Origin of the sequence: Dactylosporangium salmoneum (genome assembly GCF_039532525.1) — a bacterium.
GTDB classification, from domain to species: domain Bacteria; phylum Actinomycetota; class Actinomycetes; order Mycobacteriales; family Micromonosporaceae; genus Dactylosporangium; species Dactylosporangium salmoneum.
This window is the reverse complement of record NZ_BAAARV010000027.1, coordinates 54,554-112,224: the sequence shown is the minus strand read 5'-3', so window position 1 is coordinate 112,224 and position 57,671 is coordinate 54,554. Positions and strand designations below refer to the sequence as shown.

Here is a 57,671-nt window from a genome sequence, read left to right as displayed (position 1 = left end):
GCCGACATGGCCCCGGCGGAGCGGACCGCCGCGGTCGCCGACGACCTGGCCGCCCGCCACGGCGTCGCGGCCCGCGCCTACCAGCTCGACATCCGCGACGGCGAGGCCTGCCGGCGGGTGGTCGAGGCGGTCACCGCCGACTTCGGCGGCCTGGACGCGCTCGTCAACAACGCGGGCGTCAACACGTTCGGCGACACCGTCGAGCTGCCGGAGCAGGCCTGGGTGTCGGTCATCGACACCAACCTCAACGGCACCTATCGGATGTCGCTGGCGGCGTACCCGGCGCTGCGCGAGCGCCGCGGCGTGGTGGTGAACCTGGCGTCCACCGCCGGCCACATCGCGGTCAAGGGATCGGCGGCATACGCCGTGAGCAAGGCCGCCATCATCCACATGACCCGCGTGCTGGCCCTGGAATGGGCCGGCGAGGGCATCCGGGTCAACGCGGTCGGGCCGACCATCGTGCCCACCGCGATGAACGCCGGCGCGCGGGCCAACCCCACCTACATGCGGGACAAGCTCGCCTCGATCCCGCTCGGCGAAATGGTGCTGCCCCAAGACGTGGCCGACGCCGTGGCGTGGCTGGCATCCGGCTCCGCCCGGATGGTCACCGGGCAGACCCTGTTCGTCGACGGCGGCGCGACCATCATCTGAGGAGGCAGCGTGCGACGTATGCTCATCTACGCTGCGAAGCGGCTCATCGTCATTCCCATCTCGGTCTTCGTGGTGGTCAGCCTGGCTTCGCTGCTGACCGAACTGCTGCCGTCCAACCCCGCGCTGACGATCCTCGGCGACTCGGCCAGCCCCGATCAGGTGGCGATGGTCAACGAGCAGCTCGGCGTGGACAAGCCGTTCCTGGAACGGTACGGGTCCTACTGGGGTCGCGTGCTGCACGGCGACCTGGGCACGTCGTTCTTCAGCCACCAGTCCGTGCGGGACGAGATCTTCCAGTTCCTGCCCAACACCATCGAGCTGATCGTGCTGTCGCTGGTCGTGGCGCTGGTGGTCGGCCTGATCGTCGGTGGCCTCGGCGCGTACTTCCGCAACCGGCTGCCGGACAAGGCGAGCAAGACCCTCACCGCCGTCCTGCAGTCCACCCCGGACTTCCTGCTCGCCCTCATGCTCATCTACTTCGTGTTCTACCTGGCCCGGATCGTGCCGGCGCCGATCGGCCGGCTCGACGTGGCCACCACGCAGCCGCCGCAACGCACCGGCTTCCTGTTCCTGGACAGCCTGCTCGCCGGCGACATGACCGCCTTCGGCAACGCGGCGGGGCACGCGATCCTGCCGGTCGCGGCGCTCGGCATCGCCTACGCGGCCTACTTCGCCAAGACCACCCGCAGCGCGATGGGACGGGCACTGTCGGCGCCGCAGGTCGAGTTCGCCCGCGCCTGCGGCCTGCCCGAGTGGCGGGTCGTGCACTACGCGTTCCTGGCCGGCCGTACTCCGGTGCTGACCTACGTGGCGATTCTGTTCGGCTCGCTGCTGGGCGGCGCGGCCATCCTGGAGACCATCTTCAACTGGCGCGGCCTGGGCCAGTGGGGGCTGCAGGGCGTGCTGCGGCTTGACGTGCCCGTCATCCAGGGCTTCGTGATGGTCTGCGGGCTGCTGACGCTGCTCATCTTCGTCGCCCTCGACATCATCGTGCTCGCGCTGGACCCGAGGATCTCCTATGACTGAGACGACGACGACCACCCCGCCGGCGCGCCGCTGGAGGCGGCACGTCGCCGGCACGCCGGGCATCGTCATCGGCGGCGGCGTGCTGGTCCTCATGATCCTCGCGGCGTACCTGCTGCCGCTGCCGTTCTCGCCGACCAAGCCGGATCCGACCGCCACGCTGCAGGCGCCCGGCGGCGCACACTGGCTGGGCACCGACCTCAACGGGTTCGACGTGTTCTCCCGGATGATCGCCGCCGGCCGGCGGGACCTGCCGCTGGCCCTCGGCGGCGCGGTGATCTCGCTGGTCGTCGGCGCCGTGATCGGCCTGCTGATCAGCCGCAAGGGCAAGTTCGGCGAGCGCGCCATGCGGGTGCTGGACGCGTTCCAGTCCTTCCCGCTGATCGTGCTGTCGGTGACCATCGTGTCGTTCTCGGGCAACGCGATCCAGAACGTCATCTACGCGATCGTCATCATCAACGTGCCCCGGTTCATCCGGCTGGTCCGCAGCGAGGCGCTCGCCCTGCGGGAGAGCCGCTACATCGAGGCGGCGCACGCGATCGGCGCCGGCCCGACCCGGGTGATGTTCCGACACATGCTGCCCAACGTGCTGGACGTCTGCCTGGTCCAGGTGTCGCTGGCCGCGGCCAACGCGGTCATCGTCATCGCGGCGCTCAACTTCCTCGGCGTCGGCGTCTCGCCGCCCACCCCCACCTGGGGGTCGATGATCCAGGCCGGCGCGGGCGGGATCGCGCTGGGCAACTGGTGGCTGGTCGCCGCCCCGGGCGTCGCGGTCTTCGTCGCCGTCGCCGCCCTCAACCTGCTGGCCGACGGCATCCAGCGGAGGTTCTCCGATGAGTGACATTCTGACCGTGGACGGGCTGCGGGCCGCGTTCGGCAGCCGCGAGGTGGTGCACGGGATCGGCTTCCGGGTCGGCCACGGCCGGGCGGTGGGCCTGGTCGGCGAGACCGGCTCCGGTAAGTCGGTGACCGTCCGCTCGGTGCTGGGCCTGATCCGCCCGCCCGGGCGGGTCACCGCCGGCAGCGCCATGTTCGACGGCACCGATCTGCTGAAGCTGCCGCCCAGGCAGATGCGCCGCATCCGCGGCGACAGGATCGGCTTCATCGCGCAGAACCCGTTCGGCGCACTGAACCCGATCCTGTCGATCCGCAAGCAGTTCCACATCGCCATGCGCGCGCACCGCAAGATCTCCAAGGAGGAGTCGTACGAGGCGGCGCTGATCGGCCTGCGCTCCGTCGGCGTCGCCGGCCCGGAGCGGGTGCTGGCCGGCCACGCACACGAGCTGTCCGGCGGCATGGCGCAGCGGGTCGTCATCGCGCTGGTCATGTCCATGGACCCGACCCTGATCGTGGCCGACGAGCCGACCACCGCGCTCGACCTGACCGTGCAGCGGCAGGTGCTGGACCTCATCGACGGGCTCATCCGGGACACCGGCCGCTCGATGCTCCTGATCACCCACGACCTCGGCGTGGTCGCCCAGTACTGCCAGGACGTGGTGGTGATGAACGCCGGGACGGTGGTCGAGTCCGGCACGGTCGCCGACGTCTTCGGCGCGCCGGAGCATCCCTACACGCAGCAGCTGCTGGCCGCGTCCGCGGAGACGCCCGCTGCCAAGCCTTCGGAGGACCCTCATGTCGTTGCTTGAGGTGACCGACCTGCACCACGTCTTCCACCGCGGTGGCAAGCCCCCGGTGTACGCGGTCAACGGCGTGTCGTTCCAGGTGGAGGCGGGCGAGACGCTGGCCCTGATCGGGGAGAGCGGCTCGGGCAAGTCGACCGTCGGCCGGCTGGTGCTCGGCCTGCTCACCCCCACCGGCGGCGAGGTGCGCTTCGAGGGCCGGTCGATCGCCGGTCTCGGCCGCAAGGAGTCGCGGGACCTGCGCGCCAAGCTCCAGGTGGTCTTCCAGGAGCCGTACGAGTCGCTCAACCCCCGGATGCGCGTCGGCACGATCATCGAGGAGCCCCTGCGCATCCACGATCCCAAGATGCCGGCCGAGCAGCGCCGGCGGCGCATCGTCGAGACGCTGGCCGCGGTCGGGCTCGGCGAGGAGTTCCTGGACCGGTACCCCCGCCAGCTCTCCGGCGGTCAGCAGCAGCGCGTCGGCATCGCCCGGGCGGTCGTCACCCGGCCGTCGCTGGTGGTGCTCGACGAGCCGACGTCCTCGCTGGACGTCTCGGTGCGGGCCCGCACCCTGCAGCTGCTCGGCGAGCTGCAGCGCGACCTGGGCATCGGGTACGTGTTCATCTCCCACGACATCCACACCGTGTCGCACTTCAGCCGGCGCGTCGCCGTGATGTACCTCGGCCGCGTGGTGGAGACGGGCCCGACCGCCGAGGTGCTGGCCAACCCGCGGCACCCGTACACCCGGGCGCTGCTGTCCGCCGCGCTGTCGGTCGACCCCAACAGCCGGCGGGTGCACGTGCCCCTGCGCGGCGAGATTCCCAGCCCGACCCGGCTGCCCGCCGGCTGCCCGCTGGCCGGGCGCTGCCCGATCGAGCAGCCCGAGTGCGCGACGACCGCGGTCGCGCACGAGCAGGTGGGGCCGGCGCACACGGCGGCGTGCCTGAACCTGGAGGGACGGCCGTCGCCGCTGGGGCCGGGCGAGGCGCTCGAGCCGGTCGGGGAGCCGCGATGAGCCTCCCGGTGGTGTGCGGGACCGTCACCCTGTCCGACCGGCGGGTGCACTACCGCACCGTGCCGGCGCCGGCGGACCGGCCGCTGCTGCTGATGCTGCATCAGTCGCCGCTGTCGTCGCGCCGGTACCGGCTGCTGCTGCCGCTGCTGGCCGACCTGGTCCGCCCGGTCGCGGTGGACACCCCCGGCTTCGGCGAGTCCGACCCGCCGGCCCCGCACTGGACCGTCGCGGACTACGCCGGCGTCGTGACCGAGCTGGTCGACCGGTTCGGCGCCGGCCGGGCGATCCTGTTCGGGCGGGCCACCGGCGCGGTGTTCGCCCTGCACGCGGCCGCGACCCGGCCCGAGCGGTTCCGCGCGCTGGTGCTGCACGGCATGCCCGTGTACACCGACGAGGAGAAGGCGGACCGGCTGGCCGGCTTCGCCCCGCCGTACCAGCTCGACGCCGACGGCGGGCACCTGGACTGGATCTGGCGGCGGATTCGCGGCGAGTACCCGTGGGCGCCGCCGGAGCTGGTCACCGAGCTGGTCCGCGACTACCTCGCCGCCGGGCCCGACTTCGCCATCGGCTACCGCCGCATCTGGCAGTACGACGTGAACCCGGCCGCCCGGGCGCTGAGCGTGCCGACGCTGCTGATCGGCGGCGGTGCCGACCGAATCCGCCAGATGCACGAGCGCGCCACCGCGCTGCTGCCCGACGCCCGGGTCGAGTACCTGCCGGACGCCACCGACTTCGTCGCGGAGCAGCGGCCCGAGGCGTTCGCCGCGGTACTGCGGCGGTTCCTCGGCCCCCACCTCGGCGAGCCGTCCGTCGCTCCGCGCGGCTGATCCCGCAACCCGCCGCCCCAGACTCGAAGAGACAGGAAACGTCACCGCATGACTGCACTCCTTGACGCCGTCGCCGCCGGCGTCACCATCCACGACCTCGGCCAGCGGTTCGAGGCCGGGATGCCCTGCTCCCCGAACCATCCGGGCTTCCGGCTCGCCCTGCTGCGCCGGCACGGCGACATGGTTCGTCCCGACGGGGGCTCCGCGTCCAACGAGCTGATCGTCACCGGCGGCCACGTCGGCACGCACGTCGACGCGCTCTCGCACGTCTCGCACGACGGGCTGCTGCACGGCGGCCACGACGCGCACGAGGCCCAGTCCGGCGGCCGGTTCAGCGTCCACGGCACCGAGACCATCCCGCCGATGGTCCGCCGCGGGGTCCTGCTCGACGTCGCGGGCGCGCACGGCGTGGACATCCTTCCCGGTGGGTACGGCGTGACCGCCGACGACCTCGAGAAGTGCGCGGTGCACAGCGGCGTCCGGCCCGCCGCCGGCGACGTGGCGCTGGTCCGCACCGGCTGGGCCCGCAACTGGTCCGACCCGGAGACCTACATGGGCCACGCGACCGGGGTGCCGGGCGTCGACCCCTCCGGCGCGCAGTGGCTCACCGACCACGGCGTCGCCCTGACCGGCGCGGACACCACCGCCTTCGAGCAGATCCCGGCCGGTGCCGGGCACCGCGTTCTGCCCGTGCACCGCCTGCTGCTGGTGGACGCGGGCGTTTTCATCATCGAGCACATGCGGCTGGAGCCGCTGGCGGAGGCCGGCGTGTCCGAGTTCGTCTTCGTGCTCGCCCCGCTGCCGATCGTCGGCGGCACCGGGTCGCCGGTGCGCCCGCTGGCGGTGGTGTGACATGGCGGGCCTGATCGAGCGGGTGGCCGAGGTTGCCGTCTCGGTCCGCGACGGCGGGCTCGGCGCCGACCTGCGCGCCGATGCCGTACGCCGGATCCTGGACGTGGTGGGCAACTGCCTGGGCGCGGCCGGCGAGCCGGTCGCGGAGGCGGCCCGTGCCGTCGCGCGGGAGTGGGGCACCGGCGGCCCGGCGACGGTCATCGCCGACGACCGGCCGCTGCCGGCCGCCGGCGCGGCGTTCGTCAACGGCGTGCTGGCCCACGCCCTCGACTTCGACGACACCCACCTGCCGTCGGTACTGCACCCCAGCGCCTCGGTGGTGCCGGCCGCGCTGGCCGCCGCCGAGCAGTACGGCGCCACCGGCCCCGCCCTGCTGGACGCCGTGGTGATGGGCCTGGAGGTCTGCGTACGGCTGGGCATGGCCGGCTACGACGAGAAGCTCGGCAACTCCGTGTTCTTCGAGCGCGGCCAGCACGCGACCTCCATCTGCGGCGCGGTGGGTGCCTCGGTCGCCGTGGCGATGCTCGCCGGGCTGGACGCGCCCGGCATCGCCTCCGCCGCCGGCATCGCCGCCAGCATGGGCGCCGGCCTGCTGGAGGCGAACCGCACCGGCGGCACGGTGAAGCGCATCCACTGCGGCTGGGCGTCGCACTCGGCGGTCAGCGCCGCCGCGCTGGCCCGGCACGGCGTGACCGGGCCGCCGACCGTCCTGGAGGGACGGTTCGGCTTCTTCCAAGCGTGGTGCGGCGACCAGGCCGACCCCGAGTACGTGACCCGCGAGCTCGGCGAGCGCTGGGAGACCCCGGGCGTCTTCTTCAAGCCGTACCCGTGCAACCACTTCACGCAGGCCGGCATCGACGCGGCCCTGGAGCTGCGCGGGCGCGGGCTGGACCCGGCCGAGGTGGTGGAGGCGGAGCTGCGGGCGCCGGCCCCGGTGCTGCGGACCATCGCCGAGCCGCGCGAGGTGAAGATCGCCCCGCCGACCGGCTACAACGCCGCGTTCTCCGGCCCGTACACCGTCGCGGCCGCGCTGCTCGGCGGCGGCGGGCTCGGCGTGGGCTTCGCCGACTTCACCGACGAGGCCGCGCACGATCCCCGGCGGCGGGAACTGGCCGCGAAGGTGCGCTGCGTGGCCGACGACGCGCTGGGCCGCATCTACCCGTACCAGTTCCCGGCGCAACTGTGGGTGCGCACCCGGGACGGGCGCGAGTGGCAGTGCCGGGTGGAGCAGAACCGCGGCGGACCCGACCGCCCGCTCAGCGACGCCGAGCACGCGGTGAAGTTCGAGATGACGGCCGGGCGCACCGTCGCGGCCGAGACGATTCCCCGGCTGCGCGAGGCGGTGACGGCCCTGGCGACCAACGGCACGGTGGCGGACCTGACGCGCCTGCTGCGCGTCCGGAGTTGAGGGAGGAACTGATGGGGAAGCTGGTCGAGGAGCTGTACACGGCGGAGGTCACGGTGTCCGGCGGGCGCCGGGGCGGGACCGCGCGCTCGTCCGACGGGGTGCTCGACCTCGTCCTGCAGGCGCCGAAGGAGACCGGCGGGCCGGGCGGCGCGACCAACCCGGAGCAGCTCTTCGCCGCGGGCTACGCGGCCTGCTACACCTCCGCGCTGGGCGTGATCGCCCGGCAGCGCAAGCTGGATCTGGGCCCGACCGAGGTGACCGCCCGGGTGGTGCTGGGCACCGACGAGTCCAAGGTGTACGGGCTGCGCGTCGAGATGTCCGTGCGCTGTCCGGCACTGGACCCGGCGACGCTGCGCGAGGTGGCCGACGCCGCGCACGGCGTGTGCCCGTACAGCCGCGCGATCGACGGCAACGTCGACGTCACCGTGCAGGTGGAGGGCCGGGCGATCCTCTAGGCCACGCTGTCCGGCGAGGTCGGTGCGCGCGTGTGCCATCCTCGGCTGCGGTCGAACCCGTAGCCGAGGAGGAGCGTGGACTTCCGGATCCTGGGGCCCTTGGAGGTCGTCGTCGCCGGTGAGGCGGTGCCGCTCGGCGGGGCCAAGCCGCGGGCCGTGCTCATCGCGCTGTTGTTGCACCCTGGGCGGTACGTCGCCGCCGACCGGCTCATCGCGGACGTCTGGGGCGACGACCCGCCCCCGAGCGCGGTGAACGCGCTGCAGAGCTATCTGTCGCGGCTGCGGCGGGCGCTGGGCCGCGACGCGCTGCGGCATCACGCCGGCGGGTACCGGGTGGCGGCCGGCCCGGAGCAGATCGACGCCCGCCGCTTCGAGGCCGGCCTCACCCACGCCCGGGCCGCGCTGGCCGGCGGCGATCCGGCCGGCGCGCTGGCCGCCGGCGAGGCCGCCCTGCGGCTGTGGCGCGGCCCGGCGCTGCTGGACGTGGCGGGCGAGCTCTTCGCGCAGGCCGAGATCGCGCGCCTGACCGAGCTGCGGCGGGTCGCCGAGGACCTGCGCGTCGAGTGCCTGCTCGCGCTCGGGCGCCCGGCCGAGGCGGTGGCCCGCTCGGCCGAGGTCGTGGCCGGTGAGCCGCTGCGGGAGCGCAGCCGCGCGCAGCTCATGCTGGGGCTGTACCGCGCCGGTCGCCCGGCCGAGGCGCTGGCCGTCTACCACGAGGTCCGCGCCATGCTGGCCGAGCAGTTCGGCCTCGACCCGGGCGAGGAGCTGCAGGCGCTGGCCGGGGCGATGCTGCGCCAGGACGCCGGGCTCGCCACGGCGCCGGCCCCCGCACCGGCCGCGGTGGCGGTCGCGGCCCCGGTGCGGGTCGACGCGATCCCGCCCGGCCCGGACCGCTTCGTCGGGCGGGACCGGGAGCTCGCCGAGGTCCGGGCGCTGCTCGACGAGCACCGGCTGGTCACCGTCACCGGCCCCGGTGGCGCCGGCAAGACCCGGCTCGCCATGGAGCTGTGCCGGGGCCTGTCCGTCGACGTGCGCCTCGCCGAGCTCGCCGGCGTCGAGGACGGCACGCTGCTGGAGCCCGCGTTGGCGCAGGCGTTCGGGCTGGCGGTGCCGACCGGCGTGGCCGGGATCGCCGAGGCCGTCGGCGACCGGCCGGTCGTGCTCCTGCTGGACAACGGCGAGCAGCTCGTCGCCGCGCTGGCCGGCGTGGTCCGCCGGCTGCTGGCCGAGGTGCCGGGCCTGCGCGTGCTGCTCACCTCCCGCTCGCCGCTGAGCGTCGCCGGGGAGCGGCAGTACCCGGTGCCGCCGCTGCCCGCGGGCACCGCGGCGGTGGAGCTGTTCCTGGACCGGGCCGCGGCCGTCGCGCCCGGCTGGACGTGCGGCGAGGCCGAGCGGGCGGTCGTCGTGGCCCTGTGCGAGCGCCTCGACGGGCTGCCGCTGGCCGTCGAGCTGGCCGCGGCCCAGCTGGTCGCGCTCTCACCCGCGCAGATCCTCGACCGGCTCGACGACCCGCAGGCGCTGGTCAGCCCGCGGCGCGACGTCGACGAGCGGCACCGCAGCCTCGAGGGCGCCATCGACGCCACCTACCGCCTGCTGGACGACCCGCAGCGGGAGCTCTTCGCGCGGCTCAGCGTCTTCGCGGGCCCGTTCGACCTCGACGCCGCCGAGCGGGTCGCGGGGGAGGGCGACGGCGTGCTGGCGCCGCTGACCGGGCTGATCACCGGGTCGCTCGTCACGGTGCTGCCCGAGGCCGCGCCTCGGCGCTACCGGATGCTGCGGACCCTGCGGCAGTACGCCGACCGCCGCCTCACCCCCGACGGCCGGGCCGACCTGCGCCGCCGCCACCTGGCGTGGGCCTGCGAGCTCGCCGCCGCGGCCGACCGGGCGCTGCGCGGGCCGGACGCGCGACGATGGTTCCGCGCCGCCGCCGCCAAGCAGGACGACGCCCGCGCCGCCCTCGCCCACGCGCTGGAGGACCCGGCCCACGCCGGCGCCGCGCTGCGGCTGGCCGGCGACCTGAGCTGGTTCTGGTACCGCGGCGGCCACATCGTCGAGGGCCTGCGCTGGCTGGAGGCCGCGCTCGCCGCCGCGCCGGACGCGGCCGAGGACGACAGGGCGCGGGCGCTCACCGGGGTCGCCTGCCTGCGGTACCTCGCCGGGGATCTCCCGGCCAGCGGCACTGCGATCGGTGCCGCGCTGGAGCTGGCCCGGGCGGGCGGCGGCCCCGCCACGCTGGCCCGCGCGGCGGTCTACCACACCCTGCTGCTGGGCCTGTCGGGCCGGGTCGAGGAGGGCCGCAGGGCGGGCGAGGAGGCGCACGCCCTGGCGGCGGCCTGCGGCGAGGACTGGCTGCTGGCCGAGGCCCTCATCAGCATCGGCCACGTCGCCTGGGCCGGCGGCGACCCGGCCGGCGCCGCCGCCGCGCTCGACGAGGCGATCGAGGCCGGCACCCGCAGCGGCTTCGCCTGGTCCGTCTCCTCGGCCCGGTGGATGCGGGCCGAGGTGGCGATGGGGGGCCGGCGCGTACGAGGAGGCGCTGCGCCTGGCCGGCCGCGCGGTGACCGACCTCGACGAGCAGGACGACGTGACCGGATGGCTGGCCACCGCGCACCTGCTGGCGGGCGCGCTCGCGCACACCGGCCGGCCCGCCGACGGCGCCGTGCTGCTCGGCGCGGTCGACGCGCTCGGCGGCCGGGTCGGCTACGCGCCGGAGCGCATGGACCCGGTCAACGCGCCCGGCCACGTCGAGGCGGTCGCGTCCCGGCTCGACCCGGGCGCCTACGCCGCGGCGCTCGCGCGGGGCCGGCGGATGGACCGGGCCGCGGTCCGCGCCCATCTGGAGGCGCTCGGCCGGCGTCCCTAGCAGGGCTGCATGCCGGTTGCACGCGGGCTGCACGCGGCCCGGTGCAACCTTCTGGTCGGACGGGCAGCCGCCCGTCGTCGCATCCGACCCGAAGGAGATCCCATGAAGATCACGGTCAAGAAGGTTGAGCGCATCGAGGCCACCCGGATCCACCCGGACCCGGAGACGAAGATCGGCGCCCTCTGATTCGCCGCCGGCCGGCCCGCAGCCCGGGCCGGCCGGCCCCTTCCTGCCCGGAGCACAACCCCTGAGAGGAGAGCCGATGCAGCCCAGGCTCAAGTCCATCGCCGTCGTCCAGCGGCCCGCCGAGGTGATCCTGGTCGGGCGGGCGATGGAGCTGACGTACCTCGCCGACCCCGACGGCAGCGTCGCGGCGCTGCTGCAGATCCTCGCGCAGGGCGCGCACCCCGTCACCGGGCTGCCGGCCGCCATGCGCGAGCGCGGCTTCACGGTCACCGAGGCGGACATGGCGGCCGCCGTCGCCGCGCTCGACGAGGTGGGCGTGCTGCTGCCGGCCGACACCGACGCCGGGCTCGACCCGGACACCCTCCGGCGGTACGAGAGCAACCTGCGCTTCTACGACCTCTTCGCCGGCCTGGAGCGCCCCGGCGCGGCATTTCACCGGGCCATGCGCGACGCCGACGTGCTGCTGCTCGGCGCCGGTGGGGTGGGCAGCGGGGTCCTGCAGTCCCTGGTCGGCCTCGGGGCGGGGCGGGTCCGGCTGGTCGACTTCGACGTGGTCGAGGAGAAGAACCTGGCCCGGCAGTTCGCCTACAACCGCGCCGACGTCGGGCGGGCCAAGGTGGACGCGGCGCGGGACTGGGCGGTGCGCTACTCCCCGGGCACCACGGCCGTCGAGGCCGTCCACGAGCGGGTGGCCGACGCCGCCACGATCCGCCGGCTGGGCGCGGGCGCGTCCGTCGTGGTGAGCTGCATCGACTCCCCGAGCGACATCCAACTGCTGGTCAACGAGGCCTGCTTCGAGCTGGGCGTGCCGTTCGTGACCGGCGGCCTGCAGTACTCGACCCTGTTCTACTGGTCGGTCGAGCCCGGGGTCAGCCCGTGCCGGCTGTGCCTGGAGCTCAACCGCGCCGACGAGGGCGCGACGCAGGAGTTCGAGCAGTCGGTCATGATGTCGGCCGAGTTCGTCAACCGGGCCACCGGGCCCGTCGCGCAGCTGCTCGCCGGATTCATGGCGCTGGAGACCGGGCGGTACCTGACCCGCACCGACCCGCCGGTCGCGGCGGCGACGTACCACACCTTCGACCTGACCGACGGGATGCGCACGACCCAGGAGCCGTGGCCGCGGCACCCGGGCTGCACCCTGTGCCACCCAGCTCCGGGGGCCTGAGGTGCCGCCACTGACGCAGATCAAGGCCCTGACGCTGGTCGCCGACGGCGACGGTTACGTGGTGGGCAGCCCGCACACGGCCGAGTACGTCGAGGTGCCGCAGCTCGGCGCGCGGATCATCGAGTGGCTGCAGGAGGGCGTGGACGTCGCCGAGTGCGAGCGGCGGGCCTCCGAGGCGGCCGGCGAGCCGGTCGACGTGGCCGGCTTCCTGACCACCCTGGCCGACGAGGGCCTCTTCGCCGAGGCGGCCGACGAGGGCGGCGGCGATCCCGGCCCCGTCCCGGGCCGGCGGATCGGCGCGGCGCTCTTCCACCCGCTGGCCTGGGCCCTGTACGCCCTAGCCGCCGTCGCGGCGCCGGTACTGCTCGTCGCGGTGCCGGCGCTGCGGCCGTCGTACCGCGACGGGTTCCCGTTCCACACCCAGCTGCTCAACCTCGTGGCCGTCAGCCTGCTGGGCATCGGGGCGGCCGCCCTGCACGAGGGGGCGCACGTGCTCGCCGCCGCCCGGCACGGGCTGCGCAGCCGCCTCTCCGTGACCCGCCGGCTGTACTTCGTCACCTTCCAGGCCGACCTGACCCGCCTGTGGAGCCTGCCGCGGCAGGCCCGCTACGGCCCGCTGCTGGCCGGCGTGGCCTGGGACCTGTTCGTGCTCGCCGCGGCGCTGCTGGCGGAGGTGACCCTGGCCGGCGCGCTCGGCCCGCTGGTCGTACGGCTGCTGCGGGCGCTGGTGCTGCTGCAGGTCACCGCCCTGGTCGCCCAGCTGCTGGTGTTCATGCGCACGGACGTCTACGCGCTGCTGGTCAACGCGACCGGCTGCAAGACGCTGTGGGCCACGAAGGGCGCGCTGCTGCGGCGGTACCTGCGCCGCGCCACCCCGGCCGACGAGGAGCACCTGTCCGGCACCGGCGCGGGCGAGATCGTGTGGGCGCGGCGGTATCTGTGGCTGTACGTGCCCGGGATCGCGCTGGCGCTCGGGTACCTCGCCGCCTTCGCCGTGCCCGGCACCCTGTACCTCATCAGGCTCTGTGTGGCCCCCATCCGCGCCGGCGGGCTGGGCACGGCAGCGGCCTGGGCGGGCCTGGCGGCACTGGCCATCGCGGTCGTGCCGTCCCTGCTGGCGCTGCTGGGCGCGGCCCGCAGCGGCCTGCGCGTGCTGCGCACGGCGACGACGCGGCGGCGAGTTCGCCGCTCTGCCGGCACGCCGCGGTGACCGGTCCGAGGGCTCGCTCACCCGCGCCCGCATTCCCTGCTGGGCTACACCGGGTCCCCGGCAGCGAGAGCTACGAGAAGCTCCGGCTGCTCTCCGTCATCGGAGCCCAGCAGGTCATGTGAGGGCGACATTTCGACTCGCTGCCTGGCAAGCTGCATGTTCGCAGGGTCGCCTCTCGTCCCGGGCCAGGGCGTAGAGCTTGGCGGGGGCGGTACCGTGCCATGGTGGAGATGCGGGAGATCGAGGCGTTTCTCGCGGTCGCCGCCGAACTGCACTTCGGGCGGGCCGCGCAGCGGCTGCGCGTGACCACCTCACACGTCAGCCAGACCATCCGCACCCTGGAGCGGCGCATCGGCGGGCAGCTGCTGGAGCGCACCAGCCGGCGGGTCACGCTCACCCCGCTCGGCCGGCACCTTCGCGAGCAGCTCGAACCGGCGCACGCGCAGCTTTTGGCCGCGATCGCCGCCGCCCGCCAGCAGGCCGCCGCGCTGCGCGGGGAGCTGCGCATCGGCTACCACAGCATGACCGCCGGCGGCACGTTTGCCGCCGTCGCCGGGCGCTTCGAGGACGAGCACCCGGAGTGCGCCGTCAGCCTCATCGAGGTACCGCTGAAAGACCCTTATGCGCCGCTCGCCCAGGGTGACATCGACATGCTGGTCAGCTGGCGGCCCGTGGAGGCACCGCCCGGCCTGGTCGTCGGGGCCATCCTGGACAGCCAGCCGCACGTGCTGGCCGTCGCGGCCGACCATCCGCTGGTCACCAAGGGCGAGATCAGCATCGAGCAGGTGCCGGACTGGCCGCTGACCCATACGGGTGAAGCCATCCACCCGGCGCTGCTGCGCGCGATCGTGCCCGCCGCCACGCCCGGCGGTCGCGCGCTGCGCCGGGCCGTCACCTCGCGCAGCCTGCACGACACCGTGCGGCTCGTGGCCACCGGGCGCGCCGTCCACCTGACCGTCGGGGCGTTCCGGGCGTACGGCCTGGACGACCGGGTCACCACGATCGCGGTGCCGGACCTGCCGCCGGTGGACCGGGTCCTGCTGTGGCGGGCCGACGACCGCAGCCCGCAGGTGCGGCAGTTCGCGGCCAAGGCAGGCACGCCGATCGATGGTGAAGTGTGAGTTCATGATCGTGTAGCGAACCGGCGTTGATCTCCATCCCCTCCTGCCCCGAAGGTGTGAGGACACCGCGTTACGGCGGTGTTAACGCCTGGAGGGTTCGTGAAGCACCTGCTCGGTGGCCTGGTGGTGCCGCTGGTCACGCCGATGGCACGCCCCGGCGTGCCCTCCGCGGAGGCCGCCGCGCCACTGCTGCGCGCGATGGCCGGCGCCGGGGTGCGCCGGCTGATGCTGCTCGGCAGCAACGGCGAGGGGCCGCTGGTGCGCGCCGACCGGATTCCCGGCTACGTCGCCGGCATCGCCGAGCGCTGGCGTGACCTGGTTGACGACGCCGTCGTGCTGGTCAACGTCACCGCCGCCGGCACCGACGAGGTCCGCCGGCGCGCCGAGGACGTCATCGGCCGGGGCGCGGACGCGCTGGTGCTCAGCCCGCCCACGTACTTCCGCCATCGCGCCGACGAGGTCGTCGCGCACTACGCGGCCCTCGCCGGGAACGGCCTGCCGGTCGTGGCCTACAACGCCCCTCGGTACACCACCCCGCTCACCGAGGCCAGCATCGACGGCCTCGTCGAGCTGCCGCACGTCGTCGGGATCAAGGACTCCTCCGGCGACCCGGCGCTGCTGAAGTACCTCATCGCCGCGGCCGGGCGCCGCGACGGCTTCACCGTCAGCCAGGGCGACGAGCGCGGCCTCGCGGCGGCGCTGCGGGCCGGGGCCGGCGGCATCGTGCCCGGCACCGCGAACCTCGCCCCCGGCCTCGCCGCCGGCATGGTCGCCGCGCACGAGGCCGGCGACCTCGCCGAACTGGACCGCCTGCAGGAGTTGACCACCAGCCTCACCCATCTGCACCAGATCCGCCCGGGCGTCCCGGCGGTCAAGGCGCTGCTGCACAGCTGGGCGTTGTGCCCGCCGTACGTCGCGCCGCCGCTGATGCCCTGTACCCCGCAGGAGACCCGCGCCCTCGTGGACGCGGTACGGCTGCTGCGCCCCCACCTTCTCGACCCCACCGCCTGATGGGAGCACCCCGCATGACCACGATCGGCCGACGGACGTTCACGCTCGGGCTGGCCGCCAGCGCTGCCGCCGTCATCGGCGGCCCCAGCGCGTTCGCCGCACCGCAGGGCGATCGCCGCCGCCCCGCGGAACCCTTCTTCGACGAGACCACGCTGTGGGACTCCACGGTGGACCCGCTGGTGAACTACCACGTGCACGGCCTCGTGGTGTTGCCGGACGACACGATCCTGGTGGCGACCGAGGGCCGGCACGAGGTCTGCGACGCCGGCCCCCGCGACCTGGTGGTGCGCCGCAGCACCGACGGCGGCGACACCTGGCAGCCCACCCAGACCGTCGTCGCCTCCGTCGACGGGCAGTCCTGGGGCAACCCGGCCTTCCTGGCCGACCGCGTCACCGGCGAGGTGTTCCTGTTCTACAACCTGTCGCTGCGGCTGCCGGAGAACACCTCCTGCTCCGGCGACAGCGCCGAGATGTACGTGGTCTCCAGCCGCGACGGCGGCCGGACGTGGGGCGAGCCCAGCCACCTCGCCGGTCTCTTCGACGCGTTCCCGTACACGTGGGCGCTGCACAGCCCCGGGCCCGGCCACGGCATCCAGCTGGACACCGGGCGGCTGCTGCTCAACGTGGCACACCGCCGCGTCATCGTCGGCAACACCGTCGAGCAGCGCTTCTACGGAGTGGCCGGCATCTACAGCGACGATCACGGGCGCACCTGGAAGGCCACCGGCGAGATCCCCGTCTCCACCGGCTACCCGATCAACGAGGCCCGCATCGTGCAGCGCCGCGACGGCGCGGTCGTCATCAACGGCCGGGCGGCCTCCGGCGGCAACCGGCAGCGCATCACCGCCGTCAGCGAGGACCACGGCCTGACCTGGTCGGCGCCGAAGCTCGACGGGGCGACCGGGGTGTTCAACGCCGTCGACGCGAGCGTGGTGCGCTACACCGGCGGTCCGCGCAGCCGCGAGGTCGACCGGCTGCTGTTCAGCCGGCCGGACGCGCCGATGCGGTGGAACATGACCGTGTCGGTCAGCTACGACGAGGGGGTCAGCTACCGGTACAGCCGCGTCATCAACCCCAACCGCTCCTACTATTCCGACCTCGCCCGGCTCTCCGACGGCACCATCGTGCTGGTCTACGGCTGCGACGGCGACATCGCCAGCTTCCCCCGCCGGGTGGCCGTGGCCCGGTTCAACCTGGCATGGCTCACCCAGGGCCGGGACAACCTCGCCCGCGGCCCGCGGCTCACCGAGCACACGTACGACCTGGGCCGTTCCGCACCGCACGCGACCCTCCGCGGCGGCACCGTCGCCGTGGTGCGCGAACCCACCGCCCGCGGTGGCGCCCGCGCCCTGTACACCCCGGCGGCGGCCGGCGACTCCATCGAGTATCCGATCGACGTGCTGCGCCCCGGGGACTACGAGCTGTGGCTGCGCTACTACCGGCCGGTCGACGGCGGCACGGTCGCCGTCGCCGTCGACGGGCGGACCCCGCGGGTGTCCACACTGGACACCACGGCGGAGAGCAGCGACGGCTACGACGTGGTGCGCCTGGACCGGCTGCGGCTCGCGCACGGCCGGCACGGGGTGCGCTTCACCCTCGCCGGGCCCGGCCGCGGCGGCGGCACGCTCATCTCCCTCGACGAGCTGAGCCTGATCGAGGCGCCGGCCGCCGCCGACGTGCGGGAGAGCGTCACCGTCGACAACGGCGAGCAGGGCTACCAGGTCGTCTCCGGCACCTGGTCGGCCGGCACCGGCGTCGCCGGGTACTACGGCAGCAACTACGCCTCGCACGCGGCCGGCACCGGCAGCTCCGTCGTGCGGTGGCGCCCGGCCCTGCCGGCCGAGGACCGCTACGAGGTGCAGGTGTCCTACACCGCCGCGTCCAACCGGGCCACCAACGCCCCGTACGTGGTGCACCACGCCGACGGCGACACCACGGTGCCGGTCAACCAGAAGGTCGCGGGGGCGGCGGACCCTCGGGGCGGGGAGTGGGCGTCGCTGGGCGTGTTCCGCTTCCTCGGCGGCATCGACGGCCGCGTCGAGCTGTCCGACGCCGCCGACGGTTTCGTGGTCGCCGACGCCGTGCGCTTCGTGCGCCAGGGCTGAGCGTGGTGGTGCGGATGCTCATCGACAAGCTCGACACAGGGAGGTGACCCGACGATGGCCATGATGGTGCTACGGCGCCTGGCCAGCGCGGTGGTCGTCATGTGGGGCGCCGCGAGCCTCATCTTCGTGATGATCCGGCTGGCCCCGGGCGGGCCGGCGGTGGTGCTGCTCGGCCCGGACGCCGATCCGGAACAGGTGGCCGACCTGTCCGCCCGGCTCGGCCTGGACCGGTCCCTGCCCGAGCAGTACCTGACCTACCTTCTCGACGTCGTCCGGCTGGACTTCGGCGAGTCGTACCGGCTGGACATGCCGGCCATGGAGGCGGTACTCAACCGGCTGCCGGCGAGCATCGAGCTGGCCGCCACCGCCGCGGTGATCGCGGTGTGTGCCGGGCTGGTCCTGGGCCTGCTCGCCGGCTACCGCCGCGGCGGGGCGCTGGACCGGATCACCTCCACGCTGACCATCGGCCTGCAGGCGTTTCCCACCTTCTGGGTCGGCATCATGCTGATCCTGACCTTTTCGCTGGTGCTGCGGCTGCTGCCCAGCTCGGGCGTCGGCACACCGGCGCACATGGTGCTGCCGGCCGTGACCCTGTCGCTGCCGTTCACCGCCATCGTCGCCCGCCTGACCCGCAGCAGCGTCGTGGAGGAGCTCGAGGAGCCGTACGCCGGCACCGCCCGTGCCAAGGGGCTCACCGAACGGCAGGTGCTGCTCGGCCACGCCCTGCGCAACTCGCTGATCCCGGTGCTGACGGTGGTCACCCTGCAGTTCGGCGCGCTCATCGGTGGCGCGGTGGTCGTGGAGAACGTGTTTGCCTGGCCCGGCCTGGGCTCGCTGATCGTCTCCGCGGTCGCCGGGCGCGACTACGCGGTCGTGCAGGCGGCGGCGCTGACCATCGCCGGGATCATCGTGCTGCTGAACCTGGTCGCCGACCTGCTCAATGCCCGCCTCGATCCACGAATCCGGTTGGGGAACGCATGAGTAGGCATCATGAGTGAAGCACTCGGCCTGGCCCGCCTGCGGCGCAGCCGGCCACGCCGCACCGCGCTGTGGATCCCGCTCGGGATCGTCGCCGGCTACGTGCTCGTCGCCGTGCTCGGCCCGCTGCTGATCGGCTACGACCACGTGGCCACGACGGTGGGCGACCGGCTGCGACCGCCGGGCTCGGCCACCACGGCCGGCACGGCCTGGCTCGGCACCGACGGGCTGGGCCGCGACGTCGCCTCCCAGATCGTGTACGGCGCCCGCACGTCGCTGCTCATCGCCACCGTCGCGGTGACCCTCTCCGCGCTGGTCGGCATGACGGTCGGTGCCCTCGCCGGGCTCGCCGGCGGCTGGCCCGACGCGGTGGTGTCCCGCCTGATCGACGTGCTGCTCACCTTCCCCGGCGTGCTGCTCGCGATCGTGGTCGCCGGCCTGTTCGCCCGCGGCCTGCCCACCGTCATCCTCTCGCTGTCCATCACCGCCTGGACGCCGTTCGCCCGGGTGTCGCGCAACGTCACGCTCAGCGTCAAGGAGCGGGAATGGGTCAGCGCGGCCCGCCTCATGGGCGTGCCCCGCCTGGTCATCCTGGTGCGGCACGTGCTGCCGTTCGTCCTGCCGCCGATCGTGGTGATGGCGACCCTCGAGTTCGCCCTCGTCGTGCTCGCCGAGGCCGGCCTGAGCTTCCTCGGCATCGGCCTGCCGCCCAGCACGCCGTCGTGGGGGCAGACCGTCGCCAACGGCAAGGAGTACCTCGCCACCGCCTGGTGGATCTCCGCATTCCCCGGATTCGCGCTGTTCCTGCTCGTGGTCAGCGTCGGCCTGCTGGGCGACCAGCTGTCCGCGCGACTCGGACGCAACAGCCGATCCCGTACCTCATGAACCCCCGCCAACAGGAGCCACACATGAAATCCCATCGGACAACCCTGATGAGATCGGCGCTGGCCGCCGTCCTGGCCGTCGCCGTCCTGGCCGGCTGCAGCACGACCACCGGCGGCGACAGCGCCGAACGGGACTCGATCGTGGTCAGCGGCACCTACCCGGTCGACTCCCTCGACCCGCACTCCGCCGCGGGCGGCTCGGCCGGCAAGGAGTTCACCGGCCAGTCCATCTACGGCCGGCTCACCCGCCCCGACGCCAAGGGCAAGATCGTCGCCGACCTGGCCACCAAGTGGACCCCGGACGCCACCGCCACGGCCTGGACCTTCAACCTGCGCAGCGGCCTGCTGTTCTCCGACGGCACCCCGCTGACCTCCGACGACGTGGTCGCGTCGTTCCAGCGGCTGCTCGCCAGTGACAGCCCCAACAAGAGCAACTTCACCGGCGCCAAGATCGAGGCACCGGACAAGGAGACCGTGGTCATCACGGCGGCCAAGCCCGACGCCGCCCTGCCCAGCAAGCTGGCCACCTTCTTCGTGTTGCCCAAGACCGTCGGCCCGGACTTCTTCAAGAAGCCGGTCGGCTCCGGCCCGTACGTGGTCAAGTCCTTCAGCCCGGGCGAGAGCCTCGTGCTCACCGCCAACGACAAGTACTGGGGCGGCAAGCCGAAGATTCAGACGGTCACCGTGCGCACCATCCCGGACATCTCCGCCCGGCTGACGGCGCTGCGCACCGGCGAGGTCGACCTCGTCTGGGGCGTGCCGGACGACCAGCTCAAGACCCTCACGGCCGACGCCGGCCTCAAGCACGAGTCGGTGCCGAGCCACCAGGTCTTCACGATGTGGTTCAACTCCTCCGTCCCGGCGCTGGCCACCCCGGCGGTGCGCAACGCGCTGTGGAAGGCCGTCGACTTCAAGACCATCATCGCCAACCTGTACCCGGAGACCGGCGCGCTCGCGGTGTCCCCGGTCGCGCCGACCGTGTTCGGCTACAGCCCGCAGCAGCCCAAGACGCACGATCCCGCCGCCGCGAAGGCCGAGCTGACCGCGGCCGGCTTCGACTTCGGCAAGCCGCTGCGGCTGCAGTTCGCCAACGCCGAGTTCCGCGCCTTCAACCAGGCGGTCGTGTCCGACCTGGCGAAGATCGGGGTGAAGATCGACCTGCAGGAGAAGGAGCAGGCGGTGTTCATCAAGGACCTGCTGGCCATGAGCTGGGACATCAACTTCCAGCAGCTCGGCACCGCGGGCTTCGACGCCTCGGCCAACCTCGGCCGGCTCTACCCGTGCGCGGCCAAGCGCACCGGCTACTGCAACGAAGAGCTGGACAAGCAGCTCGCCGCGGCCGGCACCAGCACCGACGAGAACGCCCGCAAGTCGGCCTACGCCGCCGCCAGCAAAATCATCTGGGACGACGCCGTGGGCATGTACCCGATGACGGTGCAGATCGCGTACGTGTGGAACAAGCGGCTGGACGGGTTCACCCGCGACGCCAGCGGCTACCCGGACTTCTCCGCGGCCACCCTGGGCGCCAAGTGACCGGCTACGACGACGTCCAGGCGCGCCTGGCCCGCGGCTGGAACACCTTCGACACCCGAAGCCTGCTCACCCAGGTGCTCCTGCCCGAAGGGCTCGCGGTCGCGCTCGGCATCAAGGAGTACTACCGCGGCAACGCCCTGCACCAGGTGCAGATCGGCCGCCGCGACGAGGACGCCGAGGAGGTGACGCTCGGCCCGCACGCCGTCGACGGCGCCTACACGGCGGTCACCGTGCGCTGGCGCGGCATCGAGCTGCACGTCGAGACCGCGCACGCCGGTGAGGACCTGGTGGTCCTGGTGACCCCGCGGGCGAACCAGGCCCAGCCGGCGACGCTGACGGTGTCGGCCGGTCCACTGTGGAACTTCCCCGGCGCGGTCCGCCGCGCCGGGGCGGTCCTCGAGGCGTCGCTGCCCGGCCGGGAAGCGCCGCTGGCCATCCACACCACGGGCGAACAGGTCGACGACCCGTACGCCGACCTGACCGGGCCGTACCTGGCGGTGCGCCTGCACGGCCCCGTCGGGGTGAGCACGGGGGTGGCCAGGGACCTCGCCCAGATCGAGGCGGTCGTCGCCGCCGGCCGGGAACGGCTGCGGCCCGCGCGGGCCGGCACCGACGCGGAGCACCGGGACCTGATCCGCGACGCGATCGCCTGGAACACCGTGTACGAACCGGCGGGCCGGCGGGTGGTGACCACCGTGAGCCGGCTGTGGAACGTCGGAAAGCGCGGCGGGTACGCGCTGTTCTGCTGGGACAACTACTTCAACGGGCTGCTCGCGGGGCTGTTCAGCAGCGACCTCGCCTACGCCAACGTGGTGGAGATGACCCGCGCGGCCACCCCGGACGGGTTCGTGCCCAACGTCGCCCAGGGCACCGGCCGGGTCACGTACGACGGCTCACAGCCGCCGGTCGGCGCGATGGTGGCCCTGCAGCTGTACCGGTGCTTCGGCGAACGCTGGTTCCTCGAGGAGGTCTATCCGGGCCTGCTCGGCTGGAACCGCTGGTGGTGGCGGGTCCGCCGGGACGGCGACCTGCTCTGCCTGGGCTCGACGGCGTTCGAGCCGCAGTGGCCGTCGCCGCAGGACATCCCGCGGATCAACCAGCACTTCGGGGCCACCTGCGAGAGCGGCTGCGACGACCATCCGGTCTTCGCCGACATCCCGTACGACCCGCAGGCCGGCCTGCTGCGCGCCCACGACATCGGCCTCAACAGCGAGTACGTCATGGACTGCGCGGCCCTGGCGGACATCGCCGCGATCCTCGGCCGCGACGCCGAACGCGACGAACTGCGAGCCCGGGGCGCCGCGGTGGCGGCCGCCGTCGAGCGGACGCTGTGGCAGGAGGACACCGACTCCTACCGCAGCCGGCGCACCGACACCGGCGAGTACACGCGGGAGATCTCGCCGATGAGCTTCTACCCGCTGCTCGCCGGGATCGGCGCCGACGGCCGCGCCGCCCGCACGGTCGGGCGGTACCTGCGCGACGAGCGGCATTTCGGCGGCCGGTGGGCGATCCCGTCCACGCCGCGCACCGACGCCGAATCCGCCTCCCGCAGCTACTACTGGAAGGGCCGGGTCTGGCCGCCGATGAACTTCCTCGTGTACCTGGGCCTGCGGCGGGCGGCCCTGACCGAGGAGGCGCGCTGGCTCGCCGAGCGCAGCGCGGACGTGGCGATGAAGGAATGGCGCGAGGCCCGGCACGTGCACGAGAACTACTCCGCCGGCAGCGGCGAGGGCTGCGACAAGGCCAACAGCGAACCGTTCCATTCCTGGGGGGCGCTGCTCAGCCTGGTCCCCCTGATCGAAAGCGGCGACGCGCCGTACTTCCAGGAGAACTCATGAACGTGGACGTCCTTGTCGTCGGCGGCGGCCTCGGTGGGGTGGCGGCCGCGCTCGCGGCCCTGCGCCGGGGTCGTACGGTGCTGATCACCGAGGAGACCGACTGGCTCGGCGGGCAGCTCACCACCCAGGCCGTGCCGCCCGACGAGCACCCGTGGATCGAGCAGTTCGGCTGCACGGCCTCGTACCGGGCCCTGCGCAACGGCATCCGCGAGCACTACCGGAACTGGTACCCGCTGAGCGAACGCGGGCGCACCGCTCAGTACCTCAACCCGGGCGAGGGCACCGTCAGCCCGCTGTGCCACGAACCGCGGGTCGCGGCGGCGGTCATCGACGCCATGCTCGCCCCGTGGACCGCCGCGGGACGGTTGCGGGTGCTGTACCGGCATCGCCCCATCGCCGCCGACGTCGCCGGGGACCGGGTGCGGGCCGTGATCGTCGAGGACCCCGACGGCAACCGCAGGGAGCTCGCGGCGCCGTACGTCATCGACGCCACCGAGCTCGGCGACCTGTTGCCGCTGACCGGCACCGAGCACGTCACCGGCTTCGAGTCGCGCGAGCGGACCGGCGAGCCGCACGCCCCGGCCGAGGCGCAGCCGGACAACATGCAGGCCTTCAGCTGGTGCTTCGCGCTGGACCACCGCGCCGGCGAGGACCACACCATCGACAAGCCCGCCGAGTACGACTTCTGGCAGTCCTTCAGCCCGGAGTTCTGGGGCGGCCCGCTGGTGTCGCTCACCGCGCCGGATCCGCGCACGCTGCAGCCGTACGCGCGCTCGTTCGTGCCGAACGCCGGCCCTGACGGCGACATCGTGGCCGACCAGAGCCGCAGCGCCGGCGACAGTGAGCTGTGGGTCTTCCGCCGGATCGTCTCGCGGCGCATGTTCACCGACGGCCTCGTCGGCAGCGACGTCACCCTGGTCAACTGGCCGATGATCGACTACTTCCTCGGGCCGCTGATCGGCGTCAGCGACGAGGAGAAGGCCAAGCACCTCGCCTCGTCCCGGCAGCTGAGCCTGAGCATGCTGTACTGGCTGCAGACGGAGGCGCCGCGACCCGACGGCGGCACCGGCTGGCCGGGCCTGCGGCTGCGCGGCGACGTGCTGGGCACCGGCGACGGCTTCGCCAAGGCCCCGTACACCCGCGAGTCCCGCCGGATCGAGGCCGAGTACACCGTCGTCGAGCAGGACCTGTCGCTCGAGGTCCGCGGCGAGCACGGCTCGGTGGTGTACCCGGACAGCGTCGGCGTCGGCGCCTACCGCATCGACCTGCACCCCTCGACCGGCCTCGAGACGTACATCGACGTCGGCGCGACCCCGTATCACGTGCCGCTCGGCGCGCTGCTGCCGGTGCGGATCGACAACCTGCTGCCGGCGGCGAAGAACATCGGCACCACCCACATCACCAACGGCTGCTACCGCATGCACCCGACCGAGTGGAACATCGGCGAGGTGGCCGGCTCGCTCGCCGCGTACTGCCTGGAGCACCGGCTGGCGCCCCGGCAGGTGCGCGCCGACCCGCGCCGGTTCCACGACTTCCGCGCCTCCCTGGTGCGCGCCGGCGTCGAGGTCGGCTGGCCCAGGATCGGCGGGTACTGATGGACACACTGCTCACCGTGTCGGACCTCGTCGTGCAGGCCGAGCGGCCCGGCCGCGAACCGCTGCGGATCCTCGACGGGGTCGGCTTCGAGGTGGCCGCCGGGCAGACGCTCGGCGTGGTGGGCGAGTCCGGCAGCGGCAAGACGATGACCGCCACGGCGGTGCTGGGGGTCCTGCCCCGCGGCCTGTCCGTGACCTCCGGTGCCATCGAGTTCGCCGGCACCGAGCTGGTCGGCCTGCCGGAGCCACGGCGCCGGGCCCTGCGCGGCAAGGACATCGCGATGGTCTTCCAGGATCCGCTGTCGGCGCTCAACCCGGTGCAGCCGATCGGCCGGCAGGTCAGCGAGGTGGCCCGCCGCCGCGAGGGCCTGTCCCGCGCGGCCGCCGGCCGGCTCGCGGTGGAACTGCTCGACCGGGTCGGCGTGCCGGACCCGGCCCAGCGGGCCAACGCGTACCCGCATCAGCTGTCGGGCGGGCTGCGCCAGCGGGCCGTGATCGCGATGGCGCTCGCCGGCCGGCCGCGCCTGATCCTGGCCGACGAGCCGACGACCGCCCTGGACGTGTCGGTGCAGGCCCGCATTCTGGGGCTGCTGGCGAAGATTCAGGCCGAGGACGGTGTGTCGGTCCTGCTGATCAGTCACGACCTGCGGGTCATGGCGCACGCGACCCAGCACGTGGCCGTGATGTACGCCGGCCGGGTCGTCGAACGCGGCGCGACCCGGGACCTGCTCGACGCACCCCGGCACCCGTACACCGCGGCGCTGGTCCGCTCGGTGCCGGCGGTGCGCACGCGCACGGCGCCGGTGGCGCCGATCCCCGGCAACCCGCCGAACCTGGCCGCCCTGCCGCCGGGCTGCCGCTTCCACCCGCGCTGCCCGCTCGCCGTGGATCGTTGCCGCACCGAGGCGCCGGCGCTGCGGGAGGTCGCGCCGGGCCGGCTCTCCGCCTGCCACTTCGCCGAGGAGGTGTCATGACCCTGCTGTCAGTCGAGGAGGTCTGGACCACGTTCAAGGCACCCGGCGGTCGCGGGCTGCGCCGCCGGGAGATCCAGGCCGTGGCCGGCGTCGACCTCACCGTCACCGCCGGCGAGACCGTCGGCCTGGTCGGCGAATCCGGCTCCGGCAAGTCCACCCTCGCCCGCACGATCGTCGGCCTCGAGCGCGCCCGCCGTGGCCGGATCACCTTCGACGGCGCCGACGTCACCCGCGGCTGGCCCCGCGGCCTGCGCCGCAACGTCCAGATGGTGTTCCAGGACCCGCGCTCCTCCCTCAACCCGCGGATGCGCATCGGCGACATCGTCGCCGAGGGCCTGCGCGCCCAGCGCGGATCGGCATCGGACGACGTTGCGAAACTGCTGGAACAGGTCGGCGTCGACCCGGCTCTCGCCGGCCGCCGCCCCGCCGAACTGTCCGGCGGCCAGTGCCAGCGCGTGGCGATCGCCCGCGCGCTGGCGTTGCGGCCGCGGCTGCTCGTCTGCGACGAGGCGGTGTCCGCGCTGGACGTGTCGGTGCAGGCCCAGATCCTCGCGCTGCTGGCCGACCTGCGCACCGAGCTGGGCCTGACGATGCTGTTCATCTCCCACGACCTCGGCGTGGTCCGCCAACTGGCCGACCGCGTCGCCGTCATGTACCGCGGCAGGATCGTCGAGCAGGGCCCCGCCGAGCAGGTCTACGAGGAACCGTCCCACGAGTACACCCGGAGCCTCCTCGCCTCGGCCCTCGAGCTCGACTAGGGAGGCCGGCCGCCGTGTACGTTTCCCGCCTTCCGCAGGGGGTGCTTCCGGGAACCACGTTTTCCGTTATCCGGCCGCCGCTCGGACCACCTACGCATGGACCGACCTTCACACCCGCTCTGGAGGATCCATGCGTTCAGAAAGACCGGCGCGGCGGCGCCGGGTCACACCCCGCGCCGCCAGCACCGCCGCCGTGGTCCTGGCCGTACCCCTCACGATGCTCGCCGTGTCGGCGTGGCCGTCGGAGGCGGCCACCACGCCCGTTGCCGGCGGCGTCTACACCCTGGCCAGCGGCGCCAGCGGCAAGTGCGTCGACGTCACCGCCGCGTCGACGAGCAGCAGCGCCCTGCTGATCCAGGAGACCTGCTCCGACATCGCGCGGATGCAGTGGTCGTTCAACTCCGTCTCCGGCGCCACCTCGGCGCCGACCTCCGGCGGGCGGACCTGGTCCAACGTGGCGGACGGGTTCAGCAGCTACGGCAACTACTCGCGGGGCGCCACGAAGATGGTGCTGGAGAACAGCTACTTCGAGAACGTCAACAACCCGTACTACTACGAGGCCGGCACCGGAGCGCAGCTCAGGCAGTCCGGCAGCATCCTGGTGAACTGCACCGGCTCGCACACCACGAACGGATCGGCGTTCAACCGGGCAGCTTCTACTCGTACATCCTCGACCCGGCCGCCGACGTGCCCAGCCTCGTCAAGAAGTACGCCGGCCCGCAAAGCAACATCAGCATGTAGCACCACACGCGCGAAACGCGCCCGCCGGCCACCCGGTCGGCGGGCGCTGTCTTCGTCGGTTCGCACCAACCTCACCCGTGCTCTTCGTCCGGCGCGACGAACTTCGGCCCCTGTGATGTTGCCTATATTTCACGCACTCGTAGGCGGCGTCCTTAGGAGCTGAGCTCATGGTGCGCATATCGAACGGCCGCGCGGCCGTCGCAACCCTCGCCGCCGTGGCGTTGGGAGTCTCTGCCGCCGGCTGTGGCGGGTCGGCGAACAACGACCGGGAGGCCAAGGGTGACGGGACGGTCACCATCGCCCTGAACGGCGATCCGGGCACGCTGAGCCCGATGCAGACGCTGGTCGGCACCGCGTTGTCGGTCAACCGCTTCGCGTACGCCTCGCTGGTGGCGATCGGGGCGGACGGGCAGCTGCAGCCGGCGGTCGCCGAGCGGTGGTCCGCGACCGCGACCTCGGCGACATTCACCATCCGCGACGGGGTCACCTGTCAGGACGGCAGCAAGCTCACGGCGGCCGACGTGGCCGCGGAGTTCAACTACGTCGGCGACCCGGCGAACAAGGTACCGCTGATCGGACTGACGGTCCCGGGCGGCGCGAAGGCCACGGCGGACGACGCCACCCGCACGGTCACGGTGACCGCACCGTCCCCGGCGCCGTTCATCGTCCAGAACACCGCGCTGCTGCCGCTGCTGTGCCAGAAGGATCTCAAGGACCCGGCGGCGCTGGCCAAGGCGTCGGCGGCGACTGGGCCGTACCAGCTGAGCGAAGCCGTGCCGGGTGACCACTACACGTACGTCAAGCGCGCCGGCTACGCCTGGGGGCCCAACGGCGCCACGAACGCCGACATGCCCGCCAAGGTCGTCTTCAAGGTCATCACCAACGAGACGACCGCGGCCAACCTGCTGCTCAACGGCCAGCTCCAGGTCGCCACGATCCTCGGCGCCGACGGCGAGCGCCTCGACGCGGCCAAGCTCAAGTACGAGGGCGCCGGCACCTTGTTCGGGCAGCTGCTCTTCAACGAGGCAGACGGCCGCGTCGCCGCGGACGAGGCGGTCCGCCGGGCGCTGGTCCAGGCCGTGGACCTCAAGCAGCTCGCGTCGGTCGCGACCAGCGGGCATCCCTCGGACCCCAAGCACATGGGTGAGCTCGACCCCGCTCCGTGCCGCGACGACGTGGTCTCGGGCAACGTGCCGCCGCACGACGCCGGGGCCGCGGCCGCGGCGCTGACCGCCGCCGGTTGGGCCAAGGACGGCAGCGGGATCTGGGCCAAGGGCGGCAAGCAGCTCACCGTCGGCTACATGTACGCGACGTCGATGGGCCCGACGGTGGCCTCGGCGAGCGAGCTGGCGGCGAAGCAGTGGACGGACTTCGGGGCGAAGGTCTCCAGCAAGGCCGTCGACCCGGCGAACCTGATGAGCGCGCTGGCGGGTGGCGACTGGGACGTGGCGTGGCAGCCGTTCAACGTCTACACCCCGGACCAGCTGGTGCCGTTCTTCTCCGGTCCGCGCCCGCCGCAGGGCAACAACCTGCCGGGCATCGCCAACCCGGACTACGAGGCCGGGGTGAAGCAGGCCATGGCGACGCCGGGCACCGACGGGTGCCAGCAGTGGACGAAGGCCGAGTCCGCGCTGGTCAAGCGGCTCGACGTCGTGCCCTTCACGATGAGCACCACCCGGTACTACGGCAAGGGCGTCACGTTCCAGGCCGACGCCGGGGGCGTCATTCCCAGCACCCTCCGGATCGGCGGCTGATGACCTTGGCCGACGCGGTGCGCGCGACCGAGGGCGCGCGCACCGCACTCCGGCATCATCCGTGGGCCGCCTTCGTACTCCGGCGCGTCGGCCGTCTGGCGGTGTCCCTGCTCGTCCTCGTCACCGCCTCCTTCGCGATGATCCACCTGATCCCGGGCGATCCGGTCCGGGCCGCGCTCGGGCCGACCGCGGACGCGGGACTGGTCGCCGCGCAGCGGCACGCCCTCGGGCTCGACGAGCCGTTGCCGGCCCAGTACCTCAGGTTCCTGGGCCACCTGTTCACCGGGCAGCTCGGTGACTCGATCAGCAACCAGATGCCGGTGTCCGAGGTGATCGCCGACCGGCTGCCGAACACGCTGCAGCTCGCGGGCCCCGCCTTCTGCCTGATCATGCTGCTGGCGATCCCCGCCGGGATGGGCGCGGCGGTGTTCACGAGGGATGGCCGCAGGCGCCGCGGCGAGCTGGCCTTCGCCGCCGCGACCGGCGTCCTGTCGGCGATCCCGGAGTTCCTGCTGGCGGTCGGCCTGGTCGCGGCGTTCGCGGTGGCGTGGCCGATCTTCCCGGTCGCGTCGCAGGACGGCCTGTCCTCGTACGTGCTGCCGGTGCTGGCGCTGGCGATCGTCCCGGCCGCGTCGCTGGCCCGGATCGTGCGGATCGAAGCGCTGCGGGTGCTCGGCGAGGACTACATGCGCACGGCGCGGGCCAAGCGGCTCCCGGCGCGGCTGCGCTACCTGCGGCACGCCCTGCCGAACCTGCTGACCGCCTCGCTGACCATCGGCGGGCTGCTGTTCACGTCGCTGATCGCCGGCACCGTCCTCGTCGAGAGCGTCTTCGCCTGGCCTGGCCTGGGCTCGACGATCGTCCAGGCGATCACCGCCCACGACTACCCGCTCGTGCAGGGCGTGGTGCTCGTCTTCGGCCTCGGCGCGCTCCTCATCACGTTCCTGGTCGACGTCGTGGTCGCGGCCGCCGATCCGCAGTCCACGATTCGGGGGAACTAGCCGTGCGGCGCCGTCTCGGACGCACCTTGCGCACGCCGATGGGCGTGGCCGCCGCGGCGGCGGTGGTGTTCCTCGTACTGGCCGCGGTGTTCGGCCCGATCCTGCTCGGCTCGAAGGCGGCGGCGGTCGACACCGATGCGATCAACCAGAACGCGGGGCACGGGCACCTGCTCGGCACGGACGCGCTCGGCCGCGACATCGCGGCACGGGTCGTGGTCGCCACCCGGCTCTCGCTGGAGCTGGCCCTCGGCGCCGCGGCGATCGGGGTGACCGGCGGCGTGCTGCTGGGTGTGGCCCCGGCCCTGGTCGGCCGCCGGCTGGGACGGCTGCTGACCGCGGCGGTCGGCATCCTGGTCGCCTTTCCGAGCCTGTTGTTCGTGCTCTTCCTCGCCACGATCTTCGGCGTCGGGGCCGGTGGCGCGATGATGGCGATCGGCCTGGCCCTGGTGCCGCCGATGGCCCGCCTGGTGCAGAACCTGACGGCCTCGGTCGCCGGTTCGGACTACGTCGCGGCGGCCCGCGTGCTCGGCGTCGGCCGGTTCCGCATGATGACCCGACACCTGTTGCCGAACATCGTCGAGCCGTGCGTCCTGTTCGCGGCCAACGCCACGGCCGGTTCGCTGGGGGCCTTCGCCGGGTTGTCGTTCCTCGGGCTCGGCGTCCAGCAGCCGGACTACGACTGGGGCCGCCTGCTCAACGAGCAGCTCAACCGGATCTACGTCAACCCGCTCGCGGCCATCGCGCCGGGCGCGGCGGTCGTCCTCACCGGGCTGATGCTCGGCCTGGTCGGGGAGGCGCTGGCGCACGCCGGTGGCCGGCGGGCCTTCGGGGCGGCACCGGTCACCGGCGGCGCGGCCCCGGCGCGGGCGCCGCAGGCCGACACCGGGGCCCTGGTGGAGGTGCGCGACCTCCACGTCGGGTTCGCGGGCGGCAGGGCCGCGGTTCGCGGCGTCTCCTTCAGCATCGCGCCGGGCGAAGCGGTCGGCCTGGTCGGTGAGTCCGGCTCGGGCAAGAGCCTCACCGGGCTCGCGCTGGCCGACCTGCTGCCGGCGAGCGCGACCGCGACATCCGAGACCCTCGTCGCGCCGAAGCCCGGCACCGGGACGGCCATGGTGTTCCAGGACCCGATGACCTCGCTCAATCCCGCGCTGCGCGTCGGCCGGCAGCTGTCGGAGGTGGCCGAGGTCCACCGTCGCGCCCCGCGGAAGCAGGCGTGGCGGCGGGCGGTCGAACGGCTCGCCGCAGTGGGTATCCCGATGGCCGAGCGGCGCGCGAAGCAGCGTCCCCACGAGTACTCCGGCGGCATGCGGCAGCGCGCGATGATCGGTATGGGTCTGATGGGCGAGCCGAAGCTGATCATCGCCGACGAGCCGACCACCGCGCTCGACGTCGTGGTCCAGCGGCAGGTGCTCGACCTTCTCGCCGAGGTGCGCCGGGACAGCGGCGCCGCGCTGCTGATGATCTCCCACGACCTCGGGGTGGTGGCGCAGGTCTGCGACCGGGTGCTGGTCATGTACGCCGGCGCCATCGTCGAGGACCTGCCGGTGGCCGACCTGTTCACCGGGGCCCGGCATCCCTACACCCGCGCGCTGATCGGCGCGATCCCGACCATGGCCACCGACCTCGGCACGGAACTGGCGACGATTCCCGGCCGTCCGCCGGAGCCGGGCGAGCGGATCGCGGGATGCTCGTTCGCGCCACGTTGTGACCGCGCCGCGGACCGCTGCCGGGCCGAGGCGCCCCAGCCGGTCGCCACCGGCGACGGGAGCAGCGTGGCCTGCTGGTTCCCGGTCGTAGTGCAGGAGGCGATCGGATGAGCTCCCTGGAGGTGCACGACCTCACCGTCCGCTACGGCCGGTTCACCGCCGTGGAACGGGTGAGCCTGCAGGTCGCGGACGGCACCGTCACGGGACTCGTGGGCGGCTCCGGCTCCGGCAAGTCCACGCTCGGCAAGGCCGTCGTCGGCCTGGCCCCGGTCTCCGGCGGACGAATCCAGGTGGACGGCGTCGACGCCGGCTCCCTCCGCCGCCGTGGCGTGCACCCCGTCCAGCTGGTGTTCCAGAATCCGTACGCCTCGCTGGACCCGCGGATGACGGTCGGCGCATCGGTCGCCGAGGCTGTTGCGCGGACGCCCGGGCCGCAGCGCAGGGACGAGGCGGCCCGATACCTCGACCTGGTCGGCATTGACCCGGCGTACGCCGCGCGCACCCCGGACGCGCTGTCGGGCGGGCAACGGCAGCGGGTCGCCCTGGCCCGGGCGCTGGCCGCCCGGCCCGGCGTCCTGATCGCCGACGAGATCACCTCGGCCCTCGACGTCTCGGTCCAGGGAGCGGTCCTCAACCTCCTGCGACGCCTGCAGCGCGAGCTGGGCTTCGCGATGCTGTTCATCTCCCACGACCTGGCCGTGGTTCGCTATCTCTGCGACCGGATCGCGGTGCTGGACGGGGGCCGGCTCGTCGAAAGCGGCCCGGCGGCCGAGGTGCTGCGCGATCCTCGGCATGAGACCACGCGCACGTTGCTCGCATGTATCCCGGCCCTGCCGGCGATGCCCGGAAGCCAGGAGGCAGCGGCATGACCCGTTCGCTTTCCCCCGAAGACCTCTACGACCTGCGGCTCCCGGCCGATCCGCAGCTGTCGCCGGACGGCGAACGGGTCGCCTACGTGCTGAGCGGTGCCGACCGGGCCGGGGACCGGACCACCGGTGAGGTGTGGGAGGTGCGGGTCACCGGAGGGGCGCCGCGGCGGCTGACGAACGGCCCGGCCGACGCCGCACCTCGCTGGTCGCCTGATGGCGGAACGCTCGTGTTCCTGCGGGACGGGCAGCTGCACGCGCTGCCGGCCGCCGGCGGGGAGCCCACGCGGCTCACCGACACCGCCGCGCGCCTCGGCGGCGCGCGATCGCCCGTGTGGAGCCCGGACGGGACGCGGATCGCCTTCGTGGGCCCGGCCGGCGGGTCCGACGACTCCGCGCCGATCGTGGTCGACCGGCTGAGACACAAGATCGACGGCGTCGGCCGCATCGGCGCGGCCTGGTTCCAGCTGTTCGTGGTCGACGTCGCGACCGGCGAGGTCATGCAGGTCACCGACGGGGACTTCCACGTGGCGTTCCCGGTCTGGTCGCCCGACAGCGCATGCCTCGCCTTCGCCGCCGCCGTCGGCGAGCGGGCCGACCTCTCCACGGCCAACGGCGTGTACGTGGTCGACGTCGCCGCCGCGCAATGGCCCGCCGAGCCCCGGCTCGTCGGATCCGCGACCGGCATCGCCATGCCCTGTGCCTGGTACGCCGACGGCTCCGCGCTGCTGACCGTGGGCCGGGGCACGGCCGACATCGGCATCCTGCGCCTGATGCGCCAGCCGTTGTCCGGCGGCCCCGCCGAGGAGCTCTGCGCGGACCTGGACCGCAACGTCATGTACGGCATGCCGGGCTACCCCGGCGGCGTGCCACAGTTCGCCGGCGACGACGTGCTGTTCGTGGGCCGCGACCGCGGTGCCTCCCGCCTGTACCGGCGCCGCGATGGCGGCGTCGAGCAGGTCACCGAGGCCGCGGCGTACGGCATCAGCGGGCTCTCCGTCGCGCCGGCGGCCGGTCGGGCGGCCGCCGTGGTCGCCGACCGGACGCGGTTCGGCGAGATAGCCGTCATCGAGTGGGCGACCGGCCGGACCGCCGTCGAGGTCACGGTCCTGACCCACCACCAGGCCCAGTCGCTGCCGGACGTCGAACTCATCGGCTTCACCGAGCGGGACTTCACCATCTCCGACGGCACGCTCATGCACGGCCTGCTCATCCGCGACCCGGACGCTCCGCGGGGCGGCCCCCTCCTGCTGGACGTGCACGGCGGCCCGCACAACGCCTGGGCCCCGCTGGCCGACTCGATCCACGTGTACCACCAGGCGCTCGCGTCCGAGGGATGGACGATCCTTGCGCTCAACGTCCGCGGCAGCGACGGCTACGGTGAGGCCTTCTACCAGGCGGTCGTCGGTGGCTGGGGCGAGCACGACGAGAAGGACTTCCTGGAGCCGGTGGCGGCGCTGGTCGCCGAGGGCCTCGTCGACGGCGACCGGATCGCCCTGACCGGCTACAGCTACGGCGGCTACATGTCCTGCTGGCTGTCGGCCCGGACCGGCATCTTCCGCGCCGTCGCCGCCGGAGGCGTGGTCACCGACCTGCTCAGCCTGTCCGGCACCTCCGACGAGGGCGAGGCCCTGGGCACCCTGGAGGTCGGTGGCGGCCGTGACCGGCTGGTCCAGCTCTCGCCGCTGACCCACGTGGATGCTGTACGCGTACCCACCCTCATCCTGCACGGCGAAGCGGACGACACGTGCCCGGTAGGCCAGGCCGAGCAATGGTTCCACGCATTGCGCTCACGCGGCGTCCGGACACAGCTCGTGCTCTACCCCGGCGGCAGCCACCTGTTCGTGCTGAACGGCCGGCCGTCGCACCGGGTGGACTACAACCAGCGTGTCGCCGACTGGGTCACCAGGCACCTCGGTGAGCACCCCGATCACCTCGCGGGCCGAACGGAAAACGGAACAGGAGCAGTGAGACCATGACCAACCTCGACACCGACTACGCGCGCAAGGTGGCGGACCGCCTCTCCGCGCTGGTCACCGCGCACAAGGTGGCCGGCGCCAGCCTGGCCGTACTGCAGCACGGCGAGGTCGTCGCCGAGGCCGCCGCCGGGTTCGCCCACATCGGCGCGGGCATCGAGGCCACGACCGAGACGGTGTTCCAGATCGGATCCATCTCCAAGGTGTGGACCGCCACCGTCGCCATGCAGCTGGTCGACGCGGGTGAGCTGGAGCTGGACGCACCGATCCGGCGGGTGATGCCGCAGCTGCGGCTGTCCACCGACGAGCTGACCGAGGGCGTGACCCTGCGGCACCTGCTGTCGCACACCTCCGGCATCGACGGCGACTTCTTCGCCGAGACCGGCCGGGGCGACGACAACCTGGAGAAGTTCGCCGCGCTGCTCGAGGGCGTGGCCGCGAACCATCCGCTCGGCGTGACCCAGTCGTACTGCAACGCCGGCTACAGCCTGCTGGGCCGCGTCCTGGAGGTCGTCACCGGCGTCCAGTGGGACCAGCTCATGCGCGAGCGCCTCTTCCAGCCGCTCGGCCTGACGCGCACCGGCACCCTGCCGGAGGAGGCGCTGCTGCACCGGGCCGCGATCGGACACGGCGGCGACCCGTTGACGCCGGTTCCGCTCTGGGGCCTGATGCGCTCCGCCGGGCCGGCCGGACTCATCCACTCCACGCCGCGCGACGTCCTGAAGTTCGTCAAGCTGCACCTGGACAAGGGCGTCACCGAGGACGGCACCCGCGTCGTCTCCGAGGCGGCCGCCGCGCAGATGCTGCAGCCGCAGGTGGCCATGCCCGACCCGTACGTGCTCGGCAAGCACTGGGGGCTGGGATGGTTCCTCGACGAGTGGGACGGCGCGGCGGTCTACGGCCACGACGGCGGCACCATCGGCCAGTCGGCCTTCCTGCGCGTCCTGCCGGAGCACGGCCTGGCCATCGTCCTGCTGACCAACGGCGGTGGGGCGGCGACGCTGTACCACCAGATCTTCGCCGAGATCGTCCAGGAACTGGCCGGGGTCACCATGCGCCCGCCCGTCGGGCCCTCGCTCGAGCAGCTGCCGTTCGACCCGGCCGAGTACGTGGGCCGCTACGAGCGTGCCGGCACGCACATGGAGGTGCAGGAGCGCGACGGCAAGCTGCTCCTCATCATGAAGAACGTCGGGCACCTGGCCGCCCTGGCCGGCGAGCAGCGCATGGAGCTGGAGATGGAGACCTTCGAGAAGGACGTCTTCGTCGTCATGCGCCCCGAGCTCGGGGTCCACTTCCCGGTCGTCTTCTACGACCTGCCCGACGGATCGCGGTACCTGCACCACGGCGTGCGGGCGAACCCGAAGGTCGCCTGACGTGCCCCACCTCCTCCAGGCGCTGCAGGCCCGGTTGCCGGGCCTGCTCGCCGATCTGGAAGAGCTCGTCCGCGCCGAGTCACCCACGGCGGACCGTGCGGCGTCGGCGCACTGCGCCGGCGCCGTGGCGGCCCTCGGCGCCCGCCTGACCGGCGCCGAACCCGAACGCCTGACCGAGGGCGGCAGCGTCCAGCTGCGCTGGCGCTTCGGTGCCGGGGACCGGGTCCTGCTGCTCGGGCACTGCGACACCGTCTGGCCGCTCGACAGCCTGGCGACCCACCCGTTTACCGTGGGCCACGGCCGGGTGACGGGCCCCGGCTGCTTCGACATGAAGGCCGGGCTGGTCCAGATGTTCCACGCGCTCGCGGTGCTGGACTCGCTCGACGGCGTGACCGTGCTCGTCACCACCGACGAGGAGATCGGGTCGCCGGACTCCCGGGACCTGATCGAGGCCGAGGCGCGGCGGGTCCGCGCGGCGCTGGTCCTGGAGGGCAGCGGCCCCGGCGGCGCGCTGAAGACGGCCCGCAAGGGCGTTTCCACGTACGACCTGCGGGTGGTGGGCCGTGCCGCGCACGCCGGGCTGGACCCGCACCTGGGCATCAACACGACGGTGGAGCTGGCCCACCAGGTGCTGGCGATCGCCGGCCTCGCGGACCCCGGCCTCGGCACCACCGTGACGCCGACCGTCATGGCCTCGGGAACCACCCGCAACACGGTTCCCGACGCCGGGGACCTCCAGGTGGACGTCCGCGTCGCCACGCTCGCCGAGCAGGACCGGGTCGACGCGGCGATGCGGACCCTGCGGCCCGTGACGCCGGGGGCCCGGCTCGAACTGGCCGGCGGCCCGAACCGGCCGCCGATGCAGGACAGCTCGTCCGCCGAACTGTTCGCCCGTGCCGCACGGCTGCATGCGGATCTGGGGCTCGGAACGCTGGCCGGCGTCGCCGTCGGCGGCGGCTCCGACGGCAACCTCACCGCCGGTGTCGGCACACCGACCCTGGACGGACTCGGCGCCGTCGGCGGGGGCGCCCACGCCGACGACGAACACGTGTCGGTCGAGCACCTTCCGCAACGCGCGGCGCTACTCGCGGAACTGGTGCGCAAGCTCCTGACGCCCGGTTCGAAGGACTGAGATGGCAGATCAACACTCCGAGGTCGCCACGGCGACCCTGCACACGGCCGGCGCCGATGACGTCGCCGACGCCGCGGCACTGGCCGAGGCCACCGCGGCCGCCGCCGGCGTCACCGTCGCCGAGCTCACCACGATCGAGGAGATGACCGAGGCCTGCGCGCTGCTGGACCGCATCTGGCGACCCGAGCCGGGCGATCCTCTGATCACGTTGAAGCTGCTCAAGGGGCTGTCGTACTTCGGCAGCTACGTGGCGGGGGTCTTCGCCGGCGGTCGCATGGCCGGGGCGTGCGTGGGCTTCCTGGCGGCCGACGGCCTGCACTCGCACATCGCGGGGGTCGACGCCGCGCTGCGGGGCCGCCACGCCGGGCACGCGGTCAAGCTGCACCAGCGGGCCTGGGCACTGTCCCGCGGCATCGGCATGATCAGCTGGACGTTCGACCCGCTGGTCAGCCGCAACGCGTACTTCAACCTGACCAAGCTGGGTGCGGTACCCACGCAGTACCTGGCGAACTTCTACGGCGCTATGCACGACGAGGTCAACGCCGGCACCGAGACCGACCGGCTGCTCGTCCACTGGGACCTCACCAGTGAGCGGGTCCGCAAGGCCCTGAGCGTTGCCGCGCCGCCGCCGGCGGACGGGGCAGTGGTCGGCCTCGGCGTGGGGGCGGACGGCGGCCCCGTCCTCGGCCGGATCGACGGCCCCCGGGTCCTGGTCGCCGCGCCGGGGGACATCGAGGCGCTGCGGCGCGTCGACGCGGCGGCCGCCGACCGGTGGCGGGCCGCCACCCGCGAGGTTCTGGGTGGGCTGATGGCCGCCGGGCGCACGGTCGCCGGCTTCACCCGCGACGGCTGGTACGTGATCGAAGGGCAGGACCGGGGATGAAGCTGACAGGTGTCGAGGTGCGGCAGATCGCGATACCGCTGGTGTCGCCGTTCCGGACGTCGTTCGGCACGCAGCACTCGCGCGAGATCGCCCTGGTGCGGGCCGCGACGGAGGACGGGGAGGGCTGGGGCGAGTGCGGGGCGATGTACGCCCCGTTGTACTCCTCGGAGTACACCAAGGCCGTCGGCGACGTGTTACGCGACTACCTGATCCCGGCGCTGGCCACGGTGGGGGATCTCGACCCGTGGCGGGTCGCCCCGGCGCTCGCGCCGGTCAAGGGACACCGCATGGCGAAGGCGGCGCTGGAGACCGCCGTGCTGGACGCCTGGCTCCGCGCGCACGGGATCTCCTTCGCGACGTGGCTCGGTGCCACGCGGGACCGGGTCGCCGCCGGCGTCTCGGTCGGGATCATGGACTCCGTCCCGCAGCTGCTGGACGCGGTCGCCGGCTACCTCGCCGAGGGCTACGCCCGGATCAAGCTCAAGATCGAACCGGGCTGGGACGTCGAGCCGGTGCGTGCCGTGCGCGAGCGCTTCGGCGACGAGGTGCTGCTGCAGGTGGACGCCAACACGGCGTACCACGTCTCCGACGCGCGCCACCTCGCCAGGCTCGATCCCTTCGACCTCCTCCTCATCGAACAGCCCCTCGACGAGGAGGACATCCGTGGCCACGCGGAGCTGGCCAAGGTCCTGCGCACGCCGATCTGCCTCGACGAGTCGATCGTCTCCGCGCGCTCGGCGGCGGACGCCATCGCGCTGGGCGCCTGCTCGGTGGTGAACATCAAGCCCTCCCGGGTCGGCGGCTACCTGGAGGCCCGGCGCGTGCACGACGTGTGCGTCGCCCACGGCGTGCCGGTGTGGTGCGGCGGGATGCTGGAGACCGGCCTGGGGCGCGCGGCGAACGTGGCCCTGGCGGCGCTGCCCGGCTTCACACTGCCGGGCGACACCTCCGCGTCGGACCGCTACTACGCGACCGACATCACCGAGCCGTTCGTGCTCACCGACGGGCACCTCGAGGTCCCGCGGGGACCTGGGCTGGGCCGCAGTCCGGTTCCGGAGCTGCTGGACGGCGTCACGGTGGCGAAGGAGTGGATTCCTTTCCCGCGGTAGCCGGGACCGCCTACCGTACGGTCATGACCTCGCCGCGGGCCGTCCTGGGTCGCATCCTCACCGACCTCGGCTCGACACTGGTCGAGGTGGTGGCGGGGCGCGCGGACCCGGCCCGTCCGGTCACCGGGGTGCTCATCCATGACCCCGGGGACGAGTCGGCGCGGCTGCCGGGCGCGGTGGTGCTCGGGGTGGGCGTCTACGGGGCCGAGAACGTCGCCGCCCTGGTCGGCCAGGCGCGGGCCGTCGGCGCGGCGGCGCTGGTGGTCCGCTCGCCGGTCGCCGTGGAGGGCCCGGTCGCCGAGGCGGCGGCTCGCCACGACCTGCCCGTCCTCGGACTGACCCCGGGCGCGTCCTGGGCCCAGGTCGCGGCCCTTCTGCGTGCCCTGCTCGCCACCGACGAGGTCGGCACGGTCGGCCGCCCCGGCGAGCCCGGCGGCGACGACCCGCTGTCCGGGGACCTGTTCGCGATGGCGAACGCCGCCGCCGGCCTCGTCGGCGGCCCGGTCACGGTCGAGGACCGGGGTGGCCGCGTCCTGGCCTTCTCCAGCCGCCAGGAGGAGGGCGACGAGGCCCGCATCGCCACCATCCTCGACCGCCAGGTCCCCGCGGAGAAGCTGCGCGCGCTCGAGCAGCGCGGGGACTTCCACAACCTCTACCGCAGCGACGGCCCGATCTACATCGACGACATCGCCGGCAAGCCCCGCGCGGCCATCGCGGTCCGCGCCGGCGGCGAGATCCTCGGCTCGATCTGGGTCGTGGTCGACGGCCCCCTGTCCGAGGTCCAGGACCGGGCGCTGCGCGAGTCGGCCAAGGTCGCCGCCCTGCACCTGCTGCGCCAGCGAAGCAGCGCGGACGCCGAGCGCCGGCTGCGGGCGGACCTGCTGGCGACGGTGCTGGAGGGCGGCGCGGGAGCGTCCCAGGCGGCCGCGCGGCTCGGGCTGACGGGACAACCCGCCTGCGTGCTGGCCGTGATGGCCGTGGACGCGGGCCCGCCCGTCAGCCACGTCGCACCGGCCGCCACGCCCGCCGACGGCCCCGACCCGGTCTCCCTGCCCGACCGCGTGGCCGCGGGAGACCTCCTGGCCGGGGCCCTGGCCCTGCATCTGAGCGCGATCCACCCGCGGGCCGCCGTCGCCGGCCTCGGCGGCGTCACCTACGCCGTCCTGCCGACCACGTCCGCCGAGCGGGCCCAGCGCATCGCCGAGGAGTTCCTCGGCCGCATCGGAAGCCGGGTGCCGGCCCTGATCGGCATCGGCCGGGTGGCCGCGGGGCCGACGGACCTGCGCCAGTCACGCGCCGACGGCGACCGGGTCCTCCGCGTCCTGGCCGGCGGGCGCTCGCGGCTGCACGTCGCGCGGCTGTCCGAGGTCTACGCCGCGTCCCTTCTGGAAGACCTCTCCGATCGCATCGCCGCCGAGAAGGACATTCCCGACGGTCCGGTCGTGCGCCTCCGCGCTCACGACGCCCGCCACCAGACCGCGTTCACCGAGTCCCTCGCGGCGTGGCTGGACAGCTTCGGCGACGTCATCGCGGCCGCCGCGGCGGTCCACGTCCACCCCAACACCTTCCGCTACCGCCTCAAGCGCATCGCCGAGGTGTCCGGCATCGACCTGTCCGACCCCAACGACCGCTTCGAGGCGATGCTGCAACTTCGGCTGGGCTTGGGAGAGCGCTGAACGCGGGCCCGATCAACGGCTGGCAATGAGATACACGGTAGGGCGCGAGGTGCTCCGGTCGACCGAGGCGCGCAGCCAAGGGTGGTCATAGTCGGAAGACTCGCGAAAATAGCAGGCGTTGCCTCCGTTGATCTCCCACCCGTAGTGCTCGGGTCCGTTGTCCATACCTCCGCACTCGTCTGTGCCGTGCGCCATCCCGTTGTCCCGCAGGAACCCGTCAAGACAGCCGGACGACGTGGAGAAGCGCAGGTACACCGTGCCCATGCTGCTGAAGTCCTCCTCGTCGGCGAACCGCAGACCCGTGACATCGCATGGCAGCGTCAACCGGTAGTGCGGCAGGATGTCCTTTTCCAGATCGCCGCCGCCGATCGTGACGCGCAGCGGGCCCTCCGAGTTGGGGTATTCGCGGGAGTCCCGGAACAGGGCCCAGACGAAATCCGGTTGTCCGGTGCACCAACTGGCGCAGCAAAGTACCAGGACGGCGACGAGCGCAACCAATACCTTGGCAGGCTTCGGCGACCACCTGCCCCGCTCAGGTGAGGTCATCGCCGCATCGTAGACCGTCTCTGCGCCGGGCCCCGCCGCGAACAAGGTCAACTCCGGCCGCTGGGGTGGTGGCGGACGAGCGGCCACCGGGTTAGGTACCCGCGGCCGAGGCCCGCCTGGCCGAACGGCTGAGCCGAAACACGCCGGCAACAGGCGGAAATCCCCAGGTCATGGGCGTTCTGGCCCGGCGCGGAAGCCCGCGTTATCCGGCTCCTCGGATGCATTGACGTGGCCTGAGTCACCGCTCTATCGTGAACCACCAGTTCACTGAGTGATCCGATCCAACGGTTCACTGAGTGATCCCCACCGCCGTACGACGGCTCCCGAGAGCTTTCGGAGAGTGCCTGCACATGACCGCGACAAAGATCGTTCCGTCGCCGACATCGGCCGAGACGGGTCGCGCCAAGCGCACGGAACGGGTGACGCAGGGCCGGTCCCTACGCGGACCTGAACTGAAGAAACATGCCATCAACACCGTTGGCGCGATCGCTGTCGTCGCGGTGCTGGCCGGCCTCTGGGAGGGATACAAGGCGCTGGGCCAGGCGGTCGACGATGTGGTGCCGGGAACGAAGATCCGCTTTCCGGTGGCCACCGACGATCTGTCGATGCCTCACCTCTCGACGATCCTGCACTCGCTGATCGAGCCCGCCCGGCGGGGCGACTCGATGTCGCTGGCCGCGTACCTGATCGGCGAGACCACCGTGACGCTGCGCGAGGCCTTCTACGGGCTCGTCGCCGGGTCCGTGCTCGGCCTGCTGCTGGCGGTCGTGTTCCTGAACGTGGTCCCGCTCAGCAAGGGCCTGATGCCCTGGCTGGTGGCGTCGCAGACGGTGCCGCTGGTGGCGATCGCGCCGATGATCGTGATCTGGGGCGGCAAGGCCGGTGCCCCGCCGTGGATCGCCGTGACCGGCATCGCCGCCTACCTCGCGTTCTTCCCGGTCACGATCAACACGCTGCGCGGGTTGAAGTCGCCGCAGAAGGTACACCTGGAGCTCATGCACAGCGTCGGTGCCAAGCGCCGGCAGGTGCTGTGGTGGCTGCGGATCCCGGCGGCCCTGCCGTTCATGTTCGCCGGCCTCCGGCTGGCCGCCACGGCGAGCGTCGTGGGCGCCATCGTCGGTGAGCTGTCCGCCGGCACCGGCCGCGGCATCGGGCGGTCGATCCTCACCTTCGCCTACTACTACTCGAACGGCCCGGAGAAGCTCTACGCGGCCGTCCTCGTCTCCGCGGTCGCCGGCATCGTCTTCGTGCAGCTGCTGGGCCTGATCGAGCGATTCGCGCTCCGGCACCGCCATGCGTGAGCAGTCCGAAAAGAGCCAGAAGCCCATGGCTCGGACCGCGTCACCGGCGGACCGTCGCTCCCGCCAGGAATCCCGGCGTCCGCGGTGGCAAGACCGCACCGAACCTTCGACATGTGCCTGGAGTAACTGATGACTGAGCCCGCCATCATCTCCGTCCGCGGAGTCAACAAAGAGTTCAACAGCGGCGGCAAGCGCTCGGTGACCGCGCTTCAGAACATCGACCTGTCGATCGAGCGCGGCGAGTTCGTGTCGCTGCTCGGCCCGAGCGGCTGCGGCAAGAGCACCCTGCTGCGCGTGCTGGCCGACCTCACCGAGCCGACCAGCGGCACGGTGACGCTCAACGGTAAGACGCCCCGCGCCGCCCGGACGGACCGCGACTACGGGATGGTCTTCCAGCAGGCCGGCCTGTTCGACTGGCGCAGCGTCCAGCGCAACGTGGAGCTGCCGCTGCAGGTCGCCGGGGCCGACAAGCCGACCCGCCGGGCGAAGGCGCAGGAGATGCTGGAGCTCGTCCGGCTCTCCGAGTTTGCCAAGCACTTCCCGTGGCAGCTCTCCGGCGGCATGCAGCAGCGGGTGGCGATCGCCCGCGCGCTCTCCGCCGACCCGGCGATCCTGTTCATGGACGAGCCGCTGGGCGCGCTGGACGAGATGAACCGGGAGCGGCTGCAGGGCGAGCTGCTGCGGATCTGGGCCGACACCCGGACCACGGTCGTGTTCGTCACGCACAGCATCTCCGAGGCCGTCTTCCTGTCCTCGCGGATCGTCGTCATGTCGGCCCGCCCGGGCCGGATCGCCGCGAGCATCGACGTGGACCTGCCGTACCCGAGGACCGCGGCCACCCGTACCACCGAAGCGTTCTTCGCCAAGGTGACCGAGGCCCGCACGGCTCTGCACAGCGAGCTCGTCGAGCAGGGCGCCTGATGGCCGCGACCCAGGCCGTCCAGCCGTCCCGGCTGCGGGCCCAGCTCGGCCGCGTCCTCCCGGTCGTCGTCACCGCCGTGGTGATCCTCGGCGTGTGGCAGCTCGCCGTCATCGTGTTCGACGTCCCGTCGTTCATCCTCCCGACGCCGACCGCGATCCTGTCCGCGTTCGCCGGCCAGTTCACCACGATCATGTCGGCCTCCCGGATCACCATCGAGGCGGTCCTGCTCGGCCTGCTCATGGGCGTGGCCTGGGGCGTCGTGGTGGCGCTGGTGCTGAGCCGGTTCCCGAGCATGTCCGGGCCCGTGCTCACGGTGGCCGTCATCATCAACTGCGCCCCGATCGTGGCCCTGGCCCCGATCTTCAACAACTGGTTCGGCGTCACCAGCCTGGTCTCCAAGGCCGGCGTCGCCGCCGTGATGGTGTTCTTCCCCGTCCTGGTCAACACGACCCGGGGCCTGCTCCAGGTCTCACCCCTGCACCTGGAGCTCATGCAGTCGCTGGCGGCCAAGCCCAGACACGTGGCGCTGATGCTGCGGCTGCCCAACGCGCTGCCCTTCCTGTTCAACGCGCTGAAGCTCGGCTCCACCCTCGCCGTCATCGGCGTGATCGTGACCGAGTACTTCGGCGGGCCGAGCAACGCGCTCGGCGTCTACATCGCCTCGCAGGCGTCGCTGCCCCGGTTCGACTACGCCTGGGCCGGAATCCTCGTGGCGAGCGTGCTCGGCCTGGCCATGTTCGGTGTCGTGTCGCTGCTGGAGCGCCTCCTCATGCCCTGGCACTCCTCGCTGCACGACGAGAACCCGTAGGCGTCGCACCCCCGAAAGCCCCCAAACTCTTCTCTGCTTTGGAGTCAGCATGTTCCTTCGTAGACGGCCGGGCCGGTTAGCAGCCGGTCTGAGCGCCCTCGCGGCCACCGCTCTGCTCGCGTCCGGCTGTGGCGGCATGTCCGACACGGGGACGCAGGCCGCGTCCGACGCCGGCAAGGACTGCAAGTCGAAGACCAAGGTCCGGGTCGTGCTCCAGTGGGTCGCCCAGGCCCAGTTCGCCGGCTACTACGCGGCGAAGGACAAGGGCTTCTACGACGCGGCGTGCCTGGACGTGACCATCCAGGAGGGCGGCGTCAACATCGTCCCCCAGCAGGTCCTCTCGTCCGGCAACGCCGAGTTCGCGGTCAGCCACGTCACCAAGACGATGGCGACCCGCGAGCAGGGCGCCGACCTCGTCAACATCGGCCAGGTCTTCCAGCGCGGCGCGTACCTGCAGGTCGCCTGGGCCGACTCCGGCATCAAGACCCTCGCCGACCTCAAGGGCAAGAAGACCGGCAGCTGGGGCTACGGCAACGAGCTGGTGCAGTACGCGGCGATGCGCGGCGCGGGCGTCGAGCCGACCAAGGACACCCAGATCATCCAGCAGCCGTTCGACATGTCGCTGCTGCTCAAGCGCGAGGTCGACAGCGCGCAGGCGAAGACGTACAACGAGTACGCCCAGCTGCTGGAGACCAAGAATCCGAAGACCGGCAAGCTGTACCAGCCGTCGGACTTCACCGCCATCAGCCTGCAGGACGCCGGCTACACCAGCCTCGAGGACGGCATCTACAGCCGCGGCGACTGGCTCAAGGACCAGGCCAACCAGGACACCGCGGTGAAGTTCCTCAAGGCGTCGTTCCAGGGCTGGGCCGCCTGCCGCGATGACCTCAAGGGCTGCGTCGACATCGTGCTGAACCACGGCAGCGCGCTGGGCACCGGTCACCAGACCTGGATGCTCACCGAGGTCAACAAGCTGATCTGGCCGTCGCCGAACGGCATCGGGGCGATGGACCAGAAGTCCTGGGACTCCACCATCGACATCGCGATCAAGGGTGGCGTGCTCAAGAACAAGCCGGACAGCAGCGCGTTCCGCACCGACCTGTCCGACAAGGCCCGCGAGGAGCTCAAGGCGTCGGGTGTGGACGTCATGGGCAGCTCCTACAAGCCCGAGACGCCGACGATCACCGAGGGCGGCAAGTAGCCGCGCGGGATGCCGGACGGGGGTGCGGCCTCGTCCGGCATCCCGGTGGCCCGCCGCGCCTGCCAGGATGGCATCGAAAGAAATGCCGCTGACGATGGCATGCGGACAACGGGAGGAACTCGATGGCATCTGGTGAAGCCGGCCTGGTCCGGCGGACCATCTGGCTGCTGCGCGCGGTGGCCGCCCACCCCGAGGGCGTCGGCCTCAGCGAGGTCGCGCGCGAGGCGGGCATCCCGAAGGCGACCTGCTACCGGGTGCTGACCGTGCTCGAGCGGGAGAGCTGGCTGACCCTCGACCCGGTGACGCGGCGGTACCGCGTGTCCCTCGGCCTGCTGTCCATCGTGGGCGGCCTGCTCGATGGCGGCGGCGCCTACGGCCACATGCGCGACGTCCTGCGCGGCCTGGCGGGGGAGACCCGGGAGACGGCGGGCTTCGACGTCCTGCTCGCCCCCAAGGTGATGGTCGTGGCCCAGGTGCCGGGACCCTCCCTCATCGGCCAGACCCTCAAGCCCGTGCCGCGGACCCAGCCCGTGTGGGCCACGTCCACCGGCAAGGTGCTGCTGGCCGCGCTCGACCCGGCCGAGGTCCGCGCCGACTTCGCCGAGGAGTTCGCCACGTACGCCCCGCGGGAGGTCGGCGACCTGGACGCGTTCATGGGCTCGCTGGAGGCGGTCCGCGCCCGCGGGTTCGCGTTCGCCTACGACGAACTCGAGGTCGGCGCCGCCTCCGTGGCCGCGCCGGTGCGAATCCGGGGCACCACGCCGTACGCGGTCTGGATCGGCGGCCCCACCTACCGGCTCACCCGCGACCGCATCGACGACGTGGCGGAGTCGGTCATGAAGGCCGCGCGGCAACTCAGCGAGCTGCTCAGCAATACCGACATCGAGCTGCCCAGTGGGCTAGGCCGGCTGTAACGCCGGCGATGGACCGGACCGGGGACGACCGGCCGGTGGAGGAGGAAACAATGGCCTCATTTGACGAGGCGCTGGCCGCGGCGACGGCGGTGGCCGGCAGCGTGCCGAAGGGCCTGTACATCGACGGCGAGTGGCGGCCGGCCCAGGGCGGCAAGGCCCTGGCGGTCGAGGACCCGGCGACCGGCTCGGTGATCGCGGAGGTCGCCGACGCATCCGTCGCCGACGCGCTCGACGCCCTGGCCGCCGCCGACCGGGCCCAGCACGCCTGGGCCGCCACGGCACCGCGGGAGCGCGGCGAGGTGCTGCGCCGGGCGTTCGAGCTGATGGTCGCGCGGCGCGACGACCTGGCCGGGCTGATGACCCTGGAGATGGGCAAGGCCTTCGCGGAGTCGCAGGCCGAGGTCAGCTACGCCGCGGAGTTCTTGCGCTGGTTTGCCGAGGAGGCCGTCCGCATCGACGGCGGCTACCTCGCCGCCCCGGGCGGCGGCTCACGGGTGCTCCTCATGCGGCAGCCGGTCGGCCCGTGCCTGCTCATCACGCCGTGGAACTTCCCGATGGCGATGGGCACCCGCAAGATCGGTCCCGCGCTGGCGGCCGGCTGCACGGTGGTGGTCAAGCCGGCCAAGCAGACCCCGCTGTCGATGCTGGCGCTGGTCGGGATCCTCGAGGAGGCCGGCGTACCGCGCGGCGTGGTCAACCTGTTCACCACGGCGCGGGCGGGGGCGGCCAGCTCGGCGCTGCTCGACGACGCGCGGCTGCGCAAGGTGTCGTTCACCGGTTCGACCGAGGTGGGCCGGACGCTGCTGAGCCAGGCCGCCAACCGGGTGCTGCGCACGTCCATGGAGCTGGGCGGCAACGCGCCGTTCCTGGTCTTCGACGACGCCGACCTCGATCTGGCGATCGAGGGCGCGGTCCAGGCGAAGATGCGCAACGTCGGCGAGGCCTGCACCGCCGCCAACCGGTTCTACGTCCAGCGCTCCGTGGTGGACCGCTTCGTCGCCGGCCTCGCCGAGCGGCTGGGCAGCCTCCGCGTCGGCCACGGGCTCGACCCCGCGACCGACGTGGGCCCGCTCATCGACGGCAACGCCGTGAAGTCGGTCGGTGAGCTGGTCGCCGACGCGACGGCGGCGGGCGCCAAGGTCGTGACCGGGGGAGCGGCGATCGCCGGCGACGGGTACTTCTTCGCGCCGACGGTGCTTTCCGGTGTACCCGGTGAGGCCCGGACGGTCCGGGAGGAGATTTTCGGCCCGGTGGCCCCCGTCGTGGCATTCGACGCGGAGGACGAGGCGGTCGGCATGGCCAACGCCTCGGAGTACGGCCTCGCGTCCTACGTCTTCACCGAGAACCTGGCCCGCGGCCTGCGGGTCAGCGAGCGCCTCGAGAGCGGCATGGTCGGGCTCAACCAGGGCATCATCTCCAACCCGGCCGCGCCGTTCGGCGGCGTGAAGCAGTCGGGTCTCGGCCGCGAGGGCGGGCGGGTCGGCATCGACGAGTACCTGAACATCAAGTACACGGCCGTCCGGGCGAACTGGTGACCGGCTTCCTGCTGGCCGGCGTCCAAATGCGGCCGATTCTCGGCGACATCCGGGCGAACCTCGCGGCCTCGTCGTTCTGGATCCGCGAGGCGGCCGCCCGCGGGGCCAAGCTGGTGGTGCTGCCCGAGGCGGCGTCGGCCGGCTACGTCTTCGCGGACCGGGCGGAGGCCGCGCAGTACGCGGAGCCGGTGCCGGACGGCCCCACGAGCGCCGGCTGGGCTGCGCTCGCGGCGGAGCTGCAGATCTGGATCGTCGGTGGCGTGACCGAGCGGGAGGGCGAGCGGATCTACAACTCCGCTGTGGTGCTCGGGCCCGGCGGCCACCTGGGCACGTACCGCAAGGCGCATCTGTGGAACGACGAGAAACGCATCTACGACCCCAACACGGCCGGCTTCCCGGTCTTCGACACGCCACTGGGGCGCATCGGGGTGGGCATCTGCTACGACGCCTGGTTCCCGGAGATGTTCCGCAGCGCCGCCGTGCAGGGCGCCGATCTCGTCGTCCTGCCGTCGAACTGGGTGCCGGTGCCGGGGCAGCCCGACGACGGGCCGGCGATGGCCCACCTGATGTGCATGACCGGCGCGCACAGCAACCAGTGCTACGTCGCCGGGATCAGCCGGATCGGCGTGGAGCGCGGGCAGGAGTTCGTCGGCCGGTCCGTGCTCGTGGGGCCCGGCGGCTGGCCGCTGGCCGAACCCGCGAGCCGCGACCGCGAGGAGCTGGTGATGGCCGAGGTCGACCTCATCGGCACCCGCCGGGAGCGCCGGGACAACCCGTTCAACCAGCCGCTCGCCGACCGGCGGACCGACCTGTACCTGAGCTGATGCTCGAGCTGACCTGAGCCCGGCGCGGTAGCGACCGGCCGATGTCGGCTGCCCTTTTCCGGGCCGGACAACCTCAGCTTTATCCGAATCCCAGGGCTCTTGACAGTCCTTTGCAGTATCGACAGTATTTGAACCGACGGTTCGTTGAGTGAACCACAGGAGGAATGATCGTGATCAGGGTCCGGAAGATCGTTCGCCATCTCGAGGAGACCTGGCTGGAGAATGGTCAGGACGTGCAGCCCCGCCACCGCGTCGCGTTCGTCGGGGTCGTCATCGAGAACCCCTACCCGAGCACCTACGTGCAGGATCTGGTCACCCTGGCCGACGAGCTGGGTGAGGAGATCGGCAGCCTCATCGGGCCCGCCTGCGTCGAGCTGCTGGGCGACGAGGTCGAGGCGTTCGGCAAGGCGGCTCTCGTCGGCATCGACGGGGAGGTCGAGCACGGCTCGGCGCTCATTCACAACCTGCGCTTCGGCAACGTCTTCCGCAAGGCGGCCGGCGGCACGGAACTGCTGCCGGCGGCCGAGAAGGTCGGGCTTCCCGGCAGCCCGATCGACATCCCGCTCAAGCACAAGCTGGACTCCAAGACGCGCTCCCACCACCAGACCGTGACGCTGCAGGTCGCCGACGTGCCGCGGCCCCGCGAAATCTTCGTGATCTGCGCGGCGTCCAACGCCGGACGCCCGCTCGCCCGGCTCGCCAGCTTCGGCGCCGAGGTCAAGGGCGCGTCATGACGATCACCGAGACTCAGGCCTGGACCGCTCAGCGCGTCAAGGCCGTCGACAAGGAGTACGTGATCCACTCCTGGTCGGTGCAGGGCGCGCTGGACCCCATCCCCGTGGCCGGCGGATCGGGCTCATGGTTCTGGGACTACGACGGCCGCAAGTACCTCGACTTCCAGTCCCAGCTCGTCAACCTGAACCTGGGCCACCAGCACCCCCGCCTCGTCGAGGCGATCCGCGCCCAGGCCGAGGAGCTGTGCTACATCGGCCCTGGGTTCGCGGAGCGCTCGCGCGCCGAGCTGGCCGAGATGATCGCCCACCTGACCCCCGGCGACCTGAAGATGAGCTTCTTCACCACCGGCGGCGCGGCGGCCAACGAGAACGCGGTCCGGCTGGCCCGCCACGTCACCGGCCGGCACAAGATCGTCGCGCGGTACCGCTCGTACCACGGCGCCACCGCGGGCGCGATGTCGCTCACCGGTGACCCGCGCCGGTGGGCCGCGGAGCCGGGCATCAGCGGCGTGGTACGCATGCTGGACCCGTACACGTACCGCTGCCCGGCCGGGCACCCGGACCCCTGCCCCGTCTGCTCGGGTGGCCCGCACCTCGAGGAGATCCTGCAGTACGAGAATCCCGAGACCGTCGCCGCCGTCATCGTCGAGCCGGTCACCGGGACCAACGGCCTGCTGTACCCGCCGGACGGGTACCTGCAGTCCCTGCGCGAGGTCTGCGACCGGTACGGCATCATCCTGATCTTCGACGAGGTGATGGCCGGCTTCGGCCGCACCGGCGAGTGGTTCGCCTGCAACCACTGGAACGTCACGCCCGACATCCTCATCACCGCCAAGGGCCTGAACTCCGGCTACGTCCCGCTCGGGGCGATGACGGTCAACGCGCGCATTTCCGAGTGGCTCAAGGACAACATGTTCTGGGGCGGCATGACCTACGCCGGGCACCCGCTCGCGTGCGCGTCCGGCGTGGCCTCGCTGCAGATCATGCAGGACGAGGGCGTCGTCGAGAACTCGCGTGCGATGGGCGAACGGCTCGGCGCCGGCCTGGCCTCGCTGGCCGAGCGGCACCCGAGCATCGGCGACATCCGCGGCCGCGGCCTCTTCTACGGCGTCGAGCTGGTGAAGAACCGCGCCACGAAGGAACCGCTCGTGCCGTTCAACGCCAAGGGAGCCGCCGCGGCACCCGTGGGCAAGCTGCTCAAGGCGGCGATGGCGCGGGGCGTGTACCTGACCGCGAACTTCAACGTCCTGCGCCTCACGCCGCCGCTGGTCATCAAGCCCGAAGAGATCGACCTGGCGCTCGGCGTCCTCGACGAGGTGCTCGCCCTCGCCGACGAGCACTACCAGGGCTGAGTTTTCAGGAGATGGATATGGGATCGACACTGATCAGCGGCGGCACGGTCGTCAACGCCGACTCGGCGATCCGCGCCGACGTCCTGGTGCGTGACGGGCGGATCGTTGCGCTCGGTATCGGTTCGGACTGGACCGCCGACCACGTCATCGACGCGACCGGGAAGCTCGTCATCCCGGGCGGGATCGACGTGCACACCCACCTGGAGTACCCGATCGACGGGTTCACCACCAGGACGGCCGACGACTTCTACACCGGGACCGTCGCCGCTGCCCACGGCGGCACGACGACGATCCTCGACTTCGTGAAGAAGGAGCCCGACCGGTCGCTGTACGACACGTACCTCCGCCGGCGCGACGCGGCGGCGGAGCGGTCCGTCATCGACTTCGGCCTGCACGCCATCGTCCCGCCCCGCGACCAGCAGCCCGACGTGCTCGACGACCTCCGCCGGCTCGCCGGCGCGGGGGCGGTCAGCTGGAAGTTCTTCATGGCGTACCCGGGCACCCAGATGGTCGACGACGGTCAGCTCCTGGAGGGTTTCGAGCTGGCGCACGAGCTCGGCGTGCTGCCGATCGTGCACGCCGAGAACGGGCACATGGTGGCCCGTGAGACGCAACGGCTGATCGACAGCGGCAACACGGCCGAGCACTTCCACGCCACGGCGCACGGCCACGACTCCGAGGCCGAGGCCGTGCACCGCGCGATCGTGCTCGCCGAGTCGGTCGGTGCGCCGCTGTACATCGTGCACGTCTCCAGCGCCGCGGCGGCCGAGGAGATCAGCCGGGCGCGCGCCGACGGCCGGCGGGTCTGGGCGGAGACCTGCCCGCAGTACCTCCAGGTCGCCTACGAGGACTACGTCGGCCTCGGTGAGCGGGCCGCCGCGTACCTGTGCTCGCCGCCGATCCGCGAGCGCAGCAACCAGGAAGGCCTGTGGAAGGCGGTCGTCACCGGCGCGGTGGCGACGGTGGCGACCGACCACGCGGGCTTCTGCATGCACCAGCCCGACGACCTTCCGCCGCAGAAGCTGCGCAGCCCCGGCTACTTCCCCAAGGTGCCCAACGGCGTGCCCGGCATCGAGGACCGGCTCATGGTGCTGTGGGAGGGCGGCGTGGCGAGCGGCCGGATCGACCCGTGCCGGTTCGTCGACCTGGTCTCCACCCGGCCGGCCAAGCTCTTCGGCCTCTTCCCCCGCAAGGGCATCGTCGCGGTGGGGGCCGACGCCGACCTGGTGGTGTGGGACCCGCAGGCCGACCACGTCATCACCACCGCGGGCACGCACATGCGGACCGACTACAACCTGTACGACGGGATGCGGGTGACCGGCAAGCCGGTCCACGTCCTGTCGCGCGGCGACCACCTGGTCGACGCGTCGGGTTCCTTCGACGGCGCCGCGGGCCGGGGTGTCTTCGCCGAGCGCGGCACGCCGTACCTCTTCTGAACGAGACTGAACGGAGCTGTCAATACGATGAACCTTCCTCTTGGCATCCATGTCGGCGAGCGGCTCAGCCTCGAGCAGACCTACTGGCAGGCCGAGTTCGCCGACCAGAATGGGTTCGAGTCCGTCTGGGTCGCCGAGGGGCGGCTTGCCCGCGACGGCATCGTGCCGGCGGCGATCATCGCGAGCAAGACCCGCAACGTGAAGATCGGCACCGGCGTCGTCAACAACAAGAGCCGCAACGCCTCGCTGATGGCGGTCACGTTCAAGACGCTCGACGAGGTGGCGCCGGGCCGGGCGATCCTGGGCATCGGTGCCTGGTGGGAGCCGCTGGCGACCAAGGTCGGCCAGCCCCTGTCCAAGCCGATCGCGTCGATGCGCGAGTACATCACCGTGCTGCAGTCGTTCTTCCGCAACGAGCTGGTCGACTTCGACGGCGAGTTCGTGCAGATGCGCGGCGTGCGGTTCGACAGCATGTACCGCGAGAACAAGCCCGTCGACATCCCGATCTACATCGGCGCCGTCGGGCCCAAGATGCTGGAGCTGGCCGGTGAGATCAGCGACGGCGTGCACATGGACTTCCTCCTGCCGCCGTCGTACCTCGTCGGCGCCCGCGCGGCCATCGAACGCGGCATCGCCAAGCGGACCGACGGCAAGCAGCAGATCGACCTCACCCAGATCGTCTCCTGCAGCATCAACGACGACGACCCGCAGGAGGCCATCGACGCCTGCAAGGCCTTCCTCACGCTGTACCTGTGCCAGCAGCCGCACATCGCCGAGCACTGCGGCGTCGAGCGCGAGCTGGTCGACCGGCTCCAGGAGATCGCCGGCTGGCCGGCCACCCCGGAGGACATCAAGCGGGCGATGCAGCTCGTCCCCAACAGCCTGGTCCAGAACGTGACCGCCTGCGGCTCCACGGACGACGCGTACCAGAAGCTGATGTCGTACCACGAGGCCGGCGTCCGCAGCCCGATCATCTCGACCCTGGGCGACAAGGAGCAGACCCTCACCCGGCTCGCCCAGGCCGCGAAGGCCTGAGCCGATGAGCCTGACAAGGATCGCGGTCATCGGCGGGACCGGCCCGCAGGGGCGCGGGCTGGCCTACCGCCTGGCCCGCGCCGGACACTCCATCGTGCTCGGGTCCCGCGACGCCGCGCGGGCCGAGGCCGCCGCCGCGGAGTTGCGGCAGCAGCTCGATGCCGCCGAGATCACCGGTGCCTCGAACCTCGACGCGGCCGCCTCCGCGCCCGTCGTGCTGCTCGCCGTGCCGTACGACGGGCACAGCGAGCTGGTCACCGGCCTGGCCGGCGCGCTGGACGGCAAGGTCGTCATCAGCTGCGTCAACCCGCTCGGCTTCGACAAGCTCGGCCCCTTCGGCCTCGACGTGCCCGCGGGCAGCGCCGCCGAGGAGGCCGCCGCGATCGTCGGCGCCGCCACCTTGGTGGGCGCGTTCCACCACCTCTCGGCTCCGCTCCTGCTCGACCCGGAGGCGGACCTGAGCCACGAGGACGTCCTGGTGTGCGGCGACGACCGCGCGGCCAAGGATCTCGTCATGGGGCTGGCCGCCGACGTGACCGGTGGCCGGGCGGTCGACGCCGGCCGGCTCCGGCTGGCCCGCCAGCTGGAGCCGCTCACCGCCGTGCTCATCTCGGTGAACAAGCGGTACAAGACCCGGTCAGGGGTGGCCATCACCGGACTGACCCAGGCTTCGGAGAAGGTCCTCGCGTGAAACTCGCAGCGCTGCAACTACAGGCCTCCGGCGACCGCACCGAGACGATCGGGCGCGCCGCCGACCTCATCGACGACGCCGCCGGCCAGGGCGCCCGGATCCTCCTGCTGCCGGAGCTCTTCGCCGTGCCGTTCGTCCAGCCGGAGCCCGACCTCGACTACTTCGAGCTGGCCGAGCGCATCGACGGGCCCTCGAACCGGATGGCCGCCGAACGGTCGCGCCAGCACGGCATGACGATCGTCTCGTCGATCTTCGAGGCGGCCGACGTGCCGGGCGTGTACTACAACACGGCCTGCACGTACGTCGCGGGCGAGCTCAAGTCGGTGTACCGCAAGTCGCATCTGCCGTTCTCGAACGGCTTCCCGGAGAAGTTCTACTTCCAGCCGGGCGGCTCGGAACCCGAGGTCGTCGACACCGGGGAGACCGGCGTCGGCACGATCATCTGCTACGAGCGGCACTTCCCCGAGCTCAGCCGGATCGTGGCCCTGCGCGGCGGGTCGGTGCTCTGCGTGCCGGTGGCCTCGGCCAGCGCGCCCATGCGCGAGGTCTTCCAGCTCGAGCTGCGCGCGCACGCGGTGTTCAACGGGATGTTCGTGATCTGCTCGAACCGGGTCGGCAAGGAGGGCGTCAAGGACTACTTCGGCCTCAGCGCCGTCTACGGCCCGGACGGCGACGTGCTCGCCGAGGCCGACGGCGCCGACGGCCTGGCGGTGGCGGAGGTGGACCTGAGCCTGGTCGAGCTGTCCCGGCGCAAGCGCCCGTTCCTGCGCGACCGGCGGCCCGAGCTCTACGCCCGGCTGACCAAGATGGGCCCGACGGCCTAGGCGTCCACGACCCGGGCCGCCGTGTTCGACACGGCGGCCCGGGCGTCGTGATGGCCGTTGCTATGCGCAGGTCCAGACCACGGGGCGCGGGTCGGGCGGGTTGTCGGCCTGCAGGACGCTCGTGATCCGGGTGCCGTCGGTGCTGATCTGGCCCATCATCCCGAGCGGCCGCTTGGGATCGGTGGGCAGCCACGTGACGGTGCCGTTGACCCACACCGCCGGATGGGGCGGGGCCAGGTTGGGCGCCTCGCCGAAGACCCGGCCGAACTTGTCGACCTTGCGCGCGAGGATGCCGGTGACCTGGTCGAGCGAGCCGGTGCGCACGTTCCACCGGGAGGAGCCCCCGATGATCCAGTCGCCGTTCACGTCGGTCATGGTCGTGTCGGCCCCGGCGGTGGGCAGGTCCCTGCGGGTGCCGTCGGGCAGCCAGGCGACCGCGCCGCTCACCGCCCGGCCGTCCACCTCGCGCTTGTAGGCCGCGGCGACCATGCCGTCGTCGCTGATCCCGCCGAGGGTCACCGTCGCCCGGGGCAGCTCGTAGACGGTCAGGGCGGGCGGCATGGCCGCCGGCCACACCGCGACCTTCATCGCGGACAGGTCGCCGCTCGGGCCGCCGATGCCGAGCAGCACGGCGACGTCGCCGCGCTCGTTCATCCTGGCCTCGCGGACCTCCTTCGTGCCGGCGGGCAGCGGCAGCTCGCGGAAGGCGCCGTCGCGGAAGATCCAGGGCTTGTACTGGTCGCCGCCGAGCACGTCGCCGCGGGCGTCGACCGCCATGTACACCGCCTGCAGGCCCGGCGGGACGGTGACCCGCCGTGGTGCGCCGCCGCCCTGGTACACGTCGAAGCCATGCCCGCCCGGCACGACGTACACCTTGCCGCCGCGGTCGCTGAGGACCCCGTCGGTGAGCACGTTGCGCGGCCCGCCCGGGATCGGCTCGTCCACGAACGTGCAGGTGCCCAGCGGCGGCGCGGCGGGCGCCGACGGCGCGCTAGGCGCCGACGCCGCCGGCGAGCCGGCCGCGTTATGGATGAGGCTCGCGGCGCCGACGACGGCGAGGACCGCCATGCCGCCCGTCACCGCCGCCAGCAGGCCGCGCCGGCGCATCGTCATCTCGTTCACTGCCCTCTCCACTCGTCGCCCGGCAGCCTGACTGCCCGGTCCCCGAGGCGCTTGCGCAGCGTGGCAAGCCCGTCGGAGGTCTGACTCTTGACCGTGCCTTCCGAACAGCCGAGCAGCTCCGCGACCTCCGCCACCGGCAGGTCGCACAGGAACCGCAGCACCAGCACCGCCTGCTGGCGCGGGGGGAGCCGGCGCAGGGCCGCCCGGACGACCACCCGCTCGTCGATCGGCTGCCCCGTGACAGCCGCTCGATCCGGCAGGCGCTCGCTGAGCAGCACCCGCGACCACAGCCGCCGCCGCTCGCGCAGGAAGGTGTTGACCACGACCCTCCGCACGTAGGCGTCGACGTTTTCCGCCTGCCGGGCCTGTTTCCACCGCACGAACAGCGTTGTGGCCGCCGCCTGCACGATGTCGTCGGCCCGGTCGTGGTCGCCGCACAGCAGCACCGCGAGGCGGCGCAGGCCGGGCAGGCGGGCCTCGAAGTAGGCGATGTACTCCCGCTCGAGCTCGTCGCCGCTGTGCGGTCCGGCCGCGTGCGGCCGGGGCTCCTCGCGGGGCAGCTCGGCGGACACCGGCGGCGTGGCGCTGTCGGTCATCGGCACGACCACACCACCTCGCGCCACTCGCCGGTCGCCTCCACGCCGATGCTGGCGGCGATCCGCGACCCGTCGTCATTGACCGCGGTGATCATCCCGACCCACTCGCGGCCGTCGACCGGCAGCACAGCGGCCGCGCCGTTGACCCAGTAGCCCGGGTGCGGCGGCGCCATCTGCGGCTGGTCGCCGTACACCCGGCCCTGCGTGTCGACGTAGCGGGCCCAGATGTTGTCGATGACGTCCATCGCGCCGGTCTTCAGGTTCCACCGCACGCCGCGGGCCAGCACCCAGTCGCCGGTGATATCCATCATCAGCACGCTGCGGGCGTCGGCCGGGACGGGCAGCTGGCGCAGCAGCCGGCCGGTGCGGTCCCAGACGACCGGCGCCGAGTCGGACAGCTCGCCGACCTTGCGCTCGACGTAGCCGGCGACGATGCCGTCCTCGCTGATGGCGACGGCGTGCGCGGTGAACCCGGGCGGCGCCTGCAGCGGCCGCAGCTGCTCGCCGGCCGGCCCGACCGACACGGGCCCGGACCGGGCGGTGGTGACCACGTCGCCGCGGGAGTTCGCGGCCTGAACCTCCGGCAGCGGGCTGAACTTCCCGCCGCTGTGGCGGCCGCCGCGGGTCACGAAGTCGCCGTTCGTGCCGACCGCGATGACATCGCCGGTGTCGCCCTGCGGGGCGATGTGCTCGACCCCGCCGTCGGCCGAGCGCAGATAGTCGCCGAACGCGTTGTCGCCGAGCTGCTCGCGGCCGACGCCGACCCGCCCCGTGGGGTCGAACACGAACGTCCTCACGCTCTTGGCGTCGACGCCGGGCACCCTCTCGTCGCCGACGACGCAGGAGACGCCGGGCGTGGTGGGCGCCTTCGTGTAGGCGGCCACCGGCGGCAGCACCGCGAACGGCGTCGCCGGCCCGGTCGCCGCGGGCCGCTGCGGTGGCCCGGCCGCGATGATGGTCCGGTTGACCACCGTGGCCGCGGCGAGCACCGCCAGGCAGGCGACTCCGGCGAGCGCCGCCGCGCGGGCGCGCTTGCGGCGCCGGCCCGCCCGCACGGCCCGGCGCAGGTCCACCTTGGTCGGTGGCAGTTCGTCGATCATCAGGGGCTGCAGCAGCCCCGGCCCGTCACGCATAGTGAGAGCCGCCTCCCCGCTGTCGTCGGATGATCCTGTCACCCCTCAGAGCCCCCCGGATCCGATCCGGGTTGGGTGCGACTTTGCTGCAGCGGGTCGTACGACTCCCGCATCACCCGGGCGGGTGCGCGTCGTCCTCGTTCGCGGCGGGGAGCGGGATCTGCGCGCGCAGGGCGGTCCCTGCCCCGCGCGGGCTGTCGACGGCGATCCGGCCGCCGAGCGCCTCCACGCGGTCGTTGAGGCCGACCAGGCCGGTGCCGCGGGCGAACTCGGCGCCCCCGACGCCGTCGTCACGGACCTCGACCCGCAGGACGCCGTCCGAGGCGGGTGCCTCGACGGTCACGGTGACGGCCGAGGCGCGCGCGTGCTTGACCGCGTTGGTCAGCGCCTCGGCGACGACGTAGTA

The 57,671-nt window shown here is 72.8% G+C and carries 51 protein-coding genes (2 of these 51 running past the window's edge); 46 read left to right on the top strand and 5 right to left on the bottom strand.

Annotated features, from left to right (window positions below; translation table 11 throughout):
* The 33 genes from ABD352_RS18970 to ABD352_RS18810 form a co-directional block, all read left to right on the top strand.
* Positions 1-651, top strand: the 3' portion of a protein-coding gene (locus ABD352_RS18970; protein ID WP_344613731.1) for an SDR family NAD(P)-dependent oxidoreductase. Its footprint begins 111 nt before the window's first position; 651 of the gene's 762 nt are visible here — the last part of the coding sequence; its start codon lies beyond the left edge, outside the window; its stop codon occupies positions 649-651.
* Positions 652-669: 18 nt separating this feature from the next.
* On the top strand, positions 670-1,677 hold the full coding sequence (locus ABD352_RS18965; protein WP_344613838.1) for an ABC transporter permease: 1,008 nt from the start codon (positions 670-672) through the stop codon (positions 1,675-1,677).
* Entirely contained in the window at positions 1,670-2,515 is an 846-nt protein-coding gene (locus ABD352_RS18960) for an ABC transporter permease (protein ID WP_344613730.1), read from the top strand. Before ABD352_RS18965 ends, ABD352_RS18960 begins: the two co-directional genes overlap by 8 nt.
* On the top strand, positions 2,508-3,320 hold the full coding sequence (locus ABD352_RS18955; protein WP_344613729.1) for an ABC transporter ATP-binding protein: 813 nt from the start codon (positions 2,508-2,510) through the stop codon (positions 3,318-3,320). The genes ABD352_RS18960 and ABD352_RS18955 overlap by 8 nt, the downstream gene beginning before the upstream one ends.
* Positions 3,307-4,311, top strand: a complete 1,005-nt coding sequence (locus tag ABD352_RS18950) for an ABC transporter ATP-binding protein (RefSeq protein ID WP_344613728.1) — start codon at positions 3,307-3,309, stop codon at positions 4,309-4,311. Before ABD352_RS18955 ends, ABD352_RS18950 begins: the two co-directional genes overlap by 14 nt.
* Positions 4,308-5,138, top strand: a complete 831-nt coding sequence (locus ABD352_RS18945) for an alpha/beta fold hydrolase (RefSeq protein WP_344613727.1) — start codon at positions 4,308-4,310, stop codon at positions 5,136-5,138. The genes ABD352_RS18950 and ABD352_RS18945 overlap by 4 nt, the downstream gene beginning before the upstream one ends.
* 48 nt (positions 5,139-5,186) lie before the next feature.
* Positions 5,187-5,990 carry a cyclase family protein gene (locus ABD352_RS18940; protein ID WP_344613726.1) on the top strand — a complete coding sequence of 268 codons (804 nt, stop codon included), beginning with the start codon at positions 5,187-5,189 and terminating at the stop codon, positions 5,988-5,990.
* Between the two features lies 1 nt (position 5,991).
* Positions 5,992-7,398: an MmgE/PrpD family protein gene (locus tag ABD352_RS18935; protein ID WP_344613725.1), complete on the top strand. Its 1,407-nt coding sequence runs from the start codon at positions 5,992-5,994 to the stop codon at positions 7,396-7,398.
* A gap of 11 nt (positions 7,399-7,409) precedes the next feature.
* Positions 7,410-7,853: an organic hydroperoxide resistance protein gene (locus ABD352_RS18930; RefSeq protein ID WP_344613724.1), complete on the top strand. Its 444-nt coding sequence runs from the start codon at positions 7,410-7,412 to the stop codon at positions 7,851-7,853.
* Positions 7,854-7,928: 75 nt separating this feature from the next.
* A complete protein-coding gene (locus ABD352_RS18925) occupies positions 7,929-10,844 on the top strand; it encodes an AfsR/SARP family transcriptional regulator (protein WP_344613723.1) in 2,916 nt (971 codons plus the stop codon).
* Positions 10,845-10,978: 134 nt separating this feature from the next.
* Positions 10,979-12,067, top strand: a complete 1,089-nt coding sequence (locus ABD352_RS18920; RefSeq protein WP_344613722.1) for a HesA/MoeB/ThiF family protein — start codon at positions 10,979-10,981, stop codon at positions 12,065-12,067.
* A gap of 1 nt (position 12,068) precedes the next feature.
* Positions 12,069-13,277 (top strand): hypothetical protein, encoded by a 1,209-nt coding sequence (locus ABD352_RS18915; protein ID WP_344613721.1) that lies wholly within the window; start codon positions 12,069-12,071, stop codon positions 13,275-13,277.
* 230 nt (positions 13,278-13,507) lie between these two features.
* On the top strand, positions 13,508-14,398 hold the full coding sequence (locus ABD352_RS18910; RefSeq protein ID WP_344613837.1) for a LysR family transcriptional regulator: 891 nt from the start codon (positions 13,508-13,510) through the stop codon (positions 14,396-14,398).
* A 99-nt stretch (positions 14,399-14,497) separates the two neighbouring features.
* Positions 14,498-15,409, top strand: coding sequence for a dihydrodipicolinate synthase family protein (locus ABD352_RS18905; RefSeq protein WP_344613720.1), 912 nt, complete (start codon positions 14,498-14,500; stop codon positions 15,407-15,409).
* A 14-nt stretch (positions 15,410-15,423) separates the two neighbouring features.
* Positions 15,424-17,514, top strand: a complete 2,091-nt coding sequence (locus tag ABD352_RS18900; protein WP_344613719.1) for a golvesin C-terminal-like domain-containing protein — start codon at positions 15,424-15,426, stop codon at positions 17,512-17,514.
* A gap of 54 nt (positions 17,515-17,568) precedes the next feature.
* Positions 17,569-18,495 carry an ABC transporter permease gene (locus tag ABD352_RS18895; RefSeq protein ID WP_344613718.1) on the top strand — a complete coding sequence of 309 codons (927 nt, stop codon included), beginning with the start codon at positions 17,569-17,571 and terminating at the stop codon, positions 18,493-18,495.
* Between the two features lie 9 nt (positions 18,496-18,504).
* Positions 18,505-19,377, top strand: coding sequence for an ABC transporter permease (locus tag ABD352_RS18890; protein WP_344613717.1), 873 nt, complete (start codon positions 18,505-18,507; stop codon positions 19,375-19,377).
* A gap of 47 nt (positions 19,378-19,424) precedes the next feature.
* Positions 19,425-20,909: an ABC transporter substrate-binding protein gene (locus ABD352_RS18885; protein WP_344613716.1), complete on the top strand. Its 1,485-nt coding sequence runs from the start codon at positions 19,425-19,427 to the stop codon at positions 20,907-20,909.
* Positions 20,906-22,747: an MGH1-like glycoside hydrolase domain-containing protein gene (locus tag ABD352_RS18880; RefSeq protein ID WP_344613715.1), complete on the top strand. Its 1,842-nt coding sequence runs from the start codon at positions 20,906-20,908 to the stop codon at positions 22,745-22,747. The genes ABD352_RS18885 and ABD352_RS18880 overlap by 4 nt, the downstream gene beginning before the upstream one ends.
* Positions 22,744-24,342 carry an FAD-dependent oxidoreductase gene (locus tag ABD352_RS18875; protein ID WP_344613714.1) on the top strand — a complete coding sequence of 533 codons (1,599 nt, stop codon included), beginning with the start codon at positions 22,744-22,746 and terminating at the stop codon, positions 24,340-24,342. The genes ABD352_RS18880 and ABD352_RS18875 overlap by 4 nt, the downstream gene beginning before the upstream one ends.
* Complete coding sequence (locus ABD352_RS18870; protein ID WP_344613713.1) at positions 24,342-25,316, top strand: ABC transporter ATP-binding protein; 975 nt, start codon at positions 24,342-24,344, stop codon at positions 25,314-25,316. Before ABD352_RS18875 ends, ABD352_RS18870 begins: the two co-directional genes overlap by 1 nt.
* Positions 25,313-26,074, top strand: a complete 762-nt coding sequence (locus ABD352_RS18865; protein WP_344613712.1) for an ATP-binding cassette domain-containing protein — start codon at positions 25,313-25,315, stop codon at positions 26,072-26,074. Before ABD352_RS18870 ends, ABD352_RS18865 begins: the two co-directional genes overlap by 4 nt.
* A 130-nt stretch (positions 26,075-26,204) precedes the next feature.
* On the top strand, positions 26,205-26,978 hold the full coding sequence (locus tag ABD352_RS18860) for an RICIN domain-containing protein (RefSeq protein WP_344613711.1): 774 nt from the start codon (positions 26,205-26,207) through the stop codon (positions 26,976-26,978).
* A 4-nt stretch (positions 26,979-26,982) separates the two neighbouring features.
* Positions 26,983-28,569: an ABC transporter substrate-binding protein gene (locus tag ABD352_RS18855; protein ID WP_344613710.1), complete on the top strand. Its 1,587-nt coding sequence runs from the start codon at positions 26,983-26,985 to the stop codon at positions 28,567-28,569.
* Positions 28,569-29,570 carry an ABC transporter permease gene (locus tag ABD352_RS18850; protein WP_344613709.1) on the top strand — a complete coding sequence of 334 codons (1,002 nt, stop codon included), beginning with the start codon at positions 28,569-28,571 and terminating at the stop codon, positions 29,568-29,570. Before ABD352_RS18855 ends, ABD352_RS18850 begins: the two co-directional genes overlap by 1 nt.
* A 2-nt stretch (positions 29,571-29,572) precedes the next feature.
* Entirely contained in the window at positions 29,573-31,387 is a 1,815-nt protein-coding gene (locus tag ABD352_RS18845; protein ID WP_344613708.1) for a dipeptide/oligopeptide/nickel ABC transporter permease/ATP-binding protein, read from the top strand.
* The gene (locus ABD352_RS18840) at positions 31,384-32,145 is read left to right on the top strand and encodes an ABC transporter ATP-binding protein (protein ID WP_344613707.1); all 762 of its coding nucleotides are present in this window, start codon (positions 31,384-31,386) and stop codon (positions 32,143-32,145) included. Before ABD352_RS18845 ends, ABD352_RS18840 begins: the two co-directional genes overlap by 4 nt.
* Entirely contained in the window at positions 32,142-34,121 is a 1,980-nt protein-coding gene (locus ABD352_RS18835) for a S9 family peptidase (protein ID WP_344613706.1), read from the top strand. The genes ABD352_RS18840 and ABD352_RS18835 overlap by 4 nt, the downstream gene beginning before the upstream one ends.
* Positions 34,118-35,491, top strand: a complete 1,374-nt coding sequence (locus ABD352_RS18830) for a serine hydrolase domain-containing protein (protein ID WP_344613705.1) — start codon at positions 34,118-34,120, stop codon at positions 35,489-35,491. Before ABD352_RS18835 ends, ABD352_RS18830 begins: the two co-directional genes overlap by 4 nt.
* A gap of 1 nt (position 35,492) precedes the next feature.
* Positions 35,493-36,623: a M20 family metallopeptidase gene (locus ABD352_RS18825; RefSeq protein WP_344613704.1), complete on the top strand. Its 1,131-nt coding sequence runs from the start codon at positions 35,493-35,495 to the stop codon at positions 36,621-36,623.
* A gap of 1 nt (position 36,624) precedes the next feature.
* On the top strand, positions 36,625-37,506 hold the full coding sequence (locus ABD352_RS18820; RefSeq protein WP_344613703.1) for a GNAT family N-acetyltransferase: 882 nt from the start codon (positions 36,625-36,627) through the stop codon (positions 37,504-37,506).
* Positions 37,503-38,615, top strand: a complete 1,113-nt coding sequence (gene menC / locus ABD352_RS18815; protein ID WP_344613702.1) for an o-succinylbenzoate synthase — start codon at positions 37,503-37,505, stop codon at positions 38,613-38,615. Before ABD352_RS18820 ends, menC begins: the two co-directional genes overlap by 4 nt.
* A 23-nt stretch (positions 38,616-38,638) precedes the next feature.
* Positions 38,639-40,291 carry a helix-turn-helix domain-containing protein gene (locus ABD352_RS18810; protein WP_344613701.1) on the top strand — a complete coding sequence of 551 codons (1,653 nt, stop codon included), beginning with the start codon at positions 38,639-38,641 and terminating at the stop codon, positions 40,289-40,291.
* A 12-nt stretch (positions 40,292-40,303) separates the two neighbouring features.
* Here the strand turns inward: ABD352_RS18810 and ABD352_RS18805 are convergent, their stop codons facing one another.
* Positions 40,304-40,837 carry a hypothetical protein gene (locus tag ABD352_RS18805; protein ID WP_344613700.1) on the bottom strand — a complete coding sequence of 178 codons (534 nt, stop codon included), beginning with the start codon at positions 40,835-40,837 and terminating at the stop codon, positions 40,304-40,306.
* Between the two features lie 350 nt (positions 40,838-41,187).
* On the opposite strand from ABD352_RS18805, the gene ABD352_RS18800 reads away from it, so the two are divergent.
* The 13 genes from ABD352_RS18800 to ABD352_RS18740 all read left to right on the top strand — a co-directional run bounded on the left by ABD352_RS18800 (position 41,188) and on the right by ABD352_RS18740 (position 54,414).
* A complete protein-coding gene (locus tag ABD352_RS18800; protein WP_344613699.1) occupies positions 41,188-42,138 on the top strand; it encodes an ABC transporter permease in 951 nt (316 codons plus the stop codon).
* A gap of 129 nt (positions 42,139-42,267) precedes the next feature.
* Positions 42,268-43,059: an ABC transporter ATP-binding protein gene (locus ABD352_RS18795; protein ID WP_344613698.1), complete on the top strand. Its 792-nt coding sequence runs from the start codon at positions 42,268-42,270 to the stop codon at positions 43,057-43,059.
* Positions 43,059-43,868, top strand: coding sequence for an ABC transporter permease (locus ABD352_RS18790; protein ID WP_344613697.1), 810 nt, complete (start codon positions 43,059-43,061; stop codon positions 43,866-43,868). The genes ABD352_RS18795 and ABD352_RS18790 overlap by 1 nt, the downstream gene beginning before the upstream one ends.
* 136 nt (positions 43,869-44,004) lie before the next feature.
* On the top strand, positions 44,005-45,069 hold the full coding sequence (locus ABD352_RS18785) for an ABC transporter substrate-binding protein (RefSeq protein WP_344613696.1): 1,065 nt from the start codon (positions 44,005-44,007) through the stop codon (positions 45,067-45,069).
* A gap of 122 nt (positions 45,070-45,191) precedes the next feature.
* Positions 45,192-45,983 carry an IclR family transcriptional regulator gene (locus tag ABD352_RS18780; RefSeq protein ID WP_344613695.1) on the top strand — a complete coding sequence of 264 codons (792 nt, stop codon included), beginning with the start codon at positions 45,192-45,194 and terminating at the stop codon, positions 45,981-45,983.
* Between the two features lie 50 nt (positions 45,984-46,033).
* The gene (locus ABD352_RS18775; protein ID WP_344613694.1) at positions 46,034-47,518 is read left to right on the top strand and encodes an NAD-dependent succinate-semialdehyde dehydrogenase; all 1,485 of its coding nucleotides are present in this window, start codon (positions 46,034-46,036) and stop codon (positions 47,516-47,518) included.
* Positions 47,515-48,342 carry a nitrilase family protein gene (locus ABD352_RS18770; RefSeq protein ID WP_344613693.1) on the top strand — a complete coding sequence of 276 codons (828 nt, stop codon included), beginning with the start codon at positions 47,515-47,517 and terminating at the stop codon, positions 48,340-48,342. The genes ABD352_RS18775 and ABD352_RS18770 overlap by 4 nt, the downstream gene beginning before the upstream one ends.
* Positions 48,343-48,512: 170 nt before the next feature.
* Complete coding sequence (locus ABD352_RS18765; protein ID WP_344613692.1) at positions 48,513-49,076, top strand: amino acid synthesis family protein; 564 nt, start codon at positions 48,513-48,515, stop codon at positions 49,074-49,076.
* Complete coding sequence (locus ABD352_RS18760; protein ID WP_344613691.1) at positions 49,073-50,428, top strand: aminotransferase class III-fold pyridoxal phosphate-dependent enzyme; 1,356 nt, start codon at positions 49,073-49,075, stop codon at positions 50,426-50,428. The genes ABD352_RS18765 and ABD352_RS18760 overlap by 4 nt, the downstream gene beginning before the upstream one ends.
* 17 nt (positions 50,429-50,445) lie before the next feature.
* Entirely contained in the window at positions 50,446-51,864 is a 1,419-nt protein-coding gene (gene hydA / locus ABD352_RS18755; RefSeq protein WP_344613690.1) for a dihydropyrimidinase, read from the top strand.
* A gap of 27 nt (positions 51,865-51,891) precedes the next feature.
* Complete coding sequence (locus ABD352_RS18750; protein WP_344613689.1) at positions 51,892-52,899, top strand: LLM class flavin-dependent oxidoreductase; 1,008 nt, start codon at positions 51,892-51,894, stop codon at positions 52,897-52,899.
* A 4-nt stretch (positions 52,900-52,903) separates the two neighbouring features.
* A complete protein-coding gene (gene npdG, locus ABD352_RS18745; RefSeq protein ID WP_344613688.1) occupies positions 52,904-53,590 on the top strand; it encodes an NADPH-dependent F420 reductase in 687 nt (228 codons plus the stop codon).
* Positions 53,587-54,414 (top strand): carbon-nitrogen hydrolase family protein, encoded by an 828-nt coding sequence (locus ABD352_RS18740; RefSeq protein ID WP_344613687.1) that lies wholly within the window; start codon positions 53,587-53,589, stop codon positions 54,412-54,414. Before npdG ends, ABD352_RS18740 begins: the two co-directional genes overlap by 4 nt.
* Before the next feature lie 60 nt (positions 54,415-54,474).
* Here the strand turns inward: ABD352_RS18740 and ABD352_RS18735 are convergent, their stop codons facing one another.
* The 4 genes from ABD352_RS18735 to ABD352_RS18720 form a co-directional block, all read right to left on the bottom strand.
* Positions 54,475-55,536: a hypothetical protein gene (locus ABD352_RS18735; protein WP_344613686.1), complete on the bottom strand. Its 1,062-nt coding sequence runs from the start codon at positions 55,534-55,536 to the stop codon at positions 54,475-54,477.
* Positions 55,533-56,132: a SigE family RNA polymerase sigma factor gene (locus ABD352_RS18730; RefSeq protein WP_344613836.1), complete on the bottom strand. Its 600-nt coding sequence runs from the start codon at positions 56,130-56,132 to the stop codon at positions 55,533-55,535. Before ABD352_RS18730 ends, ABD352_RS18735 begins: the two co-directional genes overlap by 4 nt.
* On the bottom strand, positions 56,129-57,265 hold the full coding sequence (locus ABD352_RS18725; RefSeq protein ID WP_344613685.1) for a hypothetical protein: 1,137 nt from the start codon (positions 57,263-57,265) through the stop codon (positions 56,129-56,131). The genes ABD352_RS18730 and ABD352_RS18725 overlap by 4 nt, the downstream gene beginning before the upstream one ends.
* A gap of 112 nt (positions 57,266-57,377) precedes the next feature.
* Positions 57,378-57,671, bottom strand: the 3' portion of a protein-coding gene (locus ABD352_RS18720; protein ID WP_344613684.1) for a sensor histidine kinase. 51 nt of this gene lie beyond the right edge of the window; only the last 294 of its 345 coding nucleotides appear in the window; its start codon lies beyond the right edge, outside the window; its stop codon occupies positions 57,378-57,380.

Coding starts and splice junctions, on each gene's coding strand:
- ABD352_RS18965 (WP_344613838.1), top strand. CDS start 670: ATGCTCATCTACGCTGCGAAGCGGCTCATCGTCATTCCCATCTCGGTC.
- ABD352_RS18960 (WP_344613730.1), top strand. CDS start 1,670: ATGACTGAGACGACGACGACCACCCCGCCGGCGCGCCGCTGGAGGCGG.
- ABD352_RS18955 (WP_344613729.1), top strand. CDS start 2,508: ATGAGTGACATTCTGACCGTGGACGGGCTGCGGGCCGCGTTCGGCAGC.
- ABD352_RS18950 (WP_344613728.1), top strand. CDS start 3,307: ATGTCGTTGCTTGAGGTGACCGACCTGCACCACGTCTTCCACCGCGGT.
- ABD352_RS18945 (WP_344613727.1), top strand. CDS start 4,308: ATGAGCCTCCCGGTGGTGTGCGGGACCGTCACCCTGTCCGACCGGCGG.
- ABD352_RS18940 (WP_344613726.1), top strand. CDS start 5,187: ATGACTGCACTCCTTGACGCCGTCGCCGCCGGCGTCACCATCCACGAC.
- ABD352_RS18935 (WP_344613725.1), top strand. CDS start 5,992: ATGGCGGGCCTGATCGAGCGGGTGGCCGAGGTTGCCGTCTCGGTCCGC.
- ABD352_RS18930 (WP_344613724.1), top strand. CDS start 7,410: ATGGGGAAGCTGGTCGAGGAGCTGTACACGGCGGAGGTCACGGTGTCC.
- ABD352_RS18920 (WP_344613722.1), top strand. CDS start 10,979: ATGCAGCCCAGGCTCAAGTCCATCGCCGTCGTCCAGCGGCCCGCCGAG.
- ABD352_RS18910 (WP_344613837.1), top strand. CDS start 13,508: ATGCGGGAGATCGAGGCGTTTCTCGCGGTCGCCGCCGAACTGCACTTC.
- ABD352_RS18900 (WP_344613719.1), top strand. CDS start 15,424: ATGACCACGATCGGCCGACGGACGTTCACGCTCGGGCTGGCCGCCAGC.
- ABD352_RS18895 (WP_344613718.1), top strand. CDS start 17,569: ATGGCCATGATGGTGCTACGGCGCCTGGCCAGCGCGGTGGTCGTCATG.
- ABD352_RS18890 (WP_344613717.1), top strand. CDS start 18,505: ATGAGTGAAGCACTCGGCCTGGCCCGCCTGCGGCGCAGCCGGCCACGC.
- ABD352_RS18885 (WP_344613716.1), top strand. CDS start 19,425: ATGAGATCGGCGCTGGCCGCCGTCCTGGCCGTCGCCGTCCTGGCCGGC.
- ABD352_RS18875 (WP_344613714.1), top strand. CDS start 22,744: ATGAACGTGGACGTCCTTGTCGTCGGCGGCGGCCTCGGTGGGGTGGCG.
- ABD352_RS18870 (WP_344613713.1), top strand. CDS start 24,342: ATGGACACACTGCTCACCGTGTCGGACCTCGTCGTGCAGGCCGAGCGG.
- ABD352_RS18865 (WP_344613712.1), top strand. CDS start 25,313: ATGACCCTGCTGTCAGTCGAGGAGGTCTGGACCACGTTCAAGGCACCC.
- ABD352_RS18860 (WP_344613711.1), top strand. CDS start 26,205: ATGCGTTCAGAAAGACCGGCGCGGCGGCGCCGGGTCACACCCCGCGCC.
- ABD352_RS18855 (WP_344613710.1), top strand. CDS start 26,983: ATGGTGCGCATATCGAACGGCCGCGCGGCCGTCGCAACCCTCGCCGCC.
- ABD352_RS18850 (WP_344613709.1), top strand. CDS start 28,569: ATGACCTTGGCCGACGCGGTGCGCGCGACCGAGGGCGCGCGCACCGCA.
- ABD352_RS18840 (WP_344613707.1), top strand. CDS start 31,384: ATGAGCTCCCTGGAGGTGCACGACCTCACCGTCCGCTACGGCCGGTTC.
- ABD352_RS18835 (WP_344613706.1), top strand. CDS start 32,142: ATGACCCGTTCGCTTTCCCCCGAAGACCTCTACGACCTGCGGCTCCCG.
- ABD352_RS18830 (WP_344613705.1), top strand. CDS start 34,118: ATGACCAACCTCGACACCGACTACGCGCGCAAGGTGGCGGACCGCCTC.
- ABD352_RS18820 (WP_344613703.1), top strand. CDS start 36,625: ATGGCAGATCAACACTCCGAGGTCGCCACGGCGACCCTGCACACGGCC.
- menC (WP_344613702.1), top strand. CDS start 37,503: ATGAAGCTGACAGGTGTCGAGGTGCGGCAGATCGCGATACCGCTGGTG.
- ABD352_RS18810 (WP_344613701.1), top strand. CDS start 38,639: ATGACCTCGCCGCGGGCCGTCCTGGGTCGCATCCTCACCGACCTCGGC.
- ABD352_RS18805 (WP_344613700.1), bottom strand. CDS start 40,837: ATGACCTCACCTGAGCGGGGCAGGTGGTCGCCGAAGCCTGCCAAGGTA.
- ABD352_RS18800 (WP_344613699.1), top strand. CDS start 41,188: ATGACCGCGACAAAGATCGTTCCGTCGCCGACATCGGCCGAGACGGGT.
- ABD352_RS18795 (WP_344613698.1), top strand. CDS start 42,268: ATGACTGAGCCCGCCATCATCTCCGTCCGCGGAGTCAACAAAGAGTTC.
- ABD352_RS18790 (WP_344613697.1), top strand. CDS start 43,059: ATGGCCGCGACCCAGGCCGTCCAGCCGTCCCGGCTGCGGGCCCAGCTC.
- ABD352_RS18785 (WP_344613696.1), top strand. CDS start 44,005: ATGTCCGACACGGGGACGCAGGCCGCGTCCGACGCCGGCAAGGACTGC.
- ABD352_RS18780 (WP_344613695.1), top strand. CDS start 45,192: ATGGCATCTGGTGAAGCCGGCCTGGTCCGGCGGACCATCTGGCTGCTG.
- ABD352_RS18775 (WP_344613694.1), top strand. CDS start 46,034: ATGGCCTCATTTGACGAGGCGCTGGCCGCGGCGACGGCGGTGGCCGGC.
- ABD352_RS18760 (WP_344613691.1), top strand. CDS start 49,073: ATGACGATCACCGAGACTCAGGCCTGGACCGCTCAGCGCGTCAAGGCC.
- hydA (WP_344613690.1), top strand. CDS start 50,446: ATGGGATCGACACTGATCAGCGGCGGCACGGTCGTCAACGCCGACTCG.
- ABD352_RS18750 (WP_344613689.1), top strand. CDS start 51,892: ATGAACCTTCCTCTTGGCATCCATGTCGGCGAGCGGCTCAGCCTCGAG.
- npdG (WP_344613688.1), top strand. CDS start 52,904: ATGAGCCTGACAAGGATCGCGGTCATCGGCGGGACCGGCCCGCAGGGG.
- ABD352_RS18730 (WP_344613836.1), bottom strand. CDS start 56,132: ATGACCGACAGCGCCACGCCGCCGGTGTCCGCCGAGCTGCCCCGCGAG.
- ABD352_RS18725 (WP_344613685.1), bottom strand. CDS start 57,265: ATGCGTGACGGGCCGGGGCTGCTGCAGCCCCTGATGATCGACGAACTG.